Here is a 55,188-nt window from a genome sequence, read left to right as displayed (position 1 = left end):
GCAGGCACCCAGGTCACTTCGATCAGTGCCGACCAGCCGGGCAGTCCGCTGGTAGTGCTGGGCTTGTCCAATGGCCAGGCGCTGGTGTTCCACCACACCTACAAGATCACCTACCCGGACAACAAGAAAACCATCGCCCCCGGAATCGACTACCCGTACGGCGAGCAACCGTTCGTGCTCGACGAGCAGGGCCGTGCGCTGGAGCATGTCAGTGTCAACGTCAATGGCGACACCCTGCTGATGGCCGGTTCCACCGGCGCGCACCTGCAGGTGGTCGAGCTGACCCGCACCGAAAACATGATGACCGAAGAGGTCACCACCGAGCAGAACCGCATCGAATTGCCGCAGATGACCGAAACGGTGAAGAACATCTTCATCGACCCGCGTCAGCAGTGGCTGTACGTGATCAACGGCCGCGCCACCGCAGACGTGTTCAACCTGCGCGACAAGAGCCTCAACGGCCGCTACAAATTGTCTGAAAGCGCCGACACCGAAATTACCGCCACCGCCCAGCTGGTCGGCGGCATCTCGCTGATCATCGGCGACTCCAAGGGTGGCCTGGCTCAGTGGTTCATGGCCCGTGACCCGGATGGCGAATCCCGCTTCAAGCTGATCCGCACCTTCCAGATGGGCAAGGCCGCGGTCGTGCAGATCGACGCCGAAGAGCGCCGCAAGGGCTTCGTCGCCCTCGACGCCGCAGGCGAGCTGGGCGTGTTCCACAGCACCGCGCACCGTACCCTGCTGGTCGAGCCGGCCGCCGAAGGCCCTGGCATCCTGGCCCTTTCGCCACGTGCCAACCGCATCATCATCGAAGAAGGCGGCAAGCTGCTGCCACTGAGCCTGCGCAACCCGCACCCGGAAATTTCCTTCAGCGCGCTGTGGGGCAAGGTGTGGTACGAGAACTACGACGAGCCGAAATACGTCTGGCAATCGACCGCCTCGAACACCGACTTCGAGCCCAAGCTGAGCCTGTCGCCGCTGACCTTCGGTACCCTGAAGGCCGCGTTCTACGCCATGATCCTGGCGGCCCCGCTGGCGATTGCCGCGGCCATCTACACCGCCTACTTCATGGCCCCGGGCATGCGCCGCAAGGTCAAGCCGGTGATCGAACTGATGGAAGCGATGCCGACCGTGATCCTCGGCTTCTTCGCCGGCCTGTTCCTCGCCCCGTACCTGGAAGGCCACCTGCCGGGCGTGTTCAGCCTGTTCCTGCTGATGCCGCTCGGTATCCTGCTGGCCGGCTTCGCCTGGACCCGCCTGCCCGAGTCGATCCGCCTGCGTATCCCGGATGGCTGGGAAGCGGCGATCCTGATCCCGGTCATCCTGTTCACCGGCTGGTTCGCCCTGACCATGAGCCCGCACCTCGAGAACTGGTTCTTTGGCGGCGACATGCGCCTGTGGATCACCAACGACCTGGGGATAACCTACGACCAGCGCAACGCCCTGGTCGTGGGTATCGCCATGGGCTTCGCGGTCATCCCGAACATCTACTCCATCGCCGAAGACGCCGTGTTCAGCGTGCCGCGCAGCCTGACCCTGGGCTCCCTGGCCCTGGGAGCGACGCCATGGCAGACCCTGACTCGCGTGGTCATCCTCACCGCCAGCCCGGGTATCTTCTCGGCGCTGATGATCGGTATGGGCCGTGCGGTGGGCGAGACCATGATCGTGCTGATGGCCACCGGCAACACCCCGGTGATGGAGCTGAACCTGTTCGAGGGCATGCGCACCCTGGCCGCCAACGTGGCCGTGGAAATGCCGGAGTCGGAAGTCGGCGGCAGCCACTATCGCGTGCTGTTCCTGGCCGCGCTGGTGCTGCTGATGTTCACCTTCATCATGAACACCTTGGCCGAGCTGATTCGCCAGCGTCTGCGCAAGAAATACTCGTCGCTTTGATAGAAAGGTAGCGATCCGTGAAAAAGGATTCCCTCAAAGGCTGGTTCAAGAGCGGCGCCCCAGGCGTCTGGATGAGCGGCGGCGCGGTGGCCATGGCAGTGATCATGACCGTTGGCCTGCTGGCGGTGATTGCCGTGCGCGGCCTGGGCCACTTCTGGCCGGCCGATCTTGTCCAGGCCACCTACAAGGTGCCGGGCCAGGCCGACCACGTCGTCATTGGCGAAGTGGTGCAAAAGGAAGAAGTACCCCGTGCCCGCCTGAAGGGCGCCGGCCTGCCAGTGCCTGACCAAGGCCCGGAGTTCATGACCCGTGAGCTGATCAAGGTGGGCAACCGCGATCTCAACGGCAGCGACTTCACCTGGGTGGTCGGCGACTGGCTGGTCGACGAAAAGCACCCGACCGACCTGATCGCCCTGGAGCGTCGCGAGTGGGGCAACTTCTACGGCTACCTGGTCAGCGTCAAGGAAGAAGGCCGCGTGGTCGCCGAAGGTGCTGCCGCCTGGGCCGAGCTGCAGGCCCGCCTTAAGCGCGCCAACCAGCTCAACAGCGAACTGCAAAGCCTAGAGAAGAAAGACATCGGCGCCATCAACCATGGCCTTGAGCGCCTGCGTCTGCAGGCGCGCAAGCTGGAGCTGGACGGCAAGCTGGACGCCGCCGCCCAGGCCGACATGGACGCCGAGCGCGCCGAGCTGAACAGCCGCTACAAGGCCATCGAAGATCGCCTGACCGGCCTGCACCAGGCCTTCGCTCGCGACAGCCTGGTGGCCCGTGATGGCAACGGCCGTGAAGTGGAAATCAACCTCAGCAAGGTGGTGCACGCCATCCAGCCGAACGCCATGTCGGGGTTCACCAAGCTGGGCACCTACTTCACCAAGGTCTGGGAGTTCCTCAGCGACGACCCGCGTGAAGCCAACACCGAGGGCGGTATCTTCCCGGCCATCTTCGGTACCGTGATGATGACCCTGATCATGGCCGTGATCGTCACCCCGTTCGGTGTTCTGGCTGCCGTGTACCTGCGCGAATACGCCAGACAGGGCCCAGTGACCCGCCTGATCCGCATCGCGGTGAACAACCTGGCCGGTGTACCAGCGATCGTCTACGGCGTGTTCGGCCTGGGCTTCTTCGTCTATGTGCTGGGTGGCTCGATCGACCGCCTGTTCTTCCCCGAAGCACTGCCGGCGCCAACCCTGGGTACCCCGGGCCTGCTGTGGGCATCTTTGACCCTGGCGCTGCTGGCCGTGCCGGTGGTGATCGTGGCCACCGAGGAAGGCCTGGCGCGTATCCCGCGTACCGTGCGCGAAGGCTCGCTGGCCCTGGGCGCGACCAAGGCCGAAACCCTGTGGAAGATCGTCCTGCCGATGGCCAGCCCGGCGATGATGACCGGCATGATCCTCGCCGTGGCCCGCGCCGCCGGTGAAGTGGCACCGCTGATGCTGGTCGGTGTGGTGAAGTTGGCCCCGTCGCTGCCGGTGGACGGGAACTACCCGTACCTGCACCTGGACCAGAAGATCATGCACCTGGGCTTCCACATCTATGACGTCGGCTTCCAGAGCCCCAACGTCGAGGCCGCGCGGCCGCTGGTATATGCCACGGCGTTGCTGCTGGTGCTGGTGATTGCGGCCCTCAACCTCTCGGCCGTGTGGATCCGTAACCACCTGCGCGAGAAGTACAAGGCCCTCGACAGCTGATCCTGATTGCAAGCGTGCCGCCCGTGAGCCGGGCGGCCCTTTGAAACGAATTGTTAGCGTATGGAGTTGACCATGCAGCAAGAATCCCATACCCACGGCATCGACATGTCTGCCCTGGGCCGCGACAAGCAGAGCCTGCGCCTGGCCGAAGAAACCGTAGCCATCGAAGTGCCGGGCCTGAGCCTGTTCTACGGCGACAAACAAGCGCTGTTCGACGTGCAGATGAACATCCCCAAGCAGCGCGTGACCGCCTTCATCGGCCCGTCCGGCTGCGGCAAGTCGACCCTGCTGCGCACCTTCAACCGCATGAACGACCTGGTTGACGGCTGCCGCGTGGAAGGCGCCATCAACCTGTACGGCAACAACATCTACCGCAAGGGCGAAGACGTGGCCGAGCTGCGCCGCCGTGTGGGCATGGTGTTCCAGAAGCCTAACCCGTTCCCCAAGACCATCTACGAAAACGTGGTCTACGGCCTGCGCATCCAGGGCATCAACAAGAAGCGCGTGCTCGACGAAGCGGTCGAGTGGGCGCTGAAGGGCGCGGCCCTGTGGGACGAGGTCAAGGACCGCCTGCACGATTCGGCACTGGGCCTGTCCGGTGGCCAGCAGCAGCGTCTGGTCATCGCCCGTACCATCGCCGTGGAGCCGGAAGTGCTGCTGCTCGACGAACCGTGCTCGGCACTGGACCCGATCTCGACGCTGAAAGTCGAGGAACTGATCTACGAATTGAAATCCAAGTACACCATCGTCATCGTGACCCACAACATGCAGCAGGCGGCCCGTGTTTCGGACTACACCGCGTTCATGTACATGGGCAAACTGGTCGAATTCGGGGATACCGACACCCTGTTCACCAACCCGGCGAAGAAGCAGACCGAAGACTACATCACCGGTCGCTACGGCTGATCGCCGCTCCGGATAGGTACCTGGCCCCTGTGGGAGCGGGTTTACCCGCGAAGCAGGCGCCGCGGTGTCTGGCACCGGCTTCGCCGGTGTTCGCGGGTAAACCCGCTCCCACAGACCAGGGAACGAGACGAACAAATTGAAGCTTGCAGCTTCTTCGCGGAGCGAACGATGATCAACAAAGAAAGCCTTACGCATCACATTTCCCAGCAGTTCAACGCCGAGCTCGAAGAGGTGCGTAGCCACCTGCTGGCCATGGGCGGCCTGGTCGAAAAGCAGGTCAACGACGCAGTCACTGCGCTGATCGAAGCCGACTCGGGCCTGGCCCAGCAAGTGCGCGAAGTCGACGAGCAGATCAACCAGATGGAGCGCAACATCGACGAGGAGTGCCTGCGCATCCTCGCCCGTCGTCAGCCGGCGGCCTCCGACCTGCGCCTGATCATCAGCATCTCCAAGTCGGTGATCGACCTGGAGCGCATTGGTGACGAGTCGACCAAGATCGCCCGCCGCGCCATCCAGCTGTGCGAGGAAGGCGAGTCGCCGCGCGGCTATGTCGAGGTGCGTCACATCGGCGACCAGGTACGCAACATGGTCCGCGACGCGCTGGACGCCTTTGCCCGCTTCGACGCCGACCTGGCGCTGTCGGTGGCCCAGTACGACAAGACCATCGACCGTGAATACAAGACCGCCCTGCGTGAGCTGGTGACCTACATGATGGAAGACCCGCGCTCGATCTCGCGGGTACTGAGCGTGATCTGGGTCCTGCGTTCGCTGGAGCGTATCGGCGACCATGCGCGCAACATCTCCGAGCTGGTGATCTACCTGGTGCGCGGCACCGACGTGCGTCACATGGGCCTCAAGCGCATGACAGCAGAAGTGCAGGGCACTGCTGTTTCCGACGGCGAAAACGCTAATGTTCCGGCCGAACCTGACGATAAGTAAGGTTGCTCCCGAGCATCGACGCCCGGCCTTGGCCGGGCGTTTTCGTTTGCGGTCGAGGAGCCGGCAGGCACCCGCGAACGATGTGAAGAAGTCCCGGCGTGACCAGGTTGTAGCAAGTGGCCATTATTCGGCGGTAGGCTAGTCGGGATTCAGAAGGAGTATCGATGAGTAAAGTGAATGTGCTGGTCGTGGATGACGCCCCGTTTATCCGTGATCTGGTCCGCAAATGCCTGCGTAATGCCTTCCCGGGCATGACCATCGACGACGCCGTCAACGGTCGCAAGGCCATGGCCATGCTGGGCAAGGAAGCGTTCGACCTGGTTCTGTGCGACTGGGAGATGCCGGAAATGTCCGGTCTGGAACTGCTCACCTGGTGCCGCCAGCAGCCTGAGTTGAAGAACCTGCAGTTCATCATGGTGACCAGCCGTGGCGACAAGGAAAACGTCATCCAGGCGATTCAGGCGGGCGTTTCCGATTTTGTCGGCAAGCCGTTCACCAACGAGCAATTGCTGACCAAGGTGAAAAAGGCCCTGACCAAGATCGGCAAGCTCGACAGCCTGATGGCCAGCGGCCCGGCACGGGTCAACTCGGCGTTCGCCAATGACTCGCTGAATGCACTGACAGCCGGCAAGCCTGAAGCGGTGAAGGTCACGGCGCCAGCGCCGGCACCTGCCAGGCCAGTGGCCACTGCCCCCCGGCCCGCCGCTCCTGCGCCGACCGGCCGTGGCCAGGGCCAGTTGCGCCTGGCCGGCGGCATGCAGCCGTGCGTGATCAAGGCGCTGAGCCTGAAAGAGGCCCTGCTGGTGGTGCGCCGTGGCGAAGCGCTGCCCCAAGTGCTGGAAGGCGCGGTGCTGGACCTGGAGCAGGGCGAGAACGCCGAAGTCGCGCGCTTGAACGGCTACCTGCATGCCGTCGCGGCACTGGAACCCAAACCTGACAGTGACTGGTTGCAACTGACCTTCAAGTTCGTCGACCAGGATGCCCAGAAGCTCGACTACCTGTCGCGGCTGATTGCCCGCGGGACGGCGCAGAAGCATTTCACCCCGGGCGCCTGAGTAATCACTACTGGCCCCATCGCCGGCAAGCCAGCTCCCACAGGTACAGCGTCAACCCCTGGCCTTGTGCATTTCCTGTGGGAGCTGGCTTGCCGGCGATGGGGCCAGTCCTGTTGACGCCATCCGACAAACTGTCATACCCGCCGCAAAACCCCCTGCTAGGCTTCGACAAATCATAACTGTCAAAAAGCCACTATCATGCCCGCCCGCCTGCTGCTGTTCTGTGCATTGCTCATGGCCTCGGCGTCGAGCCTGGGCATGACTATCTACGAGATCACCGATGATGGCCGCGTGACCTCCTATTCCGACCGGCCCGGCCCCGGTGCCAAAACCTATGTGCGGCGCGTACCCATGGTCGAAGTGCCCGAAGGCCAGGTGCTGCTGAACGCGATAACCTTCAACGGTGGCGTGAGCTTTTCGGCCCGCAACCAGCTGCATGTGCCGGTGGAGGTAGAGCTGCGCCTGGACAACCTGGTGAACGCACAAGGTGGCAATGCCCCGCGTACCGTGCGCCGGGTACTGCCGCCGCGCACCACGCAAATGCTCAGCGTGCTCAGGGGGCGCCCCGGGATGTTGCTGAACTACCGCTCGACCCTGCTGCAGGCCATGGGCGACCCGGGCAAGCGGCCCCAGGGCTTCCGCTATGCATTCCCCTGGATTGGCGGGCCGTTCCGCGTGACCCAGGGCCCCAATGGACGGGTCAGTCATTTTGGGCCCAAGGGGCGTTATGCCATGGATATCGCCATGCCCGAAGGCACCACCATCATCGCGGCGCGGGAAGGGGTGGTGGTGAAGACGGAGAACAGCCAGAGCGGGCGCGGCCCCAACCCGTCGGGCAATTTCGTCAGGATCCTGCACCCGGACGGTACCATGGGCGTGTACCTGCACCTGATGCGCGGGTCGGTGGTAGTGGCGGAGGGGCAACGAGTGCGGCAGGGGCAGATGCTGGCCAAGTCGGGCAATACTGGCAACAGCACCGGGCCGCACCTGCATTTCGTGGTGCAGCGCAATGTGGGGTTGGCGCTGGAGTCGATACCTTATCGGTTCGACAGGCCGATCGGAGGGTTGCCTGACTTCACTGCGGGTAATCCATGATCCGTGTCGGCTTCTTCGCGGGCTCGCCCGCTCCCACAGGTAATCTGAAAGGCCTGGCCTTTGGTGATCCTGTGGGAGCGGGCGAGCCCGCGAATGGCCCTCAATCCAGCTTGAGCACCTTGGCCAGCACGATCTTCGGCCCTTTCATCTTCTTGATGATGATGCGCAGCCCTTCGACCTCCAGCACTTCCTCTTCTTCAGGCACGCGCTTGAGCGTCTCGTAGACCAGACCGGCGAGGGTTTCTGCCTCGATATGGTCAAGGTCGACGCCCAGCAGGCGCTCGACCTTGAACAGCGGCGTGTCGCCACGCACCAGCAGCTTGCCCGGCTGGTAGGCGAGGATGCCGCGCTCGGTCTTGCGGTGCTCGTCCTGGATGTCGCCCACCAGCACTTCCAGCACGTCTTCCATGGTCAGGTAGCCAATCACCTTGCCATCGGCTTCCTCCACCAGCACGAAGTGCGCGCCGCCCTTGCGGAACTGCTCCAGCAACTGCGCCAGCGGCATGTGCCGCGACACGCGCTCCAGTGGCCGTGCCAGGTCGTCGAGGTCGATGGTTTCGGGCAGGTGCTCGAGTTCGGCCAGCTCCAGCAGCAGGTCCTTGATGTGCAGCAGCCCGGTGAATTCCTCACGCTCGGCGTCGTACACCGGGTAGCGGCTGAACTTGTGGCGGCGCACCAGAGCCAGGATCTGCTTCAACGGCGCATGGGCGTCGATGCTGACCATGTCCTCGCGCGAGTTGGCCCAGTCGACCACCTCCAGCTCGCCCATTTCCACGGCCGAGGCCAGCACGCGCATGCCTTGGTCGCTCGGGTCCTGGCCACGGCTGGAGTGCAGGATCAGCTTGAGCTCTTCACGGCTGTAGTGGTGCTCGTGGTGTGGGCCGGGCTCACCCTGGCCGGCAATGCGCAGGATGGTGTTGGCGCTGGCATTGAGCAGGTAGATGGCCGGGTACATCACCCAGTAGAACAGGTACAGCGGCACGGCGGTCCACAGCGACAGCAGCTCGGGCTTGCGGATGGCCCAGGACTTGGGCGCCAGCTCGCCGACCACGATGTGCAGGTACGAGATGACGAAGAAGGCGACGAAGAACGAGATGGCCTTGATCAGCTCGGGCGTGTCCACGCCCAGGTAGGCCAGCAGCGGCTCGAGCAGGTGGGCGAACGCCGGTTCACCGACCCAGCCCAGGCCCAGCGAGGCGAGGGTGATGCCCAGTTGGCAAGCCGACAGGTAGGCGTCGAGCTGGTTGTGTACCTTGCGCAGGATGCTGCCACGCCAGCCATGCAGCTCGGCGATGGACTCGACGCGGGTGGCGCGCAGCTTGACCATGGCGAACTCGGCGGCAACGAAGAAGCCGTTGAGCAGCACCAGGAGCAAGGCAAAGATGATCATGCCGAAATCGGCGAATAACGAGGTGAGGCTGATACCAGGGGAAGGGTCCATGATGGAGTTTTTACGGGGTCCGTCTTCGAGATAGAGAGAAAAAAAGTGCCAGCTCTTGCTGGCACAGGGGGTCCAATGTAGCGGCTGGTGCGGCAAAAGCAAAGGGTGGCGGACTTATTGCGGTCCCTGTGGGAGCGGGCGTGCCCGCGAAGGGCTGCGCAGCAGCCCCGATCTCAAGCCTTGCCGTTGGCCAATTGTGCCGGCGCGAAGTGACAGGTAAAGGTACTGCCATGCCCCGGCACGCTGCTGATCTCCAGCTTGCCGCGGTGGCGCATCAGCACATGCTTGACGATCGCCAGCCCCAGCCCGGTGCCGCCGGTATTCGACGCACGGCTGGAATCGACGCGGTAGAAGCGCTCGGTCAGGCGTGGCAGGTGCTTGGCATCAATGCCCACCCCCGAGTCCTGCACCGACAGGTGCGCGCCTTGGGCATCGGCCCACCAGCGAATACGGATGCTGCCTTCGTCCTGGGTGTACTTGACCGCATTGAACACCAGGTTGGAAAAGGCACTGCGCAGCTCCGACTCGCTGCCTTTCAGCTGCACGCCAGGCGCGGCTTCCAGGGTGATGCGCTGGTTGCGGGGCCCGGACAGGGCCTGGGCGTCGTTCTTGATCGCGGCGAGCAAGGCATCGACCGCCACTGGCTGGTTGTCCGACGGGTAGTCGGTGGCCTCCAGCTTGGCCAGCAGCAGCAGGTCGTTGAGCAGTGTCTGCATGCGCGAGCCTTGCTGGCTCATCTGCTGCAGGGCTCGGCCCCAGCGCGGGTTCACGTCTTCGACGTTGTCCAGCAGGGTTTCCAGGTAGCCGGTAATCACCGTCAGCGGCGTGCGCAGCTCGTGGGACACGTTGGCGACGAAGTCCTTGCGCATCTGCTCCAGCTGGTGAATGCGGGTAACATCGCGCACCAGCATCAGGTGCTCGTTGTTGCCGTAGCGGGTGATGTGCAGCTGCACGCGCATGCGGTCGTTGATCGGCGAGGGGATTTCCAGCGGCTCGAGGTAGTTCTCCGCCTCGAAGTATTCCTTGAAGCGCGGGTGGCGCACCAGGTTGGTCACCTGCTGGCCGCCGTCCTGTGGGGTCTTGAAACCCAGCAGAGTCTCGGCGGCGCGGTTCCACCATTCCAGGTTGCCGTCACTGTCCAGCATGATCACCGCGTCACGCAGCGCGGCGGTAGACTCCTGCACCCGGTCGATCACCGCCTGCAGGCGGCCGCGCACGCGCTGGTCGCGGCGTTGCAGGTGATAGATGCTGTCGAACACTTCGCCCCAGAGGCCGTAGCCATCGGGCGGTGCTTCGTCGGGTTGGTGGTTGCGCAGCCAGTCATGCAGGCGCAGCAGTTGCTTGAGGGTCCAGCCCAGGTAGAGCGCCAGGCCGATGGCCAGGCTCCAGCCATAGTAGCCGCTGACCAGCCCGCCGATCAGGCAGACGGTGATCAGCAGCAGCAGGTGGCGAATCAGGGTCGCGTGCCAGTTCTGGTTCAATTGACGGTCCTTGTACAACGACGTGCAGCTTGGCGCTTTTCAGCTCGATCAGCTCTTGGTCGAGAAGCGGTAGCCGGTGCCCCGGACGGTTTGTACCAGATTTTCGTAGGCTTCACCCAGCGCCTTGCGCAGGCGGCGGATGTGTACGTCGACGGTGCGCTCTTCGACATAGACGTTACCACCCCACACCTGGTCCAGCAGCTGGCCACGGGTGTAGGCGCGCTCCTGGTGGGTCATGAAGAACTGCAGCAGGCGGTATTCGGTAGGGCCCATTTCGGCCGGCTTGCCGTCGATGGTCACGCGGTGGCTGATCGGGTCGAGCAGCAGGCCGCCGACTTCGATCGGTGCCTCGCTATCGCTCGGGCCGGTGCGGCGCAGCACGGCTTTCAGGCGGGCGACCAGTTCACGCGGCGAGAACGGCTTGGTGATGTAGTCGTCGGCGCCCACTTCCAGGCCCTGGATCTTGTTGTCCTCTTCACCCTTGGCGGTGAGCATGATGATCGGGATGTCGCCGGTCAGTTCGTCGCGCTTGAGGCGGCGGGCCAGTTCGATGCCGGATGTGCCCGGCAGCATCCAGTCGAGCAGGATCAGGTCCGGTTTGCGGTCGACGATGATCGCGTGGGCCTGTTGGGAGTTTTCCGCTTCCAGGCAGTCATAGCCGGCCATTTCCAGGGCAACGGCGATCATCTCGCGAATTGGTGCTTCGTCGTCGACGATCAGAATGTTCCTGCCAACCATGCTCAAAACCTCTCCTGGATACGGTGTCTTGGCCCGCATTAGATAACGGAATTATTGCAGCTGTGTGACAGGGTGTTGGCCGTTCTGGCGACATTCCATGACTGAACTAGGCTTGAAAGGGCCGTAGTTGTGGCAACCAGAACTCAATCCCCCCGAAACAATGGTGAATCCAATGACACGACAAACGCTGAGCTGGATGGCCCTTTTCACTGCGCTGGCGCTCCCGGGGGTGGCCTTGGCCGACCATGCGATGGAGAAGGGCGGGATGTTGGTCGATCATGCCGGCATGACCCTGTACACCTTCGACAAGGATGCGGGCGGCAAGTCGATGTGCAATGGCGAATGCGCCACCAACTGGCCGCCGCTGATGGTGAAGGCCGATGACGAGCCTGCCAAGGACAAGTGGACGGTGGTGATGCGCGATGACGGCACTAAACAGTGGGCCTACGACGGCAAACCGCTGTATACCTTCGTCAAGGACAAGAAGGCCGGGGACAAGACCGGTGATGGCGTGAAGGACGTCTGGCATATCGCCAAGCCTTGAGATTGCCGGGGCCGCTTCGCGGCCCATCGCAGGCAAGCCAGCTCCCACAGGTCATGTGCAAGCTTCAAGGGCAGCGCTGCACCTGTGGGAGCTGGCTTGCCGGCGATAGGGGCCTCAGCTTCAACGCAGTGCGTAATCCAACACTACCCCGATAAACACCAGCGACCCCGCCCAGTGATTGTGCAGAAACGCCTTGAAGCACGACTCCCGGTCCAGCTTGCGCGTCGACCAGTACTCCCAGGCAAAGCACGCCGCCGCGCCCAGCAGCCCCAGGTGGAACCAGCCACCCAGCTCGAAGCGGCTGCCGGCCAGCAACAGGCAGCCCAGCGACAGCAGCTGCAAGGTCAGGATGATGGTGCGGTCTGCGTCGCCGAACAGGATAGCGGTCGACTTCACGCCTATCTTCAGGTCGTCATCACGGTCGACCATGGCGTAGTAGGTGTCGTAGCCCACCGTCCACAGCAGGTTGGCGATATACAGCAGCCAGGCGCTGGCCGGCAGCTCGCCACCCGCTGCGGTGAAGGCCATGGGAATGCCCCAGGAATACGCCGCCCCCAGCACCACCTGCGGGTAATAGGTGTAGCGCTTCATGAACGGGTAGCAGAACGCCAGTGCCACCGCACCGAACGACAGCCAAACCGTGCGGCTGTTGGTACACAGCACCAGCAGGAAGCTTACTCCGACCAGGATGGCGAACAGCACCAGTGCTTCGCGCGGGCGGACCCGGCCGCTGGCCAGTGGGCGGTCGGCGGTACGTTTGACGTGGCCGTCCACCTTGCGGTCGGCAAAGTCGTTGATGCAGCAACCTGCAGCGCGCATCAGCACTACACCTAGGCCGAAGATCAACACGTTGGCCAGGGTTGGTGAACCGTTGCCGGCAATCCACACCGCCGACAAGGTCGGCCACAGCAGCAGGTAGATACCAATCGGCCGGTCCATGCGGCTGAGCTGGACGAAGTCCCAGGCCCGCGGGTGCAGGCGGTTGAGCGACTTGAGCAGTTGCAGGTACATCAGCGGTTTCCCTCCTTGGCCGCTTGCCACAATGCTGGCAGAAACACCTCTGCCACCAGCAGGTCCAGGCCGCCACGTTCGAAGCGCGAACGGCGGCCCCACAGCGCCGCGTGGGCGGCTTCGCCCGGCAGCCAGGCCTGTGGATAACTGCACACCTCGATGGGGTGGCGGATGAACGCCTGGTCACAGAACAGCAACTCGCCCAGCGAACGGCTGCCCAGGGTTTCCAGGTCCAGCCCGCCGCGCTCCAGGGCGCTGCGGCTGGCGACGCTGCGGGCGAACACCCAGGGTTGGCCATGGCCGCGCAGGTACACCTCACGCACCCAGCCTTCGGCGCCAGCGGCGATGCCCAGTGCCTGGCATTCGTCATCGCGCAGCGGCTGCCAGCCCTCGAACAGCGGGGTGACGGAGAAGTGATCGTTGGACAGGCGGGTCAGGCGGCGGGTCAGCGAGCCCTCGTCGAACAGCCAGTCAAGGGTGGGCTGGTCGATGTCGGTCGCCAGCCGTGAATACGGCAGCCACGCGACAGCGGCTGCTTGCGGGGATTCGTACGACACGTCGGTCTGCTTGTTACAACCAGAGAGGCGGCGAGCTTAGCATGATTGCCCCGACTGCTTGCATACTGCCGACAGGGCCGCTACAAAGCCCCACGAATTGCGCGCTGGCCTCTTCGCGGGCGCGCCCGCTCCTACAGGTTATGCACAACTCCTGTGGGAGCGGGCATGCCCGCGAAGAGGCCATCAGCAGCAACACAACGCTCCAGCCTGAACCGAGGAAACCCACCCCCATGAAAAAGTGGCAATGTATTGTCTGTGGCCTGATCTACGACGAAGCCGAAGGCTGGCCAGACGACGGCATCGCCCCCGGCACCCGCTGGGAAGACGTGCCTGAAGACTGGCTGTGCCCCGACTGCGGCGTGGGCAAGAGCGACTTTGAAATGATCTCCATCGGCTAATCGAGGAAAGCACGACATGACGTCCCCTGTGGTAATCATCGGTACCGGCCTTGCGGGCTACAACCTGGCCCGTGAATTTCGCAAGCTCGATGCGCAGACGCCGCTGCTGCTGATCACCGCCGATGACGGTCGTTCCTACTCCAAGCCCATGCTGTCCACCGGCTTTGCCAAGCAGAAGGACGCCGACGGCCTGTGCATGGCCGAGCCGGGCGCCATGGCCGAGCAACTGAATGCCGAGATTCGCACCCATACCCGCATCAGCGGCATCGACCCGGGCCACAAGCGTTTGTGGATAGGTGAAGAGGCGGTGGAATACCGCGACCTGGTGCTGGCCTGGGGCGCGCAGACGGTGCAGGTGCCGATCGAAGGTGATGGCGGCGATCGAGTGTTCCCGATCAACGACCTGGAAGACTACGCGCGCTTCCGTGCCGCCGCCGTCGGCAAACAGCGCGTGCTGATCCTCGGTGCCGGCCTGATCGGCTGCGAATTCGCCAACGACATGAGCCTGGGCGGCTTCCAGGTCGATGTGGTGGCGCCGTGCGAGCAAGTCATGCCGACCCTGCTGCACCCGGCCGCTGCCACTGCCGTGCAGGCCGGGCTGGAAGGCCTGGGCGTGCGTTTTCACCTCGGCCCGGTACTGACCCGCCTGCAGCAGGTGGCCCAGGGCCTGGAGGCGCACCTGTCCGACGGCAGCGTGATCGCCTGCGACCTGGTGGTTTCGGCCATCGGCCTGCGCCCGCGCACCGACCTGGCCGCCGCCGCTGGCCTGCAGACCAACCGCGGCGTTTGCGTGGACCGCCAGTTGCGCACGTCCCACGCCAACATATTCGCCCTTGGCGACTGTGCCGAAGTCGATGGCATCAACCTGCTCTATGTGATGCCGCTGATGAGCTGTGCCCGGGCTCTGGCGCAAACCCTGGCCGGCAAGCCGACAACGGTCGCCTACGGGCCGATGCCGATCACCGTGAAAACCCCGGCCTGCCCGCTGGTGGTCTCGCCGCCGCCCCAGGGCCACGAAGGCACCTGGCAGGTAGAAGGGCAGGGCAGTGACCTCAAGGTGCTCTGCCTTGATGCAGAGGGCAAGCTGCTGGGCTACGCCCTCACCGGGGCGGCCGTGATGGAAAAGCTGGCCCTGAATCGCCAGCTGCCGGCCGTGATGGCGTAAATAGCTGGCGTTCTGTCGGATTTATCCTGTTGTTGCTTGCACAATGGCCGCCCAGATACTGGCGCGGCCCCTGTGCACGTGCCATCCTCACTTCCGTCTGCCGCAGATTAGAGCCTGCGGTGCCTTGAGCGCTGCTCCCAGGGCAGCACGGCATAACAACAAGAATTCCGTCAAAGAGGCTTCACTATGCGCAAACCAGAACTCGCCGCCGTCATCGCCGAAAAGGCCGATCTGACCAAGGAAAAGGCCAATCAGGTTTTGAACGCGATTCTCGACAGCATCACGGGTGCCCTGGACAAGGACACCGTGACCCTGGTCGGTTTCGGCACCTTCGAAAAACGTCATCGCGGTGCGCGTACCGGCAAGAACCCGCAAACCGGTGAACCGGTCAAGATCAAGGCCAGCAATACCGTGGCTTTCAAGCCAGGCAAGAACCTGCGCGACAGCGTCAACGCCCCCGTCAAGCCGGCCAAGAAAGGCAAGTGATCGCTCCCTGACGACCCCAGTGTCAGCCAAGCGGGCGCCCCAGGGCGCCCGTTGTGCTTTCTGCAGGCAAAATGTTTCGAACTTGCATAAATAGTTCCGGAAAAGGATAGACTGCGCGCCTTAGTCACTTTTAATTCGAGGCGCGTTGATGAAGTTCCGCTTTCTTCTCTGGGCCATTGGGCTGTTGATGGCCAGGGCCAGCCGCAACAACCCGGCATTCCAGCAGCAGCTCAAGGGCAAGGACCTGGTGTTCCAGATGCAGACCCTGGACGGCAAGGTCGCCCGGCACTTCATCGTCAACAACGAACGCGTCAGCAGCAAGGGCGGCGCGCACCCGCAGCCGGCGTTCGCCATTGCCTTCAAGGACGCCGCCTATGGCTTCGCCACCATGCAGGCAGGTAACAAGCAGTTGGCGTTCATGCAGGGGATCCAGGACAAGCACATCCAGATCAAGGGTAACCCGGCGCTGGTGATGTGGTTCCAGGGGTTGATGAAGTACCTGAAGCCGAAGAAGAAGGGCTGAAACTCAATAGGCCTGCTGACTCATACCCTGTGGGAGCGGGTTTACCCGCGAACACCGGCAACGCCGGTGCCATGCACCGCGTCGCGATCTTCGCGGGTAAACCCGCTCCCACAGGGGCCAATCATGTCAGTGAGGTGTGTGGAACTGCGAAGCCAGCTCACGCAGCAGGCTCTCTGCCTCGAGCACCTTGTTCACCACATCCTCGGCCTTGTCCCGGGTAATCCCCAGCCGCTCCAGCAACTCGTCTGGAATCTCCTGCTGCGGCCCCGAGCCAATCCCCCGCGAGCGCAGCAGGCGGGTGGCCAGGCACACCAGGTTGGGGAACGCCGAAAACTCGCCTTCATAGGCCGGGTCGTGCTGGAAGCGCAGCGCGGTGGACAGCTCTTCCGGCATGTCCCACAGCTTCATCAACCAGGCACCGATCTGCTCGCGGCTGATGCCCAGCAGGTGTTGTTCCACGTAGGTGTGGCACAAGTGCGGGTTGACCTCCAGGTGGCGGCAGATCAGCGAGAAGTGCGGCGGGAAAACGTGCGCCAACAGCAGGTAGCCAAAGTTGTGCAGCAGCCCGGCCAGGTAGGTCAGGCCGGCCTCGGGGCGCTCGGCCCGTGGCATGGCGCGGGTCAGGCCTTCGATGATCGCGGCGGTGTAGATCGACTGCTGCCAGTACGGCGTGGCTTGCTGCGGGTGGTCTTTCGGCAGGCTCAGGGTCTTGCCCAGCGCCAGGCCAAGGGCCAGGTTGATCACCAGGTCGAAGCCCAGCACACGCACGATGGCATCTTCCACCGAGCGGATCTTGCCAGGTGAGGCGTAGTAGGGCGATGCCGCCCAGCTCACCACCTGTGCTGCCAGCGCCGGGTCGGTTTCGACCACGCCGGTGATATCGTCGATGCTGGCGTTGGGGTCTACCCGCAGCTTGATGATCTTTTGCGCGGTGTCGGCCAGCGGCGGGATTTCGATGGTTTCTTCCAGGCGCTTCTGGATGCGCCGGGCAGTGAAGGCCTGGACGGCGTTGGTGATTTCCCGGGTGTCATCATCGGGGCGGTCGAGGTTGGGGCTGATGGCCTCGACTTCCTGGCCGAAGCTGCTGGCGCTGGCCTTGACCAGCATGCGCTTGAAGTGCGCGCGTTCGATTTCCAGCAGCAGGCCGGCTTCGCCAGACTGGATAAACACGGTTTCAGCGTCGAGCAGGCTCTTTTCGTACTGGCACGGCGAGCTGGTCAGCGCCGGGATGCCCGGCAGGGCCTTGAGCTGGTGCTTGTCCAGCATCTGCTTCAGGCGCGGTACCGACACTGCGGTGAGCTTGCGCCCGGTCAGTTCGGCCAGGCGGTTGAGGTCCAGCAGTTGGCTCTGCGGGAACAGCACCATCAGGGCGCCGACCTCGTCGTCGAGCAGCACGGCCTGTACCCGCGACGCTGCCGGCAGGTGCGGATGTTCGACCACCTCGCGGTAGGCCACGCCGAGTTTGTCGAGCAGCAGCCGGATGACCGAGGGAGCGTGTGGGGTTGCGGTGTCCAGGGCAACTTCAGTCATGGTCCGTATCCACTGATTCTTTTAAACGCGAAGTATAACCAGCCTGGGGGCAAAACTGGATCCATTATGGGACCAGCGTCACACTTGGCCATATTGCTGGCCATGGCGCAGCCAGCGATCGAGCAGGGGGCTGACGTGCTCCGGCCAGCGTGCGATCAGGGCCTGGGCGGCGTCGCGCACGGCCGGCAGCAGGTCGGCGTCGCGCATCAGGTCGGCGACCTTGAACTGCAACAGGCCGGTCTGGCGGGTGCCGAGCATCTCGCCTGGGCCACGCAGTTCCAGGTCTTTCTCGGCGATGATGAAGCCGTCGTTGGTTTCCCGCATGATCCCTAGGCGCTCGCGGCCGATCTGCGACAGTGGCGGGTGGTACAGCAGCACGCAATGGCTGACGGCGCTGCCCCGGCCAACCCGGCCGCGCAGCTGGTGCAACTGGGCCAGGCCCAGGCGCTCGGGGTTCTCGATGATCATCAGGCTGGCGTTGGGCACGTCCACGCCCACCTCGATGACCGTGGTGGCGACCAGCAACTGCAGGTTGCCGGCCTTGAACTCGGCCATGATCTCGGCCTTTTCCGCCGGCTTCATGCGCCCGTGGATCAGCCCCACCCGCAGCTCGCCCAGGGCGCTGCCCAGCTCCTCGTAGGTGCTTTCGGCGGCTTGGCAGGTCAGCTCTTCGGATTCTTCGATCAGGGTGCACACCCAATAGGCCTGGCGCCCTTCGGCGCAGGCGGCGCGCACACGCTCGACCACTTCGAAGCGGCGGCTGTCGGCCACCAGCACGGTGTTCACCGGGGTGCGCCCGGGCGGCAGCTCGTCGAGCACCGAGGTGTCCAGGTCGGCGTAGGCGCTCATGGCCAGGGTGCGCGGAATGGGCGTGGCGGTCATGATCAGCTGGTGCGGGCACAATTCCCCGGCCACGCCCTTCTTGCGCAGGGCCAGGCGTTGCTGCACGCCAAAACGGTGTTGTTCATCGATGATCGCCAGGGCCAGGTGCTTGAACTTCACCTCTTCCTGGAACAGCGCGTGGGTACCGACCACCATTGGCGCACCGTTGGCGATCTGCTCCAGGGCGGCTGCCCGAGCCTTGCCCTTGAGCTTGCCGGCCAGCCAGGCCACTTCGATGCCCAGCGGTTCGAGCCAGCGCTTGAAGGTGATGTAGTGCTGTTCGGCGAGGATCTCGGTGGGCGCCATCAAGGCCACCTGGTAGCCGGCCTCCAGGGCCTGCAGCGCGGCCAGGGCGGCGACCACGGTCTTGCCGGCACCCACATCGCCCTGCACCAGGCGCATCATCGGCTCGTGCTGGCTGAGGTCGTAGGCAATTTCATTGGCCACCCGCTGCTGCGCGCCGGTCGGCTGGAAGCCCAGGTTGGCCAGGTACTGCGCCTGCAGGCGCTGGGCCTTGGGCAGCACCGGCGCGCGCAGGCTGCGCAGGCTTTCGCGCAGGCGTTGCTGCGACAGCTGGTGGGTCAGCAGTTCTTCGAAGGCCAGGCGGTGCTGGGCCCAGTGCTGGCCTTCGGCAAGCTCGTCGAGGTCGGCGTCGGCCGGCGGGTTGTGCAGGTAGCGGATGGCATCGTCCAGCGGCGCCAGCTGGTAGTCCCGGGCCAGTTCGTCGGGCAGCCAGTCCGGCAGGCTGCGCGGGCCGAGCAGGCCCAGGCTCTGCTGGCACAGCAGGCGCAGGCGTTGCTGGGTGAGGCCTTCGGTGGACGGATAGATCGGCGTCAGGGTCTGCTCGACCGGTGGCGGCGGCTCGTCGCCGTTCAGTGCGCGGTATTCTGGGTGGTAGATTTCCAGGCCCGAGGCGCCGGGGCGGGCTTCGCCGTAGCAGCGCAGGTGAGTACCACGCTTGAGGCCTTCCTTCTGCGCGTTGCTGAAGTGGTAGAAGCGCAGGCTCAGCACGCCGCTGCCGTCACCCAGGCGCACCACCAGGCTGCGGCGCTTGCCCATGGTCACGTCGGCGCCGCTGACCACGCCCTCGATCACCGCGTCCTGGCCAGGGCGCAGCTGGCCTATCGGCACCACGCGAGTGCGGTCCTGGTAGCGCAGGGGCAGGTGGAACAGCACGTCCTGCAGGTTCTCCAGGCCGACCTTGGCGAGTTTCTCCGCCATGGCCTCGCCAACCCCCTTGAGTACCGTGACCGGGACCTTCGACAGCTCACTCATGACTCAGGCCGGTTGTTCCGCAGGGGCTTTGGCGACCGAGCACAGGCGGATCGAGTCGGCGAGAATCTCGATGGCCTTCGGCCGCGGGAAGCTGGCGCGCCAAGCGATGGCCACGGTGCGGAATGGTGCCGGTGCGGTCAGTGGGCGAACCTCGATGACGCCGGGGGCGTAGTGGTGGCTGTGCACCGCCGACAGCGGCAGGATCGACACGCCAAGGCCGGAGGCCACCATGTGGCGGATGGTTTCCAGCGAGCTGGACTCGACCGTGGTGTGCTTGGAGCCTTCACCGCCCTTGTTCAGCGTTGGGCAGGCTTCCAGCACCTGGTCGCGGAAGCAGTGGCCTTCACCGAGCAGCAACAGGCTCTTGTCGTTGAGCATGGCGGTGTCGATGGTCTTTTTCGCCGTCCACGGGTGGTCGGCCGGCATCAGGGCGCAGAACGGTTCATCGTACAGCGGCAGGGTCAGCACGTCGGCTTCGTTGAACGGCAGGGCGATGATCACCGCATCCAGTTCGCCGTTGCGCAGCTTTTCGCGCAGTACATGGGTGAAGTTCTCTTCGATGTACAGCGGCATTTGTGGCGCCACGCGGTGCAACTGAGGGATCAGGTGCGGGAACAGGTATGGGCCGACGGTGTAGATGGCACCGACCTTGAGCGGGGCGGTCAGCTGGTTCTTGCCGGCCTGGGCCAGCTCGCGAATGCCCTGGGCCTGCTCCAGTACCTTCTGCGCCTGGGCGACGATGCTTTCGCCGACCGGGGTAAGGCGGACCGCGCTCTTGCTGCGCTCGAAGATCAGCACGCCAAGCTCATCCTCGAGCTTCTTCACACCGACCGACAGGGTCGGCTGGCTCACGTGACAGCGTTCGGCGGCATGGCCGAAGTGCTGTTCCTGGGCGAGTGTGACGATGTAGCGTAATTCTGTGAGGGTCATAACGTGCGTCCATGAAGTTGCGAGCCCAGCATAGCGGCTGCAATCGATAGACGCACGTTATCAGACTTGCCGATTTGTGACAGAAACAAAAGTCTCAGCGGCGGTCCAGCGAGTAGACGAACGGTGCCACGACTTCGATCGTGCCATTGTTCAGCAACTCGGGTGGCGGCTTGGGTACCGTGCCGGCCCGACGGATCATTTCCAGGGTCGCCCGGTCCAGGGCGGCACTACCCGAGCCACCGGCCATGGAGTACGACACCACCTTGCCTTCGGCGTCGACCACGAAGCGCAGGCGGTTGATGCCCTGCAGACCGCGACGGCGCGCGTCTTCCGGGTAACGCTTGTACTTGGCCAGGTGACGCAGCAGGTCGCTCTGCCAGGTCGGCAGGGCGTTGCTGTTGGACGCAATGCTCGGCGCCGGTGCCGCGGACTTCTGCGGCGGCGTGTTGCTGGGCGGTGCGTCTACCGTTTGTTCGGTCGGCGGTGCTTCCTTCGGCGGCTCAGGCTTTTTCTCGGGCTTGGGCGGCTGTGGCTTGGCCTTCGGCTTGGGCGGCTTGGGAATGGCGATCTTGGGCTTGGGTGCCTCGGCCAGCTTCGGCAGCGGCGGTTCCTCGACCGGCGCCGGTGGCTGCGGCGCCGCTTTCGGGGGCGGTGGTGGCGCAGGCTCCGGCAATGGCGCCAGCTCGACCATCATGGCTGCCGGTGGCAGTTCGATGGCCTGGGGCACCGACCAGTTGAGCGTCAGCAGCACGGCGACCACGTGCACGCCCAGCACGATCGCCAGGCTGCCACCGTAGCGCGCCATGTTAGAGCGCGTTTTTGTCATTTCTTGGCTGCCGTCTCGAGACCTACCAGACCGACTTTCAGGTAGCCGGCCGCGCGCATGTTGTTCATCACTTCCATCAGGTCACCGTAATCCACGCCTTTGTCAGCCTGGAAGAAGATGGTGGTTTCCTTGTCGCCCTTGGTCTTGGCATCGAGCATCGGGCCAAGCTGGTCGGGGGCAGGGACCTGATCGTCACCGACGTACAGCTTCTGGTCGGCCTTGACGCTGACGAACACCGGTTTCTCGGGCCTCGGCGCCGGCTTGGCGGTCGAGGCCGGCAGGTCGACCTTGATGTCGACCGTGGCCAAGGGGGCTGCGACCATGAAGATGATCAGCAGCACCAGCATCACGTCGATGAACGGCGTAACGTTGATTTCGTGGTTTTCGGCGAGGTCGTCGCCACCTTCGTTGAGATGCAGGCCCATGGCTTACCCCACTTTCACCATGTGCGGGGCGGCGCGTTCGCTGCCCTGGTGGTCCAGGTCACGGCTGACCAGCAGCAGCACCTGGGCGGAGGCGTCGGACACCTGGGCCTTGTAGCCGGCGATGGAGCGGGCGAAGACGTTGTAGATGACCACGGCCGGGATTGCGGCGACCAGGCCCAGGGCGGTGGCCAGCAGGGCCTCGGCGATACCCGGGGCAACCACGGCCAGGTTGGTGGTCTGGGTCTTGGCGATGCCGATGAAGCTGTTCATGATGCCCCATACGGTACCGAACAGGCCGACGAATGGCGCAGTGGAGCCGATGGTGGCGAGTACGCCGGTGCCGCTGCTCATGGTGCGGCCGCTGGCGTGTACCAGGCGCTCCAGGCGGAAGCTGACGCGCTCCTTGATGCCTTCTTTTTCGCGGGCGTTGGCCGACAGGCGCATCTCTTCGAGGGCGTCGTGGACCAGGGTGTGGGCCAGGGTGCCTTCCTTGTTGGAAACGTCGCTGGCTTCCTTGAGGCTGGCGGATTTCTTCAGCAGGGCGATTTCACCACGCAGACGACGCTTGGCGCCCATCAGCTCGAAGCCTTTGGCGATCCAGATGGTCCAGGTGATGATGGAGGCGATGGCCAGGCCGATCATCACCGCCTTGACCACCACGTCGGCGTTCTTGTACATGCCCCATGGGGACAGGTCGTGGGCCATGCCCAGCGAGGTGTCTTCAACCAGGGCTTCGACGCTCGGGTCTGCAGCGACCGGGGCATCAACCGGGGTGGCGGCAACTGCGTCGGCAGCCGGTGCTGCGGCTGGGGCAGCGGCCGGCGCAGCTGGTGCGGTAGCGGCAGCAGGCGCGGCAGCATTGGCGGTTGGCTCATCGGCCATGGCCACCGGGGCCAGCACCAGGCTGAGCGTCAGCGCGGCGATGGCGCGCCAGGCGCGCGACGGGGTTGGCGAAGCGGAAGGTTGAGTACGTGTCATGCTGGCCGGACCTGATGAAGAATAAAGTGAACGTTCTCCAAGGCCTCGAGGTAGGCCGAGAACAATTTGGCGGCCATTATTGCAAGTAATTCTTGTTAACAAAAGTAATCTTGTTGCTTTTTTCGCCTATGGTCTAGCCATCCATCGTGTAGCGTGGTCAGGCTGATCAATTGGTCTAGGGAGTTTAGAGATGTCAGACCTTTCCGTGATGGTGGTGGGATGTGGTGATGTAGGCGGGCGTCTTGCCCGGCAGATGCTTGCGCGCGGCTGGCAGGTGAGCGGCCTGCGTCGCTCGGTCGGGCAGTTGCCTGCGGGGGTCGTGCCGGTGGCGGCGGACTTGTCCGAGCCATCGATCCCCGACGCCTGGCCGCAGCGCGCGCCGGACTACCTGGTGTATTGCGTGGCGGCCAGCCAGCACGACGAGGCGGGTTACCAGGCAGCCTATGTCGACGGTTTGCGCCATGTGCTAGGTTGGCTGGCCGAGCGCGGCCAACGCCCACGGCGCCTGCTGTTCGTGTCCAGCAGCAGCGTGTATGCACAGAAGGACGGCGAGTGGATCGAAGAAGGCGCGGCCACCAAGCCTGAAGGTTATTCCGGGCGGTTGATGCTGGAGGCTGAGCGGCTGGCGCTGGCCAGCGGCATCCCGGCCAGCGTGGTGCGCCTGACCGGCATCTATGGCCCCGGCCGCGAGTGGCTGCTCAGTCAGGTGCGCCAGGGCTACCGCGTGGCCGAGGAGCCACCGCTGTATGGCAACCGCATCCATGCCGAGGATGCCGCCAGCCTGTTGGCGTTCCTGTTGCAGGCCGATGCCGACGGCAAGGTGCTCGACGATTGCTACATCGGCGTCGACGACGACCCGGCGCCGCTGGCCGATGTGGTGGCCTGGCTGCGGGCGTACATGGGGGTAACCGAGTGGTCGGATGAGCAGCGAGTGCGGCGTACCGGCAGCAAGCGCTGTAGCAATGCCCGGGCGCGGGCGTTGGGCTGGGCGCCGGTGTATCCGAGCTACAGGGAAGGCTATGCCGCAATCCTGAAAGGCTTGCGCTGAGTCTACCGGCCTCTTCGCGGGTAAACCCGCTCCCACAGGTGCACCGCTGGTTTCAAGCCTGGCGGTGTGCCTGTGGGAGCGGGTTTACCCGCGAAGAGACCGATGAGGTCGAACACGATTTCAGCAGGTTTCAGTCCAGTTCCAGCACCCACTGGCGCTTGCCGGCCGCCAACACTGGCATTTCATCCGGCTGTGCGCGGTTCACCGCCTGGAAGATCTCCAGCTTGTCGCCATCGCGCTTGAGGATGAACGGCGCGCCACGCTGGTTGCGCTCCAGCCACAGGCTGTCATTGCTGCCACCCATGGTCGCGCAGTCACCCGCCAGGCACAGGGCGAAACGGTCTGGCCCCGGCAGGCCGGTGACGTTGCCGGTGTCGCCGAAGCGCACGCTGGCACCTTTGCCCTGGCCTTCGATGATCTTCCAGTTACCGCCCAGATAGGCCTGGTACAGGGCTTTCTCGAAGCTGCTGCCCAGTGGCGCATTGGTCGCCGCCGGTGCTTTGGCGCGCACGAAGGTCTGCTTGCCGCCGCTTTGATCGACCGCCTGCAGTTCGTCGCCATCGAGCGACAGCTGTTCGGTCTGGCCACCCTGGAAGCTGGCCCGCCATTGCTTGTCGGTGGCGCTCAGCTGGCCGTCGGCCGCTTCGAAACCATTGCTGTAGCTGGCCTGTTGGCTGGCGACGTCGAGCTTCCACTCGAACACCGGCCCGTGCTCATTGAGCGCCTGACGCAGGCTGCCGCCCTTGACGGCCGCATTGATGGCGTCCTGGTTGATCCAGGTGCCGTTGAAATCTTCGGGTTTGTGGCTGGCGCAGCCGCCCAGAAGCAGGGCTGCCAGCGCGAGGGGCAGTGCTTGACGCATGACGGGGTAACCTTGCAGAGAAGGGAAGGTGACGGGCAGGGCGCCCGTCACCGGGGCATCATTCGATGACCAGGATGGCGTCCATTTCGACCTGGGAGCCTTTCGGCAGCGCGGCAACGCCGATGGCGGCGCGGGCTGGGTAAGGCTGCTCGAAGTAGCGGCCCATCACCTCGTTGACCTTGGCGAAGTGGCTCAGGTCGGTGAGGAAGATGTTCAGCTTGACGATGTCCTTGAACGAACCGCCAGCGGCTTCAGCCACGGCCTTGAGGTTCTCGAACACCTGTACGGTCTGGGCTTCGAAGCCTTCGACCAGTTCCATGGTCTTCGGGTCCAGCGGGATCTGGCCCGACATGTACACGGTGTTGCCGGCCTTGATCGCCTGCGAGTAGGTGCCGATGGCGGCAGGGGCCTTGTCGCTGTTGATGACGGTCTTGCTCATGATGACTCCTTGCGGTTGGCGGACTACGTACGCATGCGGGTGATGCGGACCACACCGGTCAGGGTACGCAGCTTCTTGATCACACGCGCCAGGTGCACGCGGTCGTGCACGCTGACCACCAGTTGGACCACGCTGATACGGCCGTCGCGTTCGTCCATGCTGATCTTCTCGATGTTGCCGTCGGCGGCGTTGACACTGCTGGCCAGCAGGGCAATCAGGCCGCGCTGGTGCTCCAGTTCGACACGCAACTCGACATTGAATTCACCAGTGATGTCCTTGGCCCAGGAGAGCTGTACGCACTTCTCCGGGTTGTGGCGGATTTCACTGATGTTGCGGCAGTTTTCCAGGTGCACGACCATGCCCTTGCCGGCTGACAGGTGGCCGACGATCGGGTCGCCCGGGATCGGCGTGCAGCACTTGGCGTAGCTCAGCACCAGGCCTTCGGTACCGCGGATCGCCAGCGGGCCTTCCGGTGCCGGCAACTGCTCGCCTTCGGCCGACAGCAGGCGGCGCGCGACCACGTAGGCCATGCGGTTGCCCAGGCCGATGTCTTCGAGCAGGTCTTCGATCAGCTCCAGGCGGTACTCGGCGAGAATCGCCTGGATACGCTCCTGGGGGATCATCTCAAGGCTGCTGTCGAAGCCGGTGAGCACCTTGTTCAGCAGGCGTTCGCCCAGGCTGATGGACTCGGAGCGGCGCTGTTGCTTGAGCGCGTGGCGGATGTGCGTGCGCGCCTTGCCGGTAACCACGAAGTTGAGCCAGGCCGGGTTCGGCCGTGCGCCCGGGGCGCTGACGATTTCCACCGTCGAGCCGCTTTGCAGCGGTTCGGACAGCGGCGCCAGGCGGCGGTTGATGCGGCAGGCGATGCAGCTGTTGCCGACGTCGGTGTGCACCGCGTAGGCGAAGTCGACCGCCGTGGAGCCTTTGGGCAGCTCCATGATGCGGCCTTTGGGCGTGAACACGTAGACCTCGTCCGGGAACAGGTCGATCTTCACGCTTTCGATGAATTCCAGCGAGTTGCCGGCACGTTGCTGCAGTTCGAGGATGCCCTTGACCCACTGGCGGGCGCGGGCGTGGCTGCCCTTGGGCTGCTCGTCGTCGTTGGATTTGTACAGCCAGTGCGCGGCGATGCCGTTGTTGGCCATCTCTTCCATCTCGCGGGTGCGGATCTGGATTTCGATGGGCACGCCGTGCATGCCGAACAGCGTGGTGTGCAACGACTGGTAGCCGTTGGCCTTGGGGATCGCGATGTAATCCTTGAAGCGACCGGGCAGCGGCTTGTACAGGTTGTGCACCGCACCGAGTACGCGGTAGCAGGTGTCGACCTTGTCGACGACGATGCGGAAGGCGTACACGTCCATGATCTCGTTGAAGGCGCGGCGCTTGCCGCGCATCTTCTTGTAGATGCCATAGAGGTGTTTCTGTCGCCCGCTGACCTCGCCCTCGATGCCGTCGGCGGCCAGGCAGTTGGCCAGCGAATGCTCGATCTTGGCGACGATCTCCTTGCGGTTGCCGCGAGCGCTTTTCACCGCACGGTGGATCAGCGACGAACGCATCGGGTGCATGGCCTTGAAGCCGAGGTCCTCGAACTCCACGCGCACGGTGTGCATGCCCAGGCGGTTGGCGATGGGAGCGTAGATCTCGAGGGTTTCCTTGGCGATGCGCCGGCGTTTTTCGCCGGACAGCACTTCCAGGGTGCGCATGTTGTGCAGGCGGTCGGCCAGCTTGACCAGGATCACGCGGATGTCGCGGGCCATGGCCATGGCCATCTTCTGGAAGTTTTCGGCCTGCGCCTCGGCCTTGGTCTCGAAGTTCATCTGGGTCAGCTTGCTGACCCCATCGACCAGTTCGGCCACGGTCTCGCCAAACTGCTGGCTGAGGGCTTCCTTGGCGATGCCGGTATCTTCGATCACGTCGTGCAGCATGGCCGCCATCAGGCTCTGATGGTCCATGTGCATGTCGGCGAGGATGCTGGCCACGGCCAGCGGGTGGGTCACGTAGGGCTCGCCGCTGCGGCGGCGCTGCCCATCGTGGGCCTGTTCGGCGTAGAAATAGGCGCGCCGGACCAGGTTGACCTGTTCGGGGCCAAGATAGGTCGACAGCCGTTCGGCCAAGGCTTCTATACCCGGCATGGGTTCACCTCCTGCCGAGGAAGGGGGCCTTGCGCCGTGCGACGTCGACCTGGCATCAATTAGACAGCCTCGTTGTTCTCGTCCTCGAACGCGGCGAACACCGGATCCTCGGTGACGATCTCTTCAGCGGCGATGAACTCGTTGGTGACGATGCCTTCGGCGATTTCACGCAGGGCAACAACGGTCGGCTTGTCGTTTTCCCACGCAACGCGTGGCTCTTTGCCGCCGGTCGCCAGCTGGCGAGCGCGCTTGGTCGAGAGCATGACCAGCTCAAAGCGGTTATCCACGTGTTCCAGGCAGTCTTCAACAGTTACGCGGGCCATGGTCTTCCTCAGTAGCAATTGCGGTGGGCGTGCAGCCCAATAATGGGCAGGCGGACTCGATAGTTTAAAAAATCACCAGCCAATAGGGAAGCGCTGTTTTGTCGGGTGGTTACCTTCAAGCCCGGTGTTGCCTTCTTCGCGGCTGAAGCCGCTCCCACAGGGACCGCATTGTCCTCAGGTTCATCACCGCACCCTGTGGGAGCGGCTTCAGCCGCGAAAGGGCCGGAACAGACACCCTTGATACATGAGCCTGACGATAACCTCAGAGCATCGCGTCACGCAACCGCGGGGTCAGCTCCTCGAACAGGGTCTGCACCGAGCGCAACGCCCGGCAGTCCGGCCGGGTCAGCAGCCACAGCTGGGTGTCGCAACCCGGCAGCGGCCCGCTCAGCGCATCCACCCCGGGCAGCGCGTGCACCATGTAGTCCGGCAACGCTGCCACGCCGAGCCCGGCCGTGACCAGCTGGGCGATGGTCGACATGCCGCTGCACTGGTAGCGCGGGCTCAAGCCCGGGTGCTGCTGGTTGCGCCAGACCACCGTGGGATGGTCCTGCATCGAGTCGTCGGGGGCGATCCACGGCACGCTGGCAGGTGACTCGGCCAGGCGCTCGCGCCACTGCGGCTGGCCGCAGATCACGTAGGAGGTGGACCCCAGGTTGCGGCCCACCAGGTGCTCCGGCGGCGTGTTGGTCAGGCGCAGGGCAATGTCGGCATCGCGCCGGCTGAGGTTGGCGAAGGTATTGGAAGTGCCCATCTCCAGCGACAAGGCCGGGTAGTTGGGCATGAACTCGGCCAGCGCCGGCAGCAGCAGGCTGTGCATCACCGCCTCGGTACAGGTCAGGCGCACGGTGCCGCTGACCACCTGCTCGCCACTGGTCATGGCGATGCGCGCCGCCTCCAGTGCCTGCTCGGCGCGTTCGGCCTGCTCGGCCAGGGCCTGGGCGGTGTCGGTCGGCAGGTAGCCTTTGCGGCTCTTGACGAACAAGGCTGTGCCCAGCGCCGACTCCAGCCGGCGGATCGAGCGGAACACCGTCGAAACATCGACCTTGAGCAACTCGGCAGCCTTGGCCAGCGAGCGGCCACGTTCCAGGGCCAGGACCAGGGAGAGGTCGGCATGGGTAATCTGATATTGCATTGGTGCACGCTCTGCTTGCCGAATTGCCAATGTCTGTTGCGTTTTGGCCATTTTATAGTGAAACGGCCCCCGGGAATCAATGCGCCCGGTCGGGTAACCAATCCCCACGATGGGAAAGTGAAAAGAACAACAGCTGCAACCATCGTCGCCCGTGAGGCGCCAGCCGTATCCCCCACATCGCCGCAGCAAATCAAAGGATGTACAGCCATGACGTCGGTAACCCCGTGCGCCAGTTCTTCCAGCGAGATGAATGACTTCCTCCAGGCCCATCCGGACACGCAGTACGTCGACCTGCTGATCTCCGACATGAACGGCGTGGTACGTGGCAAGCGCATCGAGCGGGCCAGCCTGCACAAGGTGTACGAGAAGGGCATCAACCTGCCGGCATCGCTGTTCGCCCTGGACATCAACGGGTCCACCGTCGAGAGCACCGGCCTTGGCCTGGACATCGGCGATGCCGACCGCATCTGCTTCCCGATCCCCGGCACACTGTCGGACGAGCCGTGGCAGAAGCGCCCCACCGCCCAGCTGCTGATGACCATGCACGAACTGGATGGCCAGCCGTTCTTCGCCGACCCGCGCGAAGTACTGCGCCAAGTGGTGAGCAAGTTCGATGACCTGGGCCTGGATATCTGCGCCGCGTTCGAGCTGGAGTTCTACCTGATCGACCAGGACAACCTCAACGGTCGCCCGCAGCCGCCGCGCTCGCCGATTTCCGGCAAGCGCCCGCAGTCGACCCAGGTGTACCTGATCGACGACCTCGATGAATATGCCGACTGCCTGCAGGACATGCTCGAAGCGGCCAAGGAGCAGGGCCTGCCCGCCGACGCCATCGTCAAGGAAAGCGCCCCGGCACAGTTCGAGGTCAACCTGCATCATGTTGCCGACCCGCTGAAGGCCTGCGACTACGCGATCTTGCTCAAGCGCCTGATCAAGAACGTTGCCTACGACCATGAAATGGACACCACCTTCATGGCCAAGCCCTACCCGGGCCAGGCAGGCAATGGCCTGCACGTGCACATTTCGTTGTTGGACAAGAAAACCGGCAAGAACATCTTCGCCAGCGACGACCCGCTGCAAAGCGACGCGCTGCGCCATGCCATCGGTGGTGTGCTGGAGACCATGCCGGCGTCGATGGCTTTCCTCTGCCCGAACATCAACTCCTACCGCCGCTTCGGCGCGCAGTTCTACGTGCCCAATGCGCCAAGCTGGGGCCTGGACAACCGTACCGTGGCGGTGCGCGTGCCCACCGACAGCAGCGACAACGTGCGCCTCGAGCACCGCGTGGCCGGTGCCGACGCCAACCCCTACCTGATGCTCGCGGCGATCCTCGCCGGTGTTCACCACGGCCTGACCAACCAGGTCGAGCCGCAGGCACCGATCGAAGGCAACTCCTACGAACAGCTGGAGCAGAGCCTGCCGAACAACCTGCGCGATGCCCTGCGCGCGCTGGACGACAGCGAAGTCCTCAACCAATACATCAGCCCGGACTACATCGATATCTTCGTGGCCTGCAAGGAAAGCGAACTGGCCGAGTTCGAAGTGTCGATTTCCGACCTCGAGTACAACTGGTACCTGCACACGGTGTAAGCCCATGAGCGCAAATGCGGTCCCTTTGATCGGTGTCAGCGCCTGCCGCCAGCAGGTGGGGAAAAACTCGTCGCATACGGTAGGCGACAAGTATGTCGAGGCGGCCGGCTTTGCCGGCTTGCCATTGATCTTGCCGGCCCGTGACGGGGGCAGCGACACGCAGGCGCTGCTGGCCCGTCTGCACGGCATTGTTTTTACCGGCTCACCTTCAAATATCGAACCGCATCATTACAATGGCGCCCCCAGCGCGACGGGTACCCGACACGATCTGGCACGCGATCGCCTGACCCTGCCGTTGTTGCAGGCGGCCATTGCCGCCGGTGTGCCGGTGTTCTGTATCTGCCGTGGCTACCAGGAATTGAACGTGGCCCTGGGCGGCAGCCTGCACCAGCGCGTGCAGGAACTGCCCGGCTACCTTGACCACCGTGAACCTGAGGACGCACCCCTGGAGGTGCAATACGGCCCTCGTCACCTTGTCGGCATCGAGCCTGGCGGGTTGTTCGAGCGCCTGGGCCTGGCGGCGCAGTTCGAGGTCAACTCGCTGCACAGCCAGGGCATCGACCGCCTGGCCCCGGGCCTGCGCGTCGAGGCACGGGCCCCGGATGGCCTGATCGAAGCAGTGTCCATGCCTGCGGCGCCGGGTTTTGTGCTCGGCGTGCAGTGGCACCCGGAGTGGCGATTTACCGAAAACCCGGTCTCGCTGCGCCTGTTCCAGGCGTTTCGCGAGGCCTGCATTGCTTACGCTACACGGGAGGGCGCACGGCAGGAGGCATTCTGACGTCACCCGAAGGTCTCGGATGACTTGTTCCCGGCAGCAAGCTTTCAATGAGTGAAAGCGGGCCTTGTACGCAAGGCCTGTGAAAACAATTCCAAAATTTACGGCAAATACTCATGAGCAATTACACAGAAGCCGGCCGCCCACCCGACGTGGCGGCCGACGCGGGCAACACCCAGCGCAGCAAGGGCCTGGCCACCGGCCGGCTGGGCTTGCTGGCCAGCGTGGTGCTGGGCATTTCCACTATCGCCCCGGTCTACACCCTTACCGGCGCCCTTGGCCCGACCGTGCGTGAAGTGGGCGCGCACCTGCCGGCGGTGTTCATCGTCGGCTTCCTGCCGATGCTGCTGGTGGCCTTGGGCTACCGCGAACTGAACTCGGCGGAGCCGGACAGCGGTACTTCGTTTACCTGGTCGGCGCGTGCCTTTGGCCCGATGATCGGCTGGATCGGTGGCTGGGGCCTGGTGGTCGCCACCACCATCGTGTTGTCGAACCTGGCAGGGGTGGCGGTCGACTTCTTCTACCTGTTCCTTGGCCAGATCACCGGCAAGCATGAGCTGGCGGCCTTGGCCGACAACCTGCTCATCAACATAACCACCTGTTGCGTGTTCATCGCCCTGGCGGTGTGGATCTGCTGCCGCGGCATGACCACCACCATGACGGTGCAATATGGCTTGGTGGCCCTGCAGTTGCTGGTGCTGATCGGCTTTGCCTTTGCCGCTTTCGGCGAAACCACCGCGCCGCCACCGCTGGAATTCGATTTCGCCTGGTTCAACCCGTTCGGCGTCGAATCGTTCTCGGCCTTTGCCGCCGGGCTGTCGCTGTCGATCTTCATCTTCTGGGGCTGGGACGTGTGCCTGACTGTCAGCGAGGAATCGGTCGGCAGTGACGAGGTGCCGGGCAAGGCGGCCACCTGGACCGTGCTGCTGATCCTCGGCCTGTACCTGTTCACCGCGATTGCCACCCTGCAGTTTGCCGGTATCAGCGAACAAGGCCTGGGCCTCAACAACCCGCGCATCCAGGAAAACGTCTTCGCCCACCTGGCCGGTCCGGTCATGGGGCCGCTGGCGATCCTGATGTCCATCGCCGTGCTGGCCAGCACCGCGGCGTCGCTGCAGTCGACCTTCGTGTCGCCGGCGCGCACCCTGTTGGCCATGGGTTACTACGGTGCGGTGCCGCAGAAGTTCGCCAGCGTCTGCCCTCGTTCGCAGACCCCGCGTTACGCCACTATCTGCGCCGGCGTGGCCGCGGGCCTGTTCTACGTGACCATGCGCACCCTGAGCGAGAACGTGTTGGCGGATACCATCACTGCACTGGGCATGATGATCTGCTTCTACTATTCGCTGACGGCCTTCGCCTGTGTCTGGTACTTCCGCCACAGCCTGTTCGACAGCCTGCGCCACTTCCTGATGCGCGGCTTGTGCCCGCTGGTGGGTGGGGTGATCTTGTCGGTGATCTTCGTGCGTACCGCCATCGACAGCGCCTCGCCGGACTTCGGCAGCGGCTCGCATGTGGGCGGGCTGGGGCTGGTGTTCGTGATCGCCGCGATCATTTCGGTGCTGGGGATCGTGCTGATGATGCTGTCGCGCCTGCGCGCGCCGGCGTACTTCCTGGGGGCTACCCTGCGTCAGCAGGCTACCTTGCCACTGCAGGAATAAATGATTGGGGCCGCTTTGCGGCCCTTCGCGGCGGTTCGGCGCCCCGACACGCCCGCTCCCACACGTTACTCACTGCCTTCAGGCTTGTGTTGTATCTGTGGGAGCGGGCGTGTCGGGGCGCCGAACCGCCGCGAAGGGCTGCAAAGCAGCCCCATGGGGTCTATCAGGAGAGCAGTTCTTTCAGCAGCCCGCTGTTGCGCTGTTGCTGCTTCTTCAGCACCAGGCGGTTCGAGCGGAACACTGCCTTCAAGTCTTCCAGCGCCACGTCGAAGTCATCGTTGATGATCACGTAGTCATACTCGTCGTAGTGCACCATCTCGCTGACCGCTTCCTTCATGCGCCCGGCGATGATCTCTTCGCTGTCCTGCCCGCGGCCATCCAGGCGCTCGCGCAGGGCCTGCTGGCTTGGCGGCAGGATGAACACCGACAAAGCCTCGGGCATCACCTTGCGTACCTGCTGGGCGCCTTGCCAGTCGATTTCCAGGATCAGGTCATTGCCCTGGTCGAGTACCTCTTGCAGCGCGCTGCGCGAAGTCCCGTAGAAATTGCCGAACACTTCGGCGTGCTCGAGGAAGTCACCCTTGGCGATCAGCCCCTTGAAGTCGTCATGGCTGACGAAGTGGTAGTTCACGCCGTGCTGCTCGCCCGGGCGCATGGCGCGGGTGGTGTGCGAGACCGAGACGCTTACGCGCTTGTCGGCCTTGATCAGGGCGGTGACCAGGCTGGTCTTGCCGGCGCCCGAAGGGGCCGAAACGATGTAGAGGGTGCCGCTGCTGTGGTTCATGGTCGGGGTGGCCTTACTCGATGTTCTGTACTTGTTCACGCATCTGTTCGATCAATACCTTCAGGTTGACCGCCGCTTGCGTGCTGCGTGGGTCGAAGGCCTTGGAGCCGAGGGTGTTGGCCTCGCGGTTGAGTTCCTGCATCAGGAAGTCCAGGCGCCGGCCGGCGGCACCGCCACCCTTGAGCACCCGGCGTACTTCGGTGACGTGGGTGCTGAGGCGGTCGAGTTCCTCGGCCACGTCGCTCTTCTGGGCCAGCAGCACCATCTCCTGCTCCAGGCGCTGCGGGTCGAGTTCGGCCTGCATGTCGCCGAAGCGGTCGAGGATCTTCTGCCGCTGAGCTGCCAGCATCTGCGGCACCAGGGCGCGCAGGGTGGCGACTTCGCTGGCCATGTTGTCCAGGCGTTCGTTGATCAGCCGGGCCAGTTCCTGGCCTTCACGCTGGCGCCCGGCCTTGAGCTCGGCCAGCGCTTCATCGAACAGCGCCATGGCTTCGGTATTCAGTGCCTGCGGGTCGCTGGCGTCGGCCACCAGCACGCCTGGCCACGACAGCACCTCCAGCGGGTTCAGTGGTGCCGGCTGCTTGATCAGGCCGGCCACTTCCTCGGCGGCGGCAACCAGCTGCGCGGCGCGCTCGCGGTCCACCTTCAGTGGTTTGCCGTTGCTGTCTTCGTTGAGGCGCAAGGTGCATTCCACCTTGCCCCGCGACAGGCCCTGGCGCAGGCCTTCACGCACGGCGCCTTCGAGGTCGCGCAGGGCCTCGGGCAGGCGCAGGTGCGGCTCCAGGTAACGGTGGTTGACCGAACGCAGCTCCCAGACCAGGGTGCCTTGGCTGCCGGCGCGCTCGACACGAGCAAAAGCGGTCATGCTGTGCACCATGGGGAGTACCTCGCGTATATGAATGAACGGTGGGAGCCTCTCGGCTGCAAGGCGCAGGATTGTAGCGCAGTGGGGCCTTGGCGCCCAATCCACCCATGTTACCGACGGGTGGCCTGGCCGGCAGGAAAAGGCGACGGGCTGTGTCGGGCGCGACAATAGGCATGTCTTCCCCGGGCCGTGGGCTCTATAATGCTCGGCAGATTCAAAGTCCCAGTACAGGTATCCCAGATGAAACGTCCAAGTGGTCGCGCCGCCGATCAGCTCCGCTCGATCCGCATCACCCGCAACTACACCAAGCACGCCGAAGGGTCGGTACTGGTCGAGTTCGGTGACACCAAGGTCATCTGCACGGTCAGCGTGGAAAACGGTGTGCCGCGCTTCCTCAAAGGCCAGGGCCAAGGCTGGCTGACCGCCGAATACGGCATGCTGCCGCGTTCCACCGGCGAGCGTAACCAGCGCGAAGCCAGCCGTGGCAAGCAGGGTGGCCGCACCCTGGAAATCCAGCGCCTGATCGGCCGTTCGCTGCGCGCCGCGCTGGACATGAGCAAGCTCGGTGACATTACCCTGTACGTCGACTGCGACGTGATCCAGGCCGATGGTGGCACCCGTACCGCGTCCATCACCGGTGCCATGGTCGCCCTGTGCGACGCCCTGGCGGTGATCAAGAAGCGCGGTGGCCTGAAGGCCGGCAACCCGCTCAAGCACATGATCGCCGCAGTGTCGGTGGGCATGTACCAGGGCGAAGCGGTGCTCGACCTGGACTACCTGGAAGACTCCGCCGCCGAAACCGACCTGAACGTGGTCATGACCAGCGCCGGTGGTTTCATCGAAGTGCAGGGTACTGCCGAAGGTGCGCCGTTCCAGCCTGAAGACTTCAACGCCATGCTCGCCCTGGCACAGAAGGGCATGAGCGAGATCTTCGAACTGCAGCAGGCGGCACTGGCCGACTGAACCCAGCCAGGGAGGTGCGGGGCATGAGCGAATCGAACCTGTCGATCACCCCGCCCAATGCCGAAATCCGGCAGTGGGCGATGTTCTGCCACCTCTCCGCGCTGCTGGGCCTGGTGGTGCCGCTCGGGCACTTGCTGGGCCCGCTGGTGCTGTGGCACCTCAAGCGCGAGCAAGACCCTTTCATCGACGCCCAGGGCAAAGAGGCGCTGAATTTTCAGATCAGCGTGACCATTGCCGGGTTCATCTGCTTCCTGCTGATGTTCGTGTTCATCGGGCTGGTGCTGTTCGCCATGCTGATGGTCGCGGTGATGATCCTGATCATCATTGCGGCTGTGCGGGCGAATGAGGGCAAGCCGTATCGCTACCCGATGATCTGGCGGCCGATCAAATAATGCTGGGGCTGCTTTGCAGCCCTATCGCGACACAAGGCCGCTCCTACAAGGGATATGCATTCCCCTGTAGGAGCGGCCTTGTGTCGCGATAGGGCCGCAAAGCGGCCCCATGCCTTCAGATGGTCAACGTCCAGTCATAGTCGACGATCAGCGGCGCATGCTGGGAGAAGCGCGGCTGACGCGGCAGGCGGGCATTGCGCACGAAGCGGCGCAGGCCCGGGGTGAGGATCTGGTAGTCGAACCGGTAGCCCAGGTTGAGCATCTCGGCCTGCTCGTTGTCCGGCCACCAGCTGTACTGGTCGCCCTCACGGCTGACTTCGCGCAGGGCATCGACGTAACCCATCTCGCCAGTGATCGCGTCCATCCAGGCACGCTCCGGCGCCAGGAAGCCCGGCGACTGCTGGCTGTCACGCCAGTTCTTGATGTCGAGCTTCTGCTGCGCCACGTAGAACGAGCCGCAGTAGATGTATTCGCGACGCTTGCGACGCTGTTTGTCCAGGTACTTGGCGAAGTCGTCCATCAACTTGAACTTCTGGTTCAAGTCTTCGTCGCCGTTCATACCCGAAGGCAGCAGCAGGCTGGCAATACTGACTTTGTCGAAATCTGCTTGCAGGTAACGCCCATAGCGGTCGGCTGTCTCGAAGCCCAGGCCGGTGATGACTGCCTTGGGCTGCATGCGCGAATACAGGGCCACACCACCTTGGGCAGGCACCTCCGCGTCGCAGGCATAAAGGAAATAGCCATCGAGCTGGAAAGCTGGGTCATCGAGTTCAAAGGCCGAGGCGCGGGTATCCTGAAGGCAGATGACGTCGGCATTCTGGGCTTGCAGCCAGCTGAGCAAACCACGCTCGGCCGCAGCCTGAATGCCATTTACGTTCACACTGATGATCCGCATAAATGGCCCCAAAAATCTCGTGCGTGTATGATACCCGAGCTCAACCCATTTAGCTAAATCCGTGGTGTCCGGGACTATCCATGCAGCCGTATCAGCGCGACTTCATCCGTTTTGCCATCGATCGCGGGGTACTGCGTTTCGGTGAATTCACCCTGAAATCGGGGCGTACCAGCCCGTATTTCTTCAATGCCGGCCTGTTCAACACCGGTTCCGCCCTGGCCGAACTGGGCCGTTGCTATGCCGCAGCCATCGTCGACAGCAAGATCCCGTTCGATGTGCTGTTCGGCCCGGCTTACAAAGGTATCCCGCTGGCAGCGACTACTGCCGTGGCCCTTGCCGATCAGCATCAGCTCGACGTGCCATGGTGCTTCAACCGCAAGGAAGCCAAGGACCACGGTGAAGGTGGCAGCCTGGTCGGTGCACCGCTGGCCGGTGATGTGCTGATCATCGACGACGTGATCACCGCCGGTACCGCCATTCGTGAAGTCATGCAGATCATCAATGCCCAGCAGGCCAAGGCCGCTGGCGTGCTGATCGCACTGAACCGCGAAGAGCGCGGCAATGGCGAGCTGTCGGCGATCCAGGAAGTGGAGCGTGACTTCGGTATCCCTGTGGTCAGCATCGTTTCGCTGACCCAGGTGCTGGAGTTCCTGGCCGATGATCCACAGCTGAAGCAGCATCTGCCGGCTGTCGAGGCTTACCGGGCGCAGTACGGTATCTGATCCGGGGCCCGGAAATGAAAAAGGCGACCTTCTTGTGAAGGTCGCCTTTTTTTGTGTCGCCTGTTCCGGCCTCTTCGCGGGTAAACCCGCTCCCACAGGATCTCCACAGCCCTCAAAGGCGGTGCTGTACCTGTGGGAGCGGGTTTACCCGCGAAGAGGCCGGGACAGGTTAACGATCAGCGCTGCTTGCGGTTGGTAATCAGGGTACCCACGCCGCTGTCGGTGAAGATCTCCAGCAGCACCGCATTCGGCACGCGGCCATCGATGATGTGCGAGCTGTTGACACCGCCCTGCACCGCATCCAGCGCGCACTTGATCTTAGGCAGCATGCCGCCGTAGATGGTGCCGTCGGCGATCAGTTCGTTGACCTGCTCGGTGGTCAGGCCGGTCAGTACTTCACCCTGCTTGTCCATCAGGCCGGCGATGTTGGTCAGCAGCATCAGCTTCTCGGCCTTCAGCGCTTCGGCTACCTTGCCAGCCACCAGGTCGGCGTTGATGTTGTACGACTCACCGTTGGCACCCACGCCGATCGGCGCGATCACCGGGATGAAGTCGCCCTTCACCAGCATGTTCAGCAGGTCGGTGTTCACGCTTACCACTTCGCCAACGTGGCCGATGTCGATGATTTCCGGGGTGGTCATCTCGGGCGTCTGGCGGCTGACGGTCAGCTTGCGGGCGCGGATCAGCTCCGCGTCCTTGCCGGTCAGGCCGATTGCGCTGCCGCCGTGGCGGTTGATCAGGTTGACGATGTCCTTGTTGACCTGGCCACCCAGCACCATCTCCACCACGTCCATGGTCGCCGAGTCGGTGACGCGCATGCCGTCGATGAAGTGGCTTTCGATCGACAGGCGCTTGAGCAGGTCGCCGATCTGCGGGCCACCACCGTGGACCACCACCGGGTTGATGCCCACAGCCTTCATCAGCACGATGTCACGGGCGAAGCCGGTCTTGAGCTCCTCGCTCTCCATCGCGTTGCCGCCGTACTTGATCACCAGGGTCTTGCCGACAAAGCGGCGGATGTAAGGCAGTGCTTCGGACAAAACCTCGGCTACATGGGAAGCGGCATCGCGATCGAGGGTCATGCAGGGCTCCTGTAAGGAACAGATAGTCGGTCAGAACGGCAGTTGCAGCTCAGGCTCAACCCGCAGCAACTGGGTACGGAAAACATCCTTGATACGTTGCAATTCGGCGTCGCTGTCGGCCTCGAAGCGCAGCACCAGCACCGGGGTGGTGTTGGAGGCGCGAACCAGGCCCCAGCCGTGGGGGTAGTCCACCCGCACACCGTCGATGGTGGTCAGGTTGGCTTCGCCCCAGTCGGCGTCGCGTTGCAGTGCATCAATGATGCTGAATTTACCCTCGTCGGTCACATCAATATTGATTTCCGGCGTGGAAATATCGTTCGGGAACGCGGCGAACAGGTTTTCGGCGCTCTGCCCGGCCTTGCTGAGGATCTCCAGCAGGCGCACGGCGCTATAGATGCCGTCGTCGAAACCGTACCAGCGTTCCTTGATGAAGATGTGACCGCTCATCTCGCCGGCCAGCAGCGAGCCGGTCTGCTTCATCTTCTTCTTGATCAGCGAGTGACCGGTCTTCCACATCAGAGCGCGGCCGCCGTGCTGCTCGATCAGCGGGGTCAGGCGACGGGTGCATTTGACGTCGAAGATGATCTCGGCGCCCGGGTTGCGCGACAGCACGTCCTGGGCAAACAGCATCAGCAGGCGGTCTGGGTAGACGATGCTGCCGGTGTTGGTCACCACGCCGACGCGGTCGCCGTCACCGTCAAAGGCCAGGCCGATATCGGCGCCGGTTTCCTTGACCTTGGCGATCAGGTCTTCGAGGTTTTCCGGCTTGCCCGGGTCCGGATGGTGGTTGGGGAAGTTGCCGTCGACTTCGCAGAACAGCGGGATCACTTCGCAGCCCAGGGCTTCGATCAGTTGCGGCGCGACCACGCCGGCGGCACCGTTGCCGCAGTCCACGACCACCTTGAGCTTCCTGGCCAGCTTCACGTCTTCAACGATCTGCTGGAAGTAGCGGTCAAGGATCTCGACCTTTTCCACGCGGCCTTCGGCGCGGGTCAGGTCGTTGGTTTTCAGGCGCGTCAGCAGGGCCTGGATCTGTTCGTTGGCCAGGGTATCGCCAGCGATGACGATCTTGAAGCCGTTGTAGTCCGACGGGTTGTGGCTGCCGGTCAGCATCACACCGGACTTGCCGGCCAGCACGTTGGCTGCGTAGTACAGCGCCGGGGTGGGTACCAGGCCGACGTCGCTGACTTGGCAGCCGGCATCGACCAGGCCCTTGATCAGCTGTTCGACCAGCATCGGGCCGGACAGGCGGCCATCGCGGCCGACCGAAACCTGCGGTTCGCCCTGGGCCAGGCTCTGCGCGCCGATGGCGCGGCCGATCCAGTAGGCGGTTTCGGCGTGAAGGGTCTTGCCGACCACGCCGCGAATGTCATACGCGCGGAAAATGCTGTCTGGCAGTGCGGCGGGTACCAGGTGGGCCATGTCGTTCATCTCTGGAAGCTCCATTAGTCAAAGGCTTTCTGGGCAGGCGCAAACTGAACGCTTGGACGGTGGTTTCGCCAGAGAGTTCGCCATCCTTGGCCTGAACGGTCATTTCTCGGCTCAGTGGCTGCCGGAATGACCAAAGCCGCCAGCACCGCGCTGGCTTTCATCGAACGCTTCGACGATATCGAAATGGGCCTGTACCACCGGTACCAGCACCAGCTGGGCAATGCGCTCGCCAACGGCGATGGTGAACGGGGTGTTGCCGCGGTTCCAGCACGACACCATCAACTCGCCCTGGTAGTCCGAGTCGATCAGCCCGACCAGGTTGCCCAGCACGATGCCGTGCTTATGGCCCAGGCCCGAGCGCGGCAGGATCACCGCCGCCAGGCCCGGGTCGCCGATGTAGATCGACAGGCCGGTGGGGATCAGCAGGGTCTGGCCTGGCTCGAGGACGGTGTCTTCCTTGAGCAGGGCGCGCAGGTCCAGGCCGGCGGAGCCGGGGGTGGCGTACTGCGGCAGGGGGAATTCGGTGCCCAGGCGTGGGTCGAGGATCTTGGCTTGAAGAGCGTGCATGTAACTTATTGAACCTGATTGAGCCGTTCGGCGATGAAGGCGACCAGTTGCCGGGCAATCTTGCCCTTGCTGGTCTGCGCGAAGAGGGTCTGGTGCTGCTGGCGGTCGATCACGGTCAAGGCGTTTTCCTCGCTGTTGAAGCCGATGCTGGGGTTGGCCACATCATTGGCGACGATCAGGTCGAGGTTCTTGTCCTTGAGCTTGCGCGTGGCGTAATCGAGCAAGTGTTCGGTCTCGGCGGCGAAACCGACGCTGAACGGGCGGTCGGCGCGGCCAGCGATGGTGGCAAGGATATCGGGATTGCGCACCATCTGCAGCAGCATGCCGTCGCCGGTCGTAGGATCTTTCTTCAATTTTTGCGTGGCAACGACTTCCGGGCGGTAGTCCGCAACCGCCGCAGAGGCGATGAACAGGTCGCACGGCATGGCCGCTTCACAGGCCGCGAGCATGTCCCGCGCGCTGACCACGTCGATACGGCTGACCCGGTCGGGGGTTGGCAGGTGCACCGGGCCAGTGACGAGGGTCACCCGAGCCCCGGCTTCGGCGGCCGCTTCGGCCAAGGCGAAGCCCATCTTGCCGGAGCTATGATTGGTGATGTAGCGCACCGGGTCGATGTTTTCCTGGGTCGGGCCGGCGGTGATCAGTACGTGCTTGCCGGTCAGTGCCTGGCGCTTGAAGCTTTCCGCGGCACACCAGGCCAGGTCGGTGGCTTCGAGCATGCGGCCCAGGCCGACATCGCCACAGGCCTGGCTGCCGGACGCCGGGCCGAACACCTGGATGCCACGGCTCTTGAGCAGTTCGAGGTTGGCCTGGGTGGCCGGGTCGCGCCACATGGCCTGGTTCATGGCCGGGGCCACGGCAACGGTGGCATCGGTAGCCAGCACCAGGGTGGTCAGCAGGTCGTCGGCCATGCCCTGGGCCATGCGCGCCATGAGGTCGGCGGTGGCCGGGGCGATCAGCACCAGGTCGGCCCACTTGGCCAGTTCGATGTGGCCCATGGCCGCTTCGGCGGCAGGGTCGAGCAGGTCCATGTGCACCGGGTGGCCCGACAGCGCCTGCAGGGTCAGCGGGGTGATGAACTCTGCACCACCACGGGTCATGACGACGCGCACCTGCGCGCCGTGCTCCAGGAGTCGGCGAATCAGTTCGGCGCTTTTGTAGGCGGCAATGCCGCCACCCACGCCGAGAACGATGCGCTTGCGATACAGCCGCTGCATAGGCTTGCCTTTTTCCAGTGAGAGCGGGCGGCGACGTTTGAAAATGCCTGCGGCAGAACGTCGCATGTACGAGGCGAAATAGATTAACACAGGGCCGAAATGGGCCGCAGCAAGGGCAGAGGGACGGGATGAATATCAGGGAGTGGCCGGCTGAAGAGCGGCCGAGGGAGAAGTTGCTGCAGCGTGGGGCCGGAAGCCTGACGGACGCGGAATTGCTGGCTGTATTTCTCGGCTCAGGTGTGCGTGGGCGCAATGTCGTGGAGCTGGCGCGAGGTCTGCTCGTGAAGTTCGGGGGGTTGCGCCAGTTGCTGGAGGCCGACCGTGAGGCTTTCGTCGGCGAGCTTGGGTTGGGCCCGGTGAGGTTCAGCCAGCTGCAGGCGCTGCTGGAGATCGGGCGCAGGCACCTTGCAACTTCGATTGAGCGTGAATCCGCGATGGACAGCCCGGCAACGGTGAGGCGCTATTTGAAAGCGATGCTGCGACATGAAGTCAGTGAGGTGTTCGGATGCCTCTTTCTCGATACCAAGCACAGGCCGTTGGCGTTTGAGATCCTCTTCCGAGGCACGATAGATCGGGCCAGCGTCTACCCGCGGGAAGTGGTGCGGCGGGCATTGCTGCATAACGCAGCGGCCTTGATCCTGTGCCACAACCACCCCTCGGGCAACAGTGAGCCCAGCCAGGACGATGTGCACTTGACCCTGTCGCTGAAGCGGGGGCTGGCGTTGATCGATGTGCGGGTGCTGGATCACATCATCATCGGTGACGGGGAGCCGCTGTCGATGGTCGAGCATGGCTGGATTGTGGCTTAGGCACTTGTGCTGCCTGTCCCGGCCCTTTCGCGGGTAAACCCGCTCCCACAGGGAAAGTGCCATGTTGAAAGTTGGCGCGGTCCCTGTGGGAGCGGGTTTACCCGCGAAGAGGCCGGTGCAGGCTTACTTGCTCACTGACACCTTGCTGAAATCCAGCCGCCCGAACGGGCTCACCTGGTACCCCTCGACCCCTTGGCGCAGTAGCGTCGCCGCCGTGGGGTGTGCCAGCGGCACCCACAGCGCCTGCTGCTGGATCAGCGTCTGTGCCTGCTGGTAAAGCCGGCTGCGCACACTCTGGTCGTTGGTGGTGCGCCCGGCGCTGATCAACTGGTCCAGGCGGCTGTCGCAGAAGCGTGCGAAGTTGGTCCCCGACTGCACCGCTGCGCAGGAAAACTGCGGGCTGAGGAAGTTGTCCGGGTCGCCGTTGTCACCCGCCCAACCCATGAACAGCAAGTCATGCTCGCCCGCCTTGGCGCGGCGGATCAGCTCGCCCCACTCGATCACGCGGATCTCGGCCTTGATGCCAATCTTGGCCAGGTCGGCCTGCAGCATCTGCGCACCGAGGCTGGGGTTGGGGTTGAGCAGGCTGCCCGACGGGCGGGTCCAGATCGTGGTGCTGAAGCCCTCGGCCAGGCCGGCCTTGGTCAGCAGGGCCTTGGCTTTCTTCAGGTCCAGCGGGTAGCCGGGCAGGTCCTTGGCGTAGCTCCAGGTGTTGGGCGGGTAGGGGCCGTTGGCGGCCACCGCGGAGTCTTCGAACACGGCCTTGAGGTAGGCCTGTTTGTCGAAGGCCAGGTTGATGGCCTGGCGCACTTCCGGCTTGTCCAGCGGTGGGTGCTGGCTGTTGATGGCGACGAAGGCGGTCATGAACGCCGGGGTGGTGGCCACCTTGAGGTTGCCGTCCTTGCCGGCTTCGGCAATGTCCAGCGGCTTGGGCGACAACGCGACCTGGCACTCGCCGCGCTTGAGCTTCTGCAGGCGCACGTTGGCATCGGTGGTGATGGCGAAGATCAACGGGTCGACCGCTGGCTTGCCGGCGAAGTAGTCGGGGTTGGCGCGATAGCGCACCACGGCGTCCTTCTGGAAGCGCTGGAAGATGAACGGCCCGGTGCCGACCGGCTGGCTGTTTAGCTTCTCCGGCGTACCGGCCTTGAGCAGTTTGTCGGCGTACTCGGCGGAGTAGATCGAGGCGAAGCCCATGCTCAGGGTGGCCAGGAAGGTGGCGTCCGGGTGGCTGAGGGTGAAGCGCACGGCGTTCGGTGCCGGCGCCTCGATTGCCTTGATCAGGCTGCCCAGTTGCAGCGACTGGGCATGCGGGTAGCCGCCCGGTGCAGTCTTGTGCCAGGCATGGGCGGGGTAGAGCATGCGCTGGAAGCTGAACAGCACGTCGTCGCCGTTCAGTGCGCGGCTTGGCTTGAAGTAGGCGGTGGTGTGGAATTTCACGTCATCGCGCAGGGTGAAGTCGTAGATCAGGCCGTCGGCCGATACCGTCCAACTGGCCGCCAGGCTCGGCACCACCTTGCCTTGCGCCGCGTCGAACTCCACCAGGCGGTTCATCAGCACATCGGCCGTGGCGTTGGTTGTGGTCAGCGAGTTGTACTGCACCACGTCGAAGCCTTCGGGGCTGGCCTCGCTGCAGACGCTCAGCGGGGCGGCCTGGGCAACGCCGGCGGCGAACAGGGTGCCTGCGGCGAACAAGGAGTTGAACAATAAGGAAAGGGCGGCAGCACGCATAGTGGCTCCTTGGCTGTCAGTGGCCCATCTGCCAGTGCAGTCTGGAAAAGGCCTACCCTAGTGTGCCCGTCGGGAAATGACCACACCCTTTTTTACAAAATTGGCGACGGGCGGTCGACGGCTGGCGGGGCCTGCCGCTATGCTGGCCCGGCGCGTTCCGGCTCGTGACAATGTGCATCTAATGTTGTTGCGGCCAAGTCTTTCTGGTATAAAGCAGCGCTCTTTTCTAGGGGCTCGGCCTGTCGCATCAGCGGATCCGGTCGATAAGACCTCCAGAATCACGGCGCCTAGGCGCCAAAGACTGAGAGATTAAGCGGCCAACCCATGCCGGGTTGGGCATGTGGTTTTAGAGGGCTGAGTCATGTCGAGAGTCTGTCAAGTTACTGGTAAGGGTCCAGTAACCGGGAACAACATTTCCCACGCAAACAACAAAACCCGTCGTCGTTTCCTGCCGAACCTGCAGCACCACCGTTTCTGGGTTGAATCCGAGAAGCGTTTCGTGCGTCTGCGCGTATCTGCCAAAGGCATGCGCGTTATTGACAAGCGTGGTATCGACGTAGTGCTGGCCGAGCTGCGCGCTCGCGGCGAAAAGTTCTAAGGAGAACGTCATGCGTGAATTGATCCGTCTGGTTTCGAGTGCTGGCACTGGCCACTTCTACACCACCGACAAGAACAAGCGCACCACTCCGGACAAAATCGAGATCAAGAAATACGATCCGGTTGTTCGCAAGCACGTGGTGTACAAGGAAGCCAAGATCAAGTAATTGATCGGCGACCTGAAAAAAACCCGCGTCCGAAAGGACGCGGGTTTTTTTATGCCTGTTCGGGCCTCTTCGCGGGCTTGCCCGCTCCCACAGGGATTTCACTGCTCTCAGGGGCTGTGATGTACCTGTGGGAGCGGGCAAGCCCGCGAAGAGGCCGGCACAGCCTCAAATCATTTCTGCTCGAACATCACATAGATCTTGCGGCAAGGCTCCAGCACCTCCCAGGTGCCCTTGAAGCCGGCCGGGATGACAAACCGATCACCGGCACGCAGGGTCTTGGCTCCGCCATCCTGGTCACGCAGCACCGAAACGCCCTGGACGATCTCGCAGTACTCATGCTCGGTGTAGTTCACCGTCCACTGCCCCACCTCGCCTTCCCACACGCCCGCGGCAAACTGCCCGCAGGGGCTGGAATAATGGTTATAGACCGCCTGGTCGGGCTCGCCCTTGAGGATTTTTTCCGCCGCCGGGCGGTAGCGTTCGGCCTCGGTAATGACCTGCGCGAAGTCGATGATGCTGTCGATGCTCATGGTTCGGCTCCTGTTGTTGTTTAATAAAATGCACATGAGTAGGCTTTTGAGCCATTCGTGTCAAATATATTGATAGTTTACACGGGCTGGTTTAGGGTGTCGGTAGCCAAAATGCCCTCGACGCTTGGGCAGAATTCTGACAACGCCTGTGAGTCCTCAGTGCGGCGTTGCACCTATACAAGAGGAGGAGTTTCGTATGACCACCCTGACTCGTGCGGACTGGGAACAACGTGCCCAGCAACTGAAGATCGAAGGCCGTGCCTTCATCAACGGCGAATACACCGATGCCGCATCCGGTGAAACCTTCGAGTGCCTGAGCCCGGTCGACGGACGCTTCCTGGCCAAGGTTGCCAGCTGCGACCTGGCCGATGCCAACCGCGCTGTGGAAAACGCCCGTGCCACCTTCAACTCCGGCGTGTGGTCGCAGCTGGCCCCGGCCAAGCGCAAGGCCAAGCTGATCCGCTTCGCCGACCTGCTGCGCAAGAACGTCGAAGAGCTGGCGCTGCTGGAAACCCTGGACATGGGCAAGCCGATCGGCGACTCCTCCAGCATCGACGTACCTGGCGCGGCCAATGCCATTCACTGGACTGCCGAAGCCATCGACAAGGTCTACGACGAAGTCGCCCCGACCCCGCATGACCAGCTCGGCCTGGTCACCCGCGAAGCGGTGGGTGTGGTCGGTGCCATCGTACCGTGGAACTTCCCGCTGCTGATGGCTTGCTGGAAGCTCGGCCCGGCCCTGGCCACCGGTAACTCGGTAGTGCTCAAACCGTCCGAAAAATCGCCGCTGACTGCCATTCGCATTGCCCAGTTGGCCATCGAAGCCGGTATCCCGGCTGGCGTGCTGAACGTGCTGCCAGGCTACGGCCACACCGTGGGCAAGGCCCTGGCCCTGCACATGGACGTCGACACCCTGGTATTCACCGGTTCGACCAAGATCGCCAAGCAGCTGATGGTTTACGCGGGCGAATCGAACATGAAGCGCATCTGGCTGGAAGCCGGTGGCAAGAGCCCGAACATCGTCTTCGCTGACGCTCCGGACCTGCAAGCTGCCGCCGAAGCTGCCGCCAGCGCCATCGCCTTCAACCAGGGCGAAGTGTGCACCGCCGGCTCGCGCCTGCTGGTCGAGCGTTCGATCAAGGACAAGTTCCTGCCGATGGTGGTCGAGGCCCTGAAAGGCTGGAAGCCAGGCAACCCGCTGGACCCACAGACCACTGTCGGTGCCCTGGTCGACACCCAGCAGATGAACACCGTGCTGTCGTACATCGAGGCTGGCCACAAGGACGGCGCCAAGCTGCTGGCCGGCGGCAAGCGCACCCTGGAAGAAACCGGTGGCACCTATGTCGAGCCGACCATCTTCGACGGCGTGACCAACGCCATGAAGATCGCCCAGGAAGAAATCTTCGGCCCGGTGCTGTCGGTGATCGCCTTCGATACCGCCGAAGAAGCCGTCGCCATTGCCAACGACACGCCGTATGGCCTGGCCGCTGGCATCTGGACCTCGGACATCTCCAAGGCCCACAAGACCGCCCGTGCCGTGCGCGCTGGCAGCGTCTGGGTCAACCAGTACGACGGCGGCGACATGACCGCGCCGTTCGGTGGCTTCAAGCAGTCGGGCAACGGCCGTGACAAGTCGCTGCATGCGCTGGAGAAGTACACCGAGCTGAAGGCGACCTGGATCAAGTTGTAATCCCAGGGGGCCGCGTTGCGGCCCAATCGCCGGCAAGCCAGCTCCCACAAGTTACTCGCAGCCCTTGAGGCCAGTGCCGTACCTGTGGGAGCTGGCTTGCCGGCGATGGGCTGCACAGCAGCCCCAAAAATAGCCGGGTCGGCTCACGCTGCCCCGGCTTCGTCGTTTTTGCTGTTCAAGAATTCTGCCTGGGAGGCTGCAATGCGTTGGGGTACCTACTTCGCCGTACTGGCATCGGTGCTAAGCGTCGGGCTGGCACTCGGCGTGAGCATGCCGCTGGTATCCCTGCGCCTGGAGGCCTGGGGCTACGGCAGCTTCGCCATCGGCGTGATGGCCGCGATGCCGGCGCTGGGCGTGCTGGTAGGTGCCAGCCTGGCCAGCCGCCTGGCCGGCTGGGTCGGCGTGCCCTCGGCCATGCGCCTGTGCCTGTGGGGCGGGGCGCTGTCGATTGGCCTGGTCGCACTGCTGCCCAGCTACCCGCTGTGGCTGCTGTTGCGATTGCTGATCGGTATGTCGCTGACCGTGGTGTTCATACTCGGCGAAAGCTGGATCAACCAGCTGGTGGTCGAGCAATGGCGCGGCCGCCTGGTGGCGCTGTATGGCAGCAGCTATGCCCTCAGCCAGCTGGCCGGGCCGCTGGTGCTGGGCTTTCTCGGCTCGGATGACGACTTCGGCTTCTGGGCCGCCACCGGCCTGCTGCTGGTGGCGCCGCTGATTCTTCTGGGCCGTGGCGGGGCACCCAGCACAGAGGCCTGCAGCGTCACCTTCGGCGATCTGTTTGCCTTCTGCCGGCGCTTGCCGGTGATCGCCTGGGCCATTGCCCTGTTTGCCTCGTTCGAAGCAATGATCCTGACCTTGTTGCCGGTGTATTGCCTGCAACAGGGCTTCAGCACCGAAATCGCCCTGTTCATGGTCAGTACCGTGGTGGTGGGCGATGCGGTGCTGCAACTGCCCATCGGTGCGCTGGCCGACCATATGTCGCGGCGCGCTCTGTTCACCGGCTGTGCGGTGACCCTGCTGGTATCCAGCCTGGCGATTCCGTTGCTGCTGCATACACCGGCGATCTGGCCGCTGTGGGTGCTGTTCGGGGCCAGTGCGGGGGGCTTGTTCACCTTGTCGCTGGTGCTGATTGGTGAGCGCTACCGGGATGATGCGCTGGTACGGGCCAACGCCCATGTGGCGCAGCTGTGGGGTATTGGCTGCCTGCTTGGGCCGCTGCTGGCCGGGGCAGGCAGCCAGTGGATCAGCGGGCATGCGTTGCCGTTGCTGATGGCTGCGGGGGCTGCGGGGTTGGTGGTGTTGACCCGGCGGCGCGGGGCCTTCGAGCCTGCCTCTGCCTGATGGTTTTTTGGGGCCGCTTTGCGGCCCATCGCCGGCAAGCCAGCTCCCACAGGTTCTCCATAGGCCTTGAATGCTGTGCAGTGCCTGTGGGAGCTGGCTTGCCGGCGATGAGGCCATCAGCTACAACATCTTCTCCAGGCCAACCGCCTTGCTGATCCAGGCATTGAACCGCCGCCACATCCCGCCCGGTTCGGATGTAAGCATGCGCCGCCTGCCATTTTCCTCGGTCACCCACACCATCTGGTTACCCACCAGCGTCGGCTGATAGCTCAAGGCCGGGGCCATGCCCTGTACCGCCAGCGCGCGGGTGTACTCGGCCAGCTCCGGGCTGTCCACCAGCACCCCGACCTCGGTATTCCACAACACCGAACGCGGGTCGAAGTTGAACGAGCCGATGAAGGTCTTGCGCCGGTCGAACACGATCGCCTTGCTGTGCAGGCTCGAGTCCGAGCTGCCATGGAAGCTCACGCGGTGCTGCGCGCTGGGGTCGCCGGGTTGGCGGCGCAGCTCGTACAGCTGCACGCCATGCTCCAGCAGCGCCCGCCGATACGGCGCATAGCCGCCATGCACCGCCGGCACGTCGGTGGCTTCCAGCGAGTTGGTCAGCAGTTTGACCGAGATACCCGCGTCGGCGCTGTGGGTCAGGTACAGCAGGCCGGACTCGCCGGGTACGAAGTACGCCGATACCAGGATCAGCTCGTGTTGCACCTTGCTCAAGTCAGGGGCCAGTTGCTGGGTCAGCAGCAGTTGCGGGTCCGGTTCGTCATCGGCCAGCACCTTGCTCGGCGCATCCCATAGCGCCTGGGCATGGGCCCAGATAAGCTCGTTGCGCCACACATCCAGGCGCGGCTGCGACTGGTAGGCCATCAAGCGGTCATACAGGGCTTTGCGCTGGGTCCTGGCTTCGGCGAGTGAAATTTCCAGGCGGTGGCGGCTGGCGCGCAGGTCGCTGGCATCCGGGTCGCGCCAGAGAAAGTCGGTAATCGGCCGGCTCAGGGCGCTGTTCCAGTACTGGTCGAAGCTGTGGCCGAGCTGTTCGGCCACCGGGCCGACGCCCAGCAAGTCGATGTCGGTGAAGTTGAGGTTGGGTTCGGCATCGAAATACTCATCGCCCAGGTTGCGTCCGCCGACGATGGCCATGCTGTTGTCCACCAGGAACAGCTTGTTGTGCATGCGTCGGTGCTGGCGCGACAGGTTGAACAGGCGGCCCACTGCGCGCGTCACGCCGGTGCTGCGGCCCAGGTGCAGCGGGTTGAACACGCGTATCTGAATGTTCGGGTGGGCATCGAGGGTGCCCATGATGACGTCCAGGCCGTCGCTGGTAGTGTCGTCGAGCAGGATGCGCACGCGTACGCCACGGTCGGCGGCGCGCAGCAGTTCATGCACCAGGGCGCGGGTGCTGAGGCCATCGTGGACGATGTAGTACTGCAGGTCGATGCTCGCCTGGGCGTTGCGGATCAGTTCGGCACGGGCGCGGAACGCCTCGTTGCTGTTGGGCAGCAGGCGAAAGCCCGAGCGGCCGCCGTAGGGCGCGGCCTGGCGCAGAACCGAACGGCCGAAGGCCGAGTCGTTGGCAGGCAGCGCCTGGCTGGTTTCGCGGGGCGTGCCGACGCTGGCGCAGCCGGCAAGGCCGAGCAGTAGCACCAGCAGCAGAGGCAGGGCTCGCTGGAGTCTCAAGGGTGGATCGTCCTGTGCGGCAAAGGCTTGATAGGTTGGACCGTGGCGGGCGGCGCAAAGTTACGCGCCGGCGCTTTCTTCATCCAGTAGACGAAGGGCGGTTTCACCAACCTTGCGCACGGCGGCTTCGATCTGCGGCGTCGGCCGCGCGGCGAAGTTCATGCGCAGGCAGTGGCGGAATTTGCCCGAGGCCGAGAAGATGCTGCCCACGGCAACCTGTACGTCCTGCTCCAGTAAAGCCCGGTTCAGGCGCAGCGTATCGAAATGTTCGGGTAATTCCACCCACAGCATGAAGCCACCTTGCGGCCGGCTGACCCGGGTGCCCGCCGGGAAGTAGCGGGTCACCCAGTCGCTCATCAGGTCGCGGCCACGCTGGTACTGGCTGCGCATGCGCCGCACGTGGGGTTGGTAGTGCCCGCCGGCGATGAAGTCGGCAATGGCCAACTGCGGCTGGCTGGCCGTGCTGCCGGTGCTGATGTACTTCATGTGCAGCACCCGCTCCAGATAACGACCGGGTGCCACCCAGCCTATCCGCAGGCCGGGGGCGAGGGTCTTGGAGAACGAACTGCAAAGCAGCACGCGGCCGTCGTCGTCAAACGACTTGAGGGTGCGTGGGCGCGGGTAGGTGTAGGCCAGGTCGCCGTACACATCATCTTCGAGGATCGCCACGTCGTAGCGCTGTGCCAGGCTCAGCAGGGCTTTCTTGCGGGCCTCGGGCATGATGTAGCCGAGCGGGTTGTTGCAGCTGGGGGTGATCTGGATGAGCTTGATCGGCCACTGCTCCAGGGCCAGCTCCAGCGCCTCCAGACTGATACCAGTGACCGGGTCGGTGGGGATTTCCAGGGCTTTCATGCCCAGGCCCTTGAGGGTCTGCATGGCGCCGTGGAAGCTTGGGGAGTCGACCGCGACGATATCGCCCGGCTCGCACACCGCGCGAATGCTGCATGACAGCGCCTCATGGCAGCCGGTGGTTATCACCAGGTCGCCCGGGCCCAGGCGGCAGCCGGAGTCGAGCGTCAGCCGGGCCACCTGTTCGCGCAGGGCCAGGTTGCCGTGGATGTTGTCGTAGTAGAGGCCGGGCATGTCCTGCCGCCGGCTCAGCTGGGCGAGGCTGCGCAGCAGTGGCTTGAGGGTTGGGCTGTCGATGTCGGGCATGCCGCGGCCGAGCTGGATCACGCCTTGGCGTGGGGTGCTGCGCACCAGTTCCAGCACCTGCTCCCATTGCGAGATGTCTACCGGGCGCTGGGCCGGGCGGCTGACGGCGGGCAGGGCTGGCAGGTGGCGGTGGTCGTTGACGAAGTAGCCGGACTTGGGCCGGGGCGAAACCATGCCGCTGTCTTCCAGCATGCGGTAGGCCTGCTGCACGGTGCTCAGGCTGACCCCGTGCTCCACACTCAGGGCGCGCACTGACGGCAGGCGCTGGCCGGGGCGATAGAGGCCCTGTTCAATGCGCGCACCGAGCAGCTCGGCGAGGTTCAGGTAAAGGGTCACGGCATACTCCTTCGCTGCAATAGCGTGGCGACCGGTACAGTTGCGCTGAAAATACAGCATTCAGTCGGCCTGCGGCCAATTCTGTATGGGAATAATAAGGCTGTATTGGATCTGTATTGCCGGTGCTGTCGACGCGCATGCTTTCTCCACGGTATCAACTGAACGAGAGGATGCGGTGATGGGTGGCATGAGCGATGTGCGCTTGCAACTGTTGGCCAAGGAACTGGAGGCCGGGCAGCAAGCCAAGGTGTTCAACGCGCCGGAAGGGTTGGGGCGTTGGGGGCTGATGCTGCATCGCTGGCACACCCGCAGGGCGCTGCTGCAGTTGACCGATGACGAGTTGCGCGATGTCGGGCTGAGCTGGGAGCAGGCCCGGACCGAGGGGCGTAAGCCCTTCTGGAAGGACTGAAGCTCATACCGGTTTTTGAAGCCTGTACAGTCCCTGTGGGAGCGGGCGTGTCGAGGCGTCGAACCGCCGCGAAACAGGCGACGCGGTGGCTGGCACCGGCTTCGCCGGTGTTCGCGGGCATGCCCGCTCCCACAGGGCAGGTGCGGTGGCTCAGATCAGCTCTTTCAGGCGATGCCACAGCATCCCCAACGCCAGCAGCGGCGAGCGCAGGTGCTGGCCGCCGGGGAAGGTGATGTGCGGCACCTTGGCAAACAGGTCGAACCGCCCGCTTTCCTGGCCGCTGATGGCTTCGCCGAGCAGGCGCGCAGCCAGGTGGGTGGCATTGAGCCCATGCCCGGAGTAGGCCTGGGCGTAATACACGTTCGGCTGGCTGGCCAGGCGGCCAACCTGCGGCAGGCGGTTGGCGCCGATGCCGATCATGCCGCCCCACTGGTAGTCGATGCGCACGTCGGCCAGTTGCGGGAATACCTTGAGCATCTTTGGCCGCATGTAGGCGGCAATGTCCTTCGGGTCGCGGCCTGAATAGTGGCAGGCTCCGCCGAACAACAGGCGCTGGTCGGCGGACAGGCGGTAATAGTCCAGTGCCACGCGCTGGTCACACACCGCCATGTTCTGCGGCAGCAGCGAACGGGCACGTTCCTCGCCCAGCGGCTCGGTGGCGATGATGTAGCTGCCGGCTGGCAGCACCTTGCCGCCCAGTTCGCGGTTGAGGTCGTTGTGGTAGGCGTTGCAGCACAGCACCAGAGTCTTGGCGCGTACCCGGCCCTGGGCGGTGTGTACCTGTACTTCCGGGCCGTAGTCGATGCGTGTGACCTCGGACTGCTCGAACAGCTTCACGCCCAGGCGGCTGGCCACGGCAGCCTCACCCAGGGCCAGGTTGAGCGGGTGCAGGTGCCCGGAGCCCATGTCGACCAGCCCGCCGACATAGCAGTCGGCACCGACCACGCTGTGGATATCGTCCTTGCCGACCAGGCGCAGTTCATGTGCGTAGCCGAGGCTGCGCAGTTCTTCAGCATCCTCCGCAAAGCCCAGCAGTTCGGCGGGTTTGTTGGCCAGGTCGCAATAACCCCAGGTCAGGTCGCAAGCGATGGCATGCCTTTCGACCCGCTCGCGGACGATCTGCACGGCTTCCAGGCCCATCAGTTTCAGGCTGCGCACGCCTTCCTCGCCGATGACCGGGAGGAATTGTTCCAGGCCGTGGCCGACGCCACGGATCAGTTGCCCACCATTGCGCCCGCTGGCGCCCCAACCGAGCTTGCGCGCTTCCAGCAGGATGACCGAGAAGCCGCGTTCGGCCAGTTCGATGGCGGTGTTCAGGCCCGAGTAGCCGCCGCCGACGATGCACACGTCGACGCTGTGCTCGCCTTGCAGGAAGGAGTGGTCGGGGTGTGGCGCGCTGCTGGCGGCGTAATAGGAGGCGGCGTGCTGCGCGCTGTGGATCATTGGGCAGGTCCTGAGGCTGTTGGGCTGAGAGGGAGGAGGATAAGCCGTGGCTTTGGGGAGGGGCAACCGGCCTCATCGCCGGCAAGCCAGCTCCCACAGGGTCCGCGTGGCACTTGAGACCGGCGGTGTACCTGTGGGAGCCGGCTTGCCGGCGATTGGCCCTATAATCCAACCTCAGCTCTCAAACTTGTACCTTGCCATGTCCTGCAACCGCCACAAGATCCACTTCCTGCGCGAACTCATCCCTTCCTTCGAGTGCGAGCCCGGCTGCCACGATTGCTGCGGCCCGGTCACCACTTCGGCGGAAGAAATGGCCCGCCTGCCGCGCAAGTCCCAGGCCGAGCAGGAAGCCGCCCTGGAGCGCCTGGACTGTGTGCACCTGGGCCCCAACGGCTGCACGGTGTATGAAGAGCGCCCGATGATCTGCCGCCTGTTCGGCACCACTCCGCGCCTGGCCTGCCCGCGTGGCCGTGGCCCTGAACAGATGATCGAGCCCGCTGCCGAGCAGCTGGTCCACCAGTTCATTGCCACTACCCGCCAGGTGCTGGTCTGACTTCAGTCCGGGATCGGCAGGCAAAGGCTCTCCTTCACCTCTTCCATCACGATGTAGCTCTTCGATTCGCGCACGTGCGGCAGCTTCAGCAGGATGTCGCCGAGCAGCTTGCGGTACGAGGCCATCTCGGAAATACGCGCCTTCACCAGGTAGTCGAAGTCGCCTGAAACCAGGTGGCATTCCAGTACGTGGGGCAGTTTCAGCACCGCGCGGCGGAACTCCTCGAAGGTGTCGCCCGATTTGTAGTCGAGGCTGATTTCCACGAACACCAGCAGGCTGCCCTTGAGGTGCTGTGGGTTCAGGCGGGCGTTGTAGCCCATGATGATGCCCTCGCGCTCCAGGCGGCGGACCCGCTCGGTGCAAGGGGTGGTGGAAAGCCCAACTTTCTCGCCCAGTTCGGTGAAGGAAATACGCCCGTCATTCTGCAGGATACGCAGGATGTTACGGTCGATCTTGTCCAGTTCACGCTTGCTCTGGTGCTGGGTTCTCATAGGGGATGCCCCTCCGTGAAAGGCGATTTTGCCGAGAATTCTCGCCAATAATAGGCTTTTATATAGTGAATTGCACTGCCTTCAAATTCCTATACTGCGCGCATTCATGCCATTTCAATAAAAGTCTGCGGCGCGCCGCGTGCGAGGGATAAAACGATGCGAGTTCTGGTACTTGGTAGCGGTGTGATCGGAACCGCCAGTGCCTACTATCTGGCCCGGCAAGGTTTCGAAGTAACGGTGGTCGATCGCCAGCCGGCGGTGGCCATGGAAACCAGCTTTGCCAACGCAGGCCAGATCTCGCCCGGCTATGCCTCGCCCTGGGCCGCCCCAGGCGTGCCGCTGAAGGCCATCAAATGGCTGCTGGAGCGCCACGCGCCCTTGGCCATCAAGCTCACCGGCGACGTCGACCAGTACCTGTGGATGGCACAGATGCTGCGCAACTGCACCGCCAGCCGTTACGCGGTGAACAAGGAGCGCATGGTGCGCCTGTCCGAGTACAGCCGTGACTGCCTCGACGAACTGCGCGCCGAAACCGGCATCGCCTACGAAAACCGCAGCCTGGGCACCACCCAGCTGTTCCGTACCCAGGCCCAGGTGGATGCCGCGGCCAAGG

The 55,188-nt window shown here is 64.0% G+C and carries 54 protein-coding genes and 1 pseudogene (2 of these 55 only partly in view); 26 read left to right on the top strand and 29 right to left on the bottom strand.

Annotated features, from left to right (window positions below):
- The 6 genes from RYH74_RS02210 to RYH74_RS02185 form a co-directional block, all read left to right on the top strand.
- Positions 1-1,893 carry the 3' portion of an ABC transporter permease subunit gene (locus tag RYH74_RS02210; protein WP_085588835.1) on the top strand. 396 nt of this gene lie to the left of the window's left edge, so only the last 1,893 of its 2,289 coding nucleotides appear in the window; its start codon lies off the left edge, out of view; the stop codon is at positions 1,891-1,893.
- Positions 1,894-1,964: 71 nt separating this feature from the next.
- The gene (gene pstA / locus RYH74_RS02205) at positions 1,965-3,581 is read left to right on the top strand and encodes a phosphate ABC transporter permease PstA (protein ID WP_204249941.1); all 1,617 of its coding nucleotides are present in this window, start codon (positions 1,965-1,967) and stop codon (positions 3,579-3,581) included.
- Positions 3,582-3,653: 72 nt separating this feature from the next.
- The gene (pstB, locus tag RYH74_RS02200) at positions 3,654-4,487 is read left to right on the top strand and encodes a phosphate ABC transporter ATP-binding protein PstB (protein WP_003258171.1); all 834 of its coding nucleotides are present in this window, start codon (positions 3,654-3,656) and stop codon (positions 4,485-4,487) included.
- Between the two features lie 168 nt (positions 4,488-4,655).
- Positions 4,656-5,426: a phosphate signaling complex protein PhoU gene (gene phoU / locus RYH74_RS02195; RefSeq protein WP_013974818.1), complete on the top strand. Its 771-nt coding sequence runs from the start codon at positions 4,656-4,658 to the stop codon at positions 5,424-5,426.
- A 164-nt stretch (positions 5,427-5,590) separates the two neighbouring features.
- Complete coding sequence (locus tag RYH74_RS02190; RefSeq protein WP_075046771.1) at positions 5,591-6,481, top strand: response regulator; 891 nt, start codon at positions 5,591-5,593, stop codon at positions 6,479-6,481.
- Positions 6,482-6,679: 198 nt separating this feature from the next.
- Complete coding sequence (locus RYH74_RS02185) at positions 6,680-7,576, top strand: M23 family metallopeptidase (protein WP_238067080.1); 897 nt, start codon at positions 6,680-6,682, stop codon at positions 7,574-7,576.
- A gap of 100 nt (positions 7,577-7,676) precedes the next feature.
- On the opposite strand, the gene RYH74_RS02180 is transcribed toward RYH74_RS02185, so the two are convergent.
- The 3 genes from RYH74_RS02180 to phoB all read right to left on the bottom strand — a co-directional run bounded on the left by RYH74_RS02180 (position 7,677) and on the right by phoB (position 11,236).
- On the bottom strand, positions 7,677-9,017 hold the full coding sequence (locus RYH74_RS02180) for a hemolysin family protein (protein WP_013974815.1): 1,341 nt from the start codon (positions 9,015-9,017) through the stop codon (positions 7,677-7,679).
- Between the two features lie 173 nt (positions 9,018-9,190).
- Entirely contained in the window at positions 9,191-10,498 is a 1,308-nt protein-coding gene (phoR, locus tag RYH74_RS02175; RefSeq protein WP_025341127.1) for a phosphate regulon sensor histidine kinase PhoR, read from the bottom strand.
- A 48-nt stretch (positions 10,499-10,546) separates the two neighbouring features.
- On the bottom strand, positions 10,547-11,236 hold the full coding sequence (phoB, locus tag RYH74_RS02170; RefSeq protein WP_003253341.1) for a phosphate regulon transcriptional regulator PhoB: 690 nt from the start codon (positions 11,234-11,236) through the stop codon (positions 10,547-10,549).
- A 172-nt stretch (positions 11,237-11,408) separates the two neighbouring features.
- Here phoB and RYH74_RS02165 point away from each other — a divergent pair, with 172 nt between their 5' ends.
- Positions 11,409-11,780 carry a hypothetical protein gene (locus tag RYH74_RS02165; protein ID WP_286100775.1) on the top strand — a complete coding sequence of 124 codons (372 nt, stop codon included), beginning with the start codon at positions 11,409-11,411 and terminating at the stop codon, positions 11,778-11,780.
- A 120-nt stretch (positions 11,781-11,900) separates the two neighbouring features.
- On the opposite strand, the gene ubiA is transcribed toward RYH74_RS02165, so the two are convergent.
- A complete protein-coding gene (ubiA, locus tag RYH74_RS02160; protein ID WP_317408895.1) occupies positions 11,901-12,791 on the bottom strand; it encodes a 4-hydroxybenzoate octaprenyltransferase in 891 nt (296 codons plus the stop codon).
- A complete protein-coding gene (locus RYH74_RS02155) occupies positions 12,791-13,348 on the bottom strand; it encodes a chorismate--pyruvate lyase family protein (protein ID WP_317408894.1) in 558 nt (185 codons plus the stop codon). The genes ubiA and RYH74_RS02155 overlap by 1 nt, the downstream gene beginning before the upstream one ends.
- Positions 13,349-13,578: 230 nt before the next feature.
- Between RYH74_RS02155 and RYH74_RS02150 the strand changes: the two genes are divergently transcribed.
- The 4 genes from RYH74_RS02150 to RYH74_RS02135 all read left to right on the top strand — a co-directional run bounded on the left by RYH74_RS02150 (position 13,579) and on the right by RYH74_RS02135 (position 15,920).
- The gene (locus tag RYH74_RS02150) at positions 13,579-13,746 is read left to right on the top strand and encodes a rubredoxin (RefSeq protein ID WP_003253349.1); all 168 of its coding nucleotides are present in this window, start codon (positions 13,579-13,581) and stop codon (positions 13,744-13,746) included.
- Between the two features lie 16 nt (positions 13,747-13,762).
- Positions 13,763-14,911, top strand: a complete 1,149-nt coding sequence (locus RYH74_RS02145; protein ID WP_085588827.1) for an NAD(P)/FAD-dependent oxidoreductase — start codon at positions 13,763-13,765, stop codon at positions 14,909-14,911.
- A gap of 186 nt (positions 14,912-15,097) precedes the next feature.
- Complete coding sequence (locus tag RYH74_RS02140; protein ID WP_013974808.1) at positions 15,098-15,397, top strand: HU family DNA-binding protein; 300 nt, start codon at positions 15,098-15,100, stop codon at positions 15,395-15,397.
- Positions 15,398-15,545: 148 nt separating this feature from the next.
- Entirely contained in the window at positions 15,546-15,920 is a 375-nt protein-coding gene (locus RYH74_RS02135; RefSeq protein WP_075046766.1) for an SCP2 sterol-binding domain-containing protein, read from the top strand.
- Between the two features lie 126 nt (positions 15,921-16,046).
- Here the strand turns inward: RYH74_RS02135 and RYH74_RS02130 are convergent, their stop codons facing one another.
- From RYH74_RS02130 to exbB, 6 genes are all read right to left on the bottom strand, one after another.
- Positions 16,047-17,450 carry an aminoacyl-tRNA deacylase and HDOD domain-containing protein gene (locus RYH74_RS02130; RefSeq protein ID WP_317408893.1) on the bottom strand — a complete coding sequence of 468 codons (1,404 nt, stop codon included), beginning with the start codon at positions 17,448-17,450 and terminating at the stop codon, positions 16,047-16,049.
- A 78-nt stretch (positions 17,451-17,528) separates the two neighbouring features.
- On the bottom strand, positions 17,529-19,607 hold the full coding sequence (recG, locus tag RYH74_RS02125) for an ATP-dependent DNA helicase RecG (protein WP_039612341.1): 2,079 nt from the start codon (positions 19,605-19,607) through the stop codon (positions 17,529-17,531).
- Between the two features lie 3 nt (positions 19,608-19,610).
- Positions 19,611-20,537, bottom strand: coding sequence for a hydrogen peroxide-inducible genes activator (locus RYH74_RS02120; protein WP_013974805.1), 927 nt, complete (start codon positions 20,535-20,537; stop codon positions 19,611-19,613).
- 94 nt (positions 20,538-20,631) lie between these two features.
- Positions 20,632-21,363, bottom strand: a complete 732-nt coding sequence (locus tag RYH74_RS02115; RefSeq protein WP_016489831.1) for an energy transducer TonB — start codon at positions 21,361-21,363, stop codon at positions 20,632-20,634.
- Positions 21,360-21,788: a TonB system transport protein ExbD gene (gene exbD / locus RYH74_RS02110; protein ID WP_013974803.1), complete on the bottom strand. Its 429-nt coding sequence runs from the start codon at positions 21,786-21,788 to the stop codon at positions 21,360-21,362. Before exbD ends, RYH74_RS02115 begins: the two co-directional genes overlap by 4 nt.
- A 3-nt stretch (positions 21,789-21,791) precedes the next feature.
- A complete protein-coding gene (gene exbB / locus RYH74_RS02105; RefSeq protein ID WP_317408892.1) occupies positions 21,792-22,766 on the bottom strand; it encodes a tonB-system energizer ExbB in 975 nt (324 codons plus the stop codon).
- 190 nt (positions 22,767-22,956) lie between these two features.
- On the opposite strand from exbB, the gene RYH74_RS02100 reads away from it, so the two are divergent.
- Positions 22,957-23,814, top strand: a complete 858-nt coding sequence (locus RYH74_RS02100; protein WP_075046763.1) for an SDR family oxidoreductase — start codon at positions 22,957-22,959, stop codon at positions 23,812-23,814.
- Positions 23,815-23,944: 130 nt separating this feature from the next.
- On the opposite strand, the gene RYH74_RS02095 is transcribed toward RYH74_RS02100, so the two are convergent.
- The 5 genes from RYH74_RS02095 to RYH74_RS02075 form a co-directional block, all read right to left on the bottom strand.
- Positions 23,945-24,676 (bottom strand): hypothetical protein, encoded by a 732-nt coding sequence (locus RYH74_RS02095; protein ID WP_137162665.1) that lies wholly within the window; start codon positions 24,674-24,676, stop codon positions 23,945-23,947.
- A 58-nt stretch (positions 24,677-24,734) separates the two neighbouring features.
- Complete coding sequence (locus RYH74_RS02090) at positions 24,735-25,115, bottom strand: RidA family protein (protein WP_003253379.1); 381 nt, start codon at positions 25,113-25,115, stop codon at positions 24,735-24,737.
- A gap of 23 nt (positions 25,116-25,138) precedes the next feature.
- Complete coding sequence (gene spoT / locus RYH74_RS02085; RefSeq protein WP_013974799.1) at positions 25,139-27,247, bottom strand: bifunctional GTP diphosphokinase/guanosine-3',5'-bis pyrophosphate 3'-pyrophosphohydrolase; 2,109 nt, start codon at positions 27,245-27,247, stop codon at positions 25,139-25,141.
- 59 nt (positions 27,248-27,306) lie between these two features.
- Positions 27,307-27,570 (bottom strand): DNA-directed RNA polymerase subunit omega, encoded by a 264-nt coding sequence (gene rpoZ / locus RYH74_RS02080; RefSeq protein WP_003253383.1) that lies wholly within the window; start codon positions 27,568-27,570, stop codon positions 27,307-27,309.
- 262 nt (positions 27,571-27,832) lie between these two features.
- Positions 27,833-28,705: a LysR family transcriptional regulator gene (locus RYH74_RS02075; protein WP_085588812.1), complete on the bottom strand. Its 873-nt coding sequence runs from the start codon at positions 28,703-28,705 to the stop codon at positions 27,833-27,835.
- A 207-nt stretch (positions 28,706-28,912) separates the two neighbouring features.
- On the opposite strand from RYH74_RS02075, the gene RYH74_RS02070 reads away from it, so the two are divergent.
- From RYH74_RS02070 to RYH74_RS02060, 3 genes are all read left to right on the top strand, one after another.
- Positions 28,913-30,295, top strand: a complete 1,383-nt coding sequence (locus RYH74_RS02070; protein ID WP_015272334.1) for a glutamine synthetase family protein — start codon at positions 28,913-28,915, stop codon at positions 30,293-30,295.
- 4 nt (positions 30,296-30,299) lie between these two features.
- Positions 30,300-31,073: a gamma-glutamyl-gamma-aminobutyrate hydrolase family protein gene (locus RYH74_RS02065; protein ID WP_317408891.1), complete on the top strand. Its 774-nt coding sequence runs from the start codon at positions 30,300-30,302 to the stop codon at positions 31,071-31,073.
- A 113-nt stretch (positions 31,074-31,186) separates the two neighbouring features.
- A complete protein-coding gene (locus RYH74_RS02060; protein WP_013974795.1) occupies positions 31,187-32,728 on the top strand; it encodes an APC family permease in 1,542 nt (513 codons plus the stop codon).
- 163 nt (positions 32,729-32,891) lie between these two features.
- Here RYH74_RS02060 and gmk read toward each other — a convergent pair whose 3' ends face one another.
- Entirely contained in the window at positions 32,892-33,512 is a 621-nt protein-coding gene (gene gmk, locus RYH74_RS02055) for a guanylate kinase (RefSeq protein ID WP_317408890.1), read from the bottom strand.
- Between the two features lie 13 nt (positions 33,513-33,525).
- Positions 33,526-34,389 carry a YicC/YloC family endoribonuclease gene (locus RYH74_RS02050; RefSeq protein WP_317408889.1) on the bottom strand — a complete coding sequence of 288 codons (864 nt, stop codon included), beginning with the start codon at positions 34,387-34,389 and terminating at the stop codon, positions 33,526-33,528.
- A gap of 228 nt (positions 34,390-34,617) precedes the next feature.
- On the opposite strand from RYH74_RS02050, the gene rph reads away from it, so the two are divergent.
- Both rph and RYH74_RS02040 read left to right on the top strand, forming a co-directional pair.
- A complete protein-coding gene (rph, locus tag RYH74_RS02045) occupies positions 34,618-35,340 on the top strand; it encodes a ribonuclease PH (protein WP_013974792.1) in 723 nt (240 codons plus the stop codon).
- 23 nt (positions 35,341-35,363) lie between these two features.
- Positions 35,364-35,732 (top strand): DUF4870 domain-containing protein, encoded by a 369-nt coding sequence (locus RYH74_RS02040; RefSeq protein WP_003258195.1) that lies wholly within the window; start codon positions 35,364-35,366, stop codon positions 35,730-35,732.
- Positions 35,733-35,847: 115 nt separating this feature from the next.
- Here RYH74_RS02040 and RYH74_RS02035 read toward each other — a convergent pair whose 3' ends face one another.
- Positions 35,848-36,627, bottom strand: a complete 780-nt coding sequence (locus RYH74_RS02035) for an exodeoxyribonuclease III (RefSeq protein ID WP_003253401.1) — start codon at positions 36,625-36,627, stop codon at positions 35,848-35,850.
- An 80-nt stretch (positions 36,628-36,707) separates the two neighbouring features.
- Between RYH74_RS02035 and pyrE the strand changes: the two genes are divergently transcribed.
- Positions 36,708-37,349, top strand: a complete 642-nt coding sequence (gene pyrE / locus RYH74_RS02030) for an orotate phosphoribosyltransferase (protein ID WP_003253405.1) — start codon at positions 36,708-36,710, stop codon at positions 37,347-37,349.
- A 176-nt stretch (positions 37,350-37,525) separates the two neighbouring features.
- Here the strand turns inward: pyrE and argB are convergent, their stop codons facing one another.
- From argB to coaBC, 4 genes and pseudogenes are all read right to left on the bottom strand, one after another.
- Positions 37,526-38,431 (bottom strand): acetylglutamate kinase, encoded by a 906-nt coding sequence (argB, locus tag RYH74_RS02025; RefSeq protein ID WP_003258198.1) that lies wholly within the window; start codon positions 38,429-38,431, stop codon positions 37,526-37,528.
- A gap of 30 nt (positions 38,432-38,461) precedes the next feature.
- A pseudogene (locus RYH74_RS02020) lies at positions 38,462-39,829 on the bottom strand (phosphomannomutase/phosphoglucomutase); the annotation flags it as partial.
- A gap of 144 nt (positions 39,830-39,973) precedes the next feature.
- Positions 39,974-40,429 (bottom strand): dUTP diphosphatase, encoded by a 456-nt coding sequence (gene dut / locus RYH74_RS02015; RefSeq protein ID WP_015272329.1) that lies wholly within the window; start codon positions 40,427-40,429, stop codon positions 39,974-39,976.
- Positions 40,430-40,434: 5 nt separating this feature from the next.
- A complete protein-coding gene (gene coaBC, locus RYH74_RS02010) occupies positions 40,435-41,646 on the bottom strand; it encodes a bifunctional phosphopantothenoylcysteine decarboxylase/phosphopantothenate--cysteine ligase CoaBC (protein WP_003253409.1) in 1,212 nt (403 codons plus the stop codon).
- 128 nt (positions 41,647-41,774) lie between these two features.
- On the opposite strand from coaBC, the gene radC reads away from it, so the two are divergent.
- On the top strand, positions 41,775-42,455 hold the full coding sequence (radC, locus tag RYH74_RS02005) for a RadC family protein (protein ID WP_025341108.1): 681 nt from the start codon (positions 41,775-41,777) through the stop codon (positions 42,453-42,455).
- 123 nt (positions 42,456-42,578) lie between these two features.
- Here the strand turns inward: radC and RYH74_RS02000 are convergent, their stop codons facing one another.
- On the bottom strand, positions 42,579-44,186 hold the full coding sequence (locus RYH74_RS02000) for an ABC transporter substrate-binding protein (protein WP_317408888.1): 1,608 nt from the start codon (positions 44,184-44,186) through the stop codon (positions 42,579-42,581).
- Positions 44,187-44,547: 361 nt separating this feature from the next.
- Here RYH74_RS02000 and rpmB point away from each other — a divergent pair, with 361 nt between their 5' ends.
- Both rpmB and rpmG read left to right on the top strand, forming a co-directional pair.
- The gene (gene rpmB, locus RYH74_RS01995) at positions 44,548-44,784 is read left to right on the top strand and encodes a 50S ribosomal protein L28 (RefSeq protein WP_003258972.1); all 237 of its coding nucleotides are present in this window, start codon (positions 44,548-44,550) and stop codon (positions 44,782-44,784) included.
- Between the two features lie 10 nt (positions 44,785-44,794).
- Positions 44,795-44,950: a 50S ribosomal protein L33 gene (gene rpmG, locus RYH74_RS01990; protein WP_003253507.1), complete on the top strand. Its 156-nt coding sequence runs from the start codon at positions 44,795-44,797 to the stop codon at positions 44,948-44,950.
- Positions 44,951-45,120: 170 nt separating this feature from the next.
- Here the strand turns inward: rpmG and RYH74_RS01985 are convergent, their stop codons facing one another.
- Complete coding sequence (locus RYH74_RS01985; protein WP_003258971.1) at positions 45,121-45,480, bottom strand: cupin domain-containing protein; 360 nt, start codon at positions 45,478-45,480, stop codon at positions 45,121-45,123.
- A gap of 196 nt (positions 45,481-45,676) precedes the next feature.
- Between RYH74_RS01985 and RYH74_RS01980 the strand changes: the two genes are divergently transcribed.
- Positions 45,677-47,170 carry an aldehyde dehydrogenase gene (locus RYH74_RS01980; protein ID WP_013974786.1) on the top strand — a complete coding sequence of 498 codons (1,494 nt, stop codon included), beginning with the start codon at positions 45,677-45,679 and terminating at the stop codon, positions 47,168-47,170.
- A gap of 201 nt (positions 47,171-47,371) precedes the next feature.
- A complete protein-coding gene (locus RYH74_RS01975) occupies positions 47,372-48,511 on the top strand; it encodes an MFS transporter (RefSeq protein ID WP_025341105.1) in 1,140 nt (379 codons plus the stop codon).
- A gap of 120 nt (positions 48,512-48,631) precedes the next feature.
- Here the strand turns inward: RYH74_RS01975 and RYH74_RS01970 are convergent, their stop codons facing one another.
- Together RYH74_RS01970 and RYH74_RS01965 are read right to left on the bottom strand one after the other, a co-directional pair.
- Positions 48,632-50,188, bottom strand: coding sequence for a phospholipase D family protein (locus tag RYH74_RS01970; RefSeq protein ID WP_317408887.1), 1,557 nt, complete (start codon positions 50,186-50,188; stop codon positions 48,632-48,634).
- 60 nt (positions 50,189-50,248) lie between these two features.
- Complete coding sequence (locus tag RYH74_RS01965) at positions 50,249-51,679, bottom strand: PLP-dependent aminotransferase family protein (protein ID WP_170929250.1); 1,431 nt, start codon at positions 51,677-51,679, stop codon at positions 50,249-50,251.
- Positions 51,680-51,857: 178 nt separating this feature from the next.
- Between RYH74_RS01965 and RYH74_RS01960 the strand changes: the two genes are divergently transcribed.
- Positions 51,858-52,088, top strand: a complete 231-nt coding sequence (locus RYH74_RS01960; RefSeq protein ID WP_085615949.1) for a DUF1127 domain-containing protein — start codon at positions 51,858-51,860, stop codon at positions 52,086-52,088.
- Between the two features lie 150 nt (positions 52,089-52,238).
- On the opposite strand, the gene RYH74_RS01955 is transcribed toward RYH74_RS01960, so the two are convergent.
- The gene (locus tag RYH74_RS01955; protein ID WP_317408886.1) at positions 52,239-53,531 is read right to left on the bottom strand and encodes an FAD-binding oxidoreductase; all 1,293 of its coding nucleotides are present in this window, start codon (positions 53,529-53,531) and stop codon (positions 52,239-52,241) included.
- Positions 53,532-53,730: 199 nt separating this feature from the next.
- Here RYH74_RS01955 and RYH74_RS01950 point away from each other — a divergent pair, with 199 nt between their 5' ends.
- Positions 53,731-54,084, top strand: coding sequence for a YkgJ family cysteine cluster protein (locus RYH74_RS01950; protein ID WP_274078277.1), 354 nt, complete (start codon positions 53,731-53,733; stop codon positions 54,082-54,084).
- A gap of 2 nt (positions 54,085-54,086) precedes the next feature.
- On the opposite strand, the gene dadR is transcribed toward RYH74_RS01950, so the two are convergent.
- Entirely contained in the window at positions 54,087-54,575 is a 489-nt protein-coding gene (gene dadR, locus RYH74_RS01945; protein WP_003258963.1) for a transcriptional regulator DadR, read from the bottom strand.
- Positions 54,576-54,731: 156 nt separating this feature from the next.
- Here dadR and dadA point away from each other — a divergent pair, with 156 nt between their 5' ends.
- Positions 54,732-55,188: the 5' end (the start) of a D-amino acid dehydrogenase gene (gene dadA, locus RYH74_RS01940; RefSeq protein ID WP_013974779.1), read on the top strand. 848 nt of this gene lie beyond the right edge of the window; only the first 457 of its 1,305 coding nucleotides appear in the window; it begins with the start codon at positions 54,732-54,734; its stop codon lies off the right edge, out of view.

Origin of the sequence: Pseudomonas sp. LSJ-87, assembly GCF_032971465.1 — a bacterium.
Classification (GTDB): domain Bacteria; phylum Pseudomonadota; class Gammaproteobacteria; order Pseudomonadales; family Pseudomonadaceae; genus Aquipseudomonas; species Aquipseudomonas putida_Z.
Note: the sequence above shows the minus strand (reverse complement) of the source record. Positions and strands in the feature narration are given on the sequence as shown.

Excerpts from the sequence above, each read along its gene's own strand:
- RYH74_RS02120 (WP_013974805.1), bottom strand. The coding sequence starts at position 20,537 with ATGACCCTCACAGAATTACGCTACATCGTCACACTCGCCCAGGAACAG.
- RYH74_RS02190 (WP_075046771.1), top strand. The coding sequence starts at position 5,591 with ATGAGTAAAGTGAATGTGCTGGTCGTGGATGACGCCCCGTTTATCCGT.
- RYH74_RS02130 (WP_317408893.1), bottom strand. The coding sequence starts at position 17,450 with ATGACTGAAGTTGCCCTGGACACCGCAACCCCACACGCTCCCTCGGTC.
- RYH74_RS02000 (WP_317408888.1), bottom strand. The coding sequence starts at position 44,186 with ATGCGTGCTGCCGCCCTTTCCTTATTGTTCAACTCCTTGTTCGCCGCA.
- RYH74_RS01980 (WP_013974786.1), top strand. The coding sequence starts at position 45,677 with ATGACCACCCTGACTCGTGCGGACTGGGAACAACGTGCCCAGCAACTG.
- coaBC (WP_003253409.1), bottom strand. The coding sequence starts at position 41,646 with ATGCAGCGGCTGTATCGCAAGCGCATCGTTCTCGGCGTGGGTGGCGGC.
- exbB (WP_317408892.1), bottom strand. The coding sequence starts at position 22,766 with ATGACACGTACTCAACCTTCCGCTTCGCCAACCCCGTCGCGCGCCTGG.
- pstA (WP_204249941.1), top strand. The coding sequence starts at position 1,965 with ATGAGCGGCGGCGCGGTGGCCATGGCAGTGATCATGACCGTTGGCCTG.
- RYH74_RS02100 (WP_075046763.1), top strand. The coding sequence starts at position 22,957 with ATGTCAGACCTTTCCGTGATGGTGGTGGGATGTGGTGATGTAGGCGGG.
- RYH74_RS02035 (WP_003253401.1), bottom strand. The coding sequence starts at position 36,627 with ATGCGGATCATCAGTGTGAACGTAAATGGCATTCAGGCTGCGGCCGAG.
- rpmB (WP_003258972.1), top strand. The coding sequence starts at position 44,548 with ATGTCGAGAGTCTGTCAAGTTACTGGTAAGGGTCCAGTAACCGGGAAC.
- RYH74_RS01950 (WP_274078277.1), top strand. The coding sequence starts at position 53,731 with ATGTCCTGCAACCGCCACAAGATCCACTTCCTGCGCGAACTCATCCCT.
- RYH74_RS01960 (WP_085615949.1), top strand. The coding sequence starts at position 51,858 with ATGGGTGGCATGAGCGATGTGCGCTTGCAACTGTTGGCCAAGGAACTG.
- exbD (WP_013974803.1), bottom strand. The coding sequence starts at position 21,788 with ATGGGCCTGCATCTCAACGAAGGTGGCGACGACCTCGCCGAAAACCAC.
- RYH74_RS02060 (WP_013974795.1), top strand. The coding sequence starts at position 31,187 with ATGAGCAATTACACAGAAGCCGGCCGCCCACCCGACGTGGCGGCCGAC.
- RYH74_RS02115 (WP_016489831.1), bottom strand. The coding sequence starts at position 21,363 with ATGACAAAAACGCGCTCTAACATGGCGCGCTACGGTGGCAGCCTGGCG.
- gmk (WP_317408890.1), bottom strand. The coding sequence starts at position 33,512 with ATGAACCACAGCAGCGGCACCCTCTACATCGTTTCGGCCCCTTCGGGC.
- RYH74_RS02040 (WP_003258195.1), top strand. The coding sequence starts at position 35,364 with ATGAGCGAATCGAACCTGTCGATCACCCCGCCCAATGCCGAAATCCGG.
- rpmG (WP_003253507.1), top strand. The coding sequence starts at position 44,795 with ATGCGTGAATTGATCCGTCTGGTTTCGAGTGCTGGCACTGGCCACTTC.
- pstB (WP_003258171.1), top strand. The coding sequence starts at position 3,654 with ATGCAGCAAGAATCCCATACCCACGGCATCGACATGTCTGCCCTGGGC.
- RYH74_RS02135 (WP_075046766.1), top strand. The coding sequence starts at position 15,546 with ATGAAGTTCCGCTTTCTTCTCTGGGCCATTGGGCTGTTGATGGCCAGG.
- dadR (WP_003258963.1), bottom strand. The coding sequence starts at position 54,575 with ATGAGAACCCAGCACCAGAGCAAGCGTGAACTGGACAAGATCGACCGT.
- recG (WP_039612341.1), bottom strand. The coding sequence starts at position 19,607 with ATGAGTGAGCTGTCGAAGGTCCCGGTCACGGTACTCAAGGGGGTTGGC.
- RYH74_RS01985 (WP_003258971.1), bottom strand. The coding sequence starts at position 45,480 with ATGAGCATCGACAGCATCATCGACTTCGCGCAGGTCATTACCGAGGCC.
- rpoZ (WP_003253383.1), bottom strand. The coding sequence starts at position 27,570 with ATGGCCCGCGTAACTGTTGAAGACTGCCTGGAACACGTGGATAACCGC.
- RYH74_RS02185 (WP_238067080.1), top strand. The coding sequence starts at position 6,680 with ATGCCCGCCCGCCTGCTGCTGTTCTGTGCATTGCTCATGGCCTCGGCG.
- RYH74_RS02095 (WP_137162665.1), bottom strand. The coding sequence starts at position 24,676 with ATGCGTCAAGCACTGCCCCTCGCGCTGGCAGCCCTGCTTCTGGGCGGC.
- RYH74_RS01955 (WP_317408886.1), bottom strand. The coding sequence starts at position 53,531 with ATGATCCACAGCGCGCAGCACGCCGCCTCCTATTACGCCGCCAGCAGC.
- RYH74_RS02165 (WP_286100775.1), top strand. The coding sequence starts at position 11,409 with ATGACACGACAAACGCTGAGCTGGATGGCCCTTTTCACTGCGCTGGCG.
- RYH74_RS01975 (WP_025341105.1), top strand. The coding sequence starts at position 47,372 with ATGCGTTGGGGTACCTACTTCGCCGTACTGGCATCGGTGCTAAGCGTC.
- RYH74_RS02150 (WP_003253349.1), top strand. The coding sequence starts at position 13,579 with ATGAAAAAGTGGCAATGTATTGTCTGTGGCCTGATCTACGACGAAGCC.
- radC (WP_025341108.1), top strand. The coding sequence starts at position 41,775 with ATGAATATCAGGGAGTGGCCGGCTGAAGAGCGGCCGAGGGAGAAGTTG.
- RYH74_RS02180 (WP_013974815.1), bottom strand. The coding sequence starts at position 9,017 with ATGGACCCTTCCCCTGGTATCAGCCTCACCTCGTTATTCGCCGATTTC.
- pyrE (WP_003253405.1), top strand. The coding sequence starts at position 36,708 with ATGCAGCCGTATCAGCGCGACTTCATCCGTTTTGCCATCGATCGCGGG.
- spoT (WP_013974799.1), bottom strand. The coding sequence starts at position 27,247 with ATGCCGGGTATAGAAGCCTTGGCCGAACGGCTGTCGACCTATCTTGGC.
- RYH74_RS02070 (WP_015272334.1), top strand. The coding sequence starts at position 28,913 with ATGACGTCGGTAACCCCGTGCGCCAGTTCTTCCAGCGAGATGAATGAC.
- RYH74_RS02140 (WP_013974808.1), top strand. The coding sequence starts at position 15,098 with ATGCGCAAACCAGAACTCGCCGCCGTCATCGCCGAAAAGGCCGATCTG.
- phoU (WP_013974818.1), top strand. The coding sequence starts at position 4,656 with ATGATCAACAAAGAAAGCCTTACGCATCACATTTCCCAGCAGTTCAAC.
- RYH74_RS02075 (WP_085588812.1), bottom strand. The coding sequence starts at position 28,705 with ATGCAATATCAGATTACCCATGCCGACCTCTCCCTGGTCCTGGCCCTG.
- RYH74_RS02050 (WP_317408889.1), bottom strand. The coding sequence starts at position 34,389 with ATGGTGCACAGCATGACCGCTTTTGCTCGTGTCGAGCGCGCCGGCAGC.
- phoB (WP_003253341.1), bottom strand. The coding sequence starts at position 11,236 with ATGGTTGGCAGGAACATTCTGATCGTCGACGACGAAGCACCAATTCGC.
- ubiA (WP_317408895.1), bottom strand. The coding sequence starts at position 12,791 with ATGTACCTGCAACTGCTCAAGTCGCTCAACCGCCTGCACCCGCGGGCC.
- argB (WP_003258198.1), bottom strand. The coding sequence starts at position 38,431 with ATGACCCTCGATCGCGATGCCGCTTCCCATGTAGCCGAGGTTTTGTCC.
- RYH74_RS02065 (WP_317408891.1), top strand. The coding sequence starts at position 30,300 with ATGAGCGCAAATGCGGTCCCTTTGATCGGTGTCAGCGCCTGCCGCCAG.
- RYH74_RS02145 (WP_085588827.1), top strand. The coding sequence starts at position 13,763 with ATGACGTCCCCTGTGGTAATCATCGGTACCGGCCTTGCGGGCTACAAC.
- dut (WP_015272329.1), bottom strand. The coding sequence starts at position 40,429 with ATGCACGCTCTTCAAGCCAAGATCCTCGACCCACGCCTGGGCACCGAA.
- RYH74_RS02090 (WP_003253379.1), bottom strand. The coding sequence starts at position 25,115 with ATGAGCAAGACCGTCATCAACAGCGACAAGGCCCCTGCCGCCATCGGC.
- rph (WP_013974792.1), top strand. The coding sequence starts at position 34,618 with ATGAAACGTCCAAGTGGTCGCGCCGCCGATCAGCTCCGCTCGATCCGC.